Raw genomic sequence first — 44027 nt, forward strand, 5'->3', positions numbered from 1 at the left:
CCTCCAAAAGGGCCGCCAACAAGACAGCGAACACCTTTTGAAGAGTTCTGACTAATTGTTCCTCCAGCTCTTTTAATAAAGGCCATTCTGTGGTAAAATGTTTCATGGACTCTCTCCCTCCTGTTTTATTGATGTTGGTCATCACCATCATAGCAGGGAGAGAGTCCTTTTTGCATGACATTTGCTTTTTTCTACCGCGCTTCGCTTGGTGGCCCCGACGAGCGTCGCGAACAAAAGTTCGCAACCCTCGTCGGGGAATCATTCCTGAATGTCACCCACAAATATTTTACTCACACAACAAAAGTTGATGTGCCAGTTGTAACGCCGAAGGTTGAGAGTGTAAGTGCGATTAACGCTAAACAAGTTAAAGTAACATTTAATAAACCTGTTAATCGTGTATCTGCAGAAGATGTTGACAACTACACAATTTCTGGTGATGGTGTAACATCTACTAGCTTACAATATGCTAAATTAGCTGACGAAAAATCTGTTATTCTTACTCTTGAGTACGATAACGCAGCATTATCTGCTAGCGATGTAGCGTTCGCTAATGGTAAAGAGTATGAATTAACAGTATCTAAAGATATTACTTTCAAATCAGGATCTAAGCTTGGCGAAGATAAAAAAGTCAAATTTACTGCAAATGACGTAGAAGTTCCAACTGTTAAGAATGTAACAACTTTAGCTTCTGATTTAATCGAAGTTGAGTTCAGTGAGCCAGTTAAAATGAACTCATCTGCTGAAGTTGCAGCTAACTACGAAATTAAGCGTATTGATGAAGAAGGAAAAGAAGTTGGAGTAGCTGGTTTATCAATTAGTGCAGCAGCACTAACTGATTCTGATAACACAAAAGTGTTACTTCAACTAAGTGGTGCTCAATTATCGCCAGGCCAAACTTATCGTATCTATGTCAATAAGCCATTAGGTATTGTTGACTATGCTGGCTACAAAGTACCTGCGTTTACAAAAGACTTCAAATTAGAATCAGATACTTCAGTTCCACAAGGTGTATCTGCTGAAGTAATTGATCCTAAAGTAGTTTTAGTGAAATTTAATAAGTATGTTGTAGCTCAACCAACTGACTTCTACTACAACACTACTGGTACTGCAACAAATAAAGCAAACACAGCTACTGAAGCTGTATACGTTGGTAACAACACATATAAAGTAACATTCGGTAGCATTATGCCAGCTGGTAAAGTTTATGTATTTGCTGATGGAGTTTATGATGCTCTTGGAAACCCAGCTCCAACAGCTAAATTTGAAGTAACTGTAAATGAAACTCAGGCTCCAGCTGTATCTAGCGTAGAAGTTGTTGATAGCGAGACTATCAAAGTGACATTTAATGAGGATATTGCAGTTCGCGATACTGCAACTTTAGACGATGATGGTAACCCTATCCCTGGTAATACAATTCAAAATGCTCGTAAATATTATGAAATCAAGGATAAAGATGGTAATGTTATCCTGATTAAAGATGTGCGAGTTGGCGAAAAATCTAATGGAAATCCAGATTACTCTGTACGTTTAATCAAGTTGTATCCAGGAAATGGATTGAAAACTGGTGCAAACACAATTAAGGTTACTGGTATTAAAGGTTCTTTAGATCGTACAATTGCTGATTACACTACTACGATTAATGTAGCAGCTGCTGAAAAAATGGGTGTTAAACTCATTGCGAAGAAAGCTGCTGGAACAGTGAACAAAGATCAATTTGTTCTATCTCTTGACCCAGCTAAAGCTCAACCAGCTGCTGAAGGTCAGTATTCACCATTAAATCTTGAAAACTGGACAGTTACTACAACTCTTGGAACTGTTCGTAACTTAAAAGACATTCCTGGTGCGTCTGTAACAAAAATTAGTGATTATGCATATCTTGTATCTACAGACAAAAACCAACTTGCTACTGGCGATGTAACGTTAAGCGGATTAAAAACTGCAGATGGAAAGAGCATTGAAGTTGTAAAACAATCTGTAACATTTGGTACTAACGGTGCTAGCTACATGGATATTAGCAGCATCTCAGGCACAAACAAATTTGTTGAATCTTCAACATTAACTAAAGATGAAATCACATTAAAAGTAAATACATTGTTAAACAGTGTATCTGCTGGTGATTTCCAATTATATCAAGATGGCGTGCTAATGAGCGGCAACCCAATTACAAGTGTAACATTCACTAACAACTACAAAGATGGAAATAGCACAATTACAATCAAAACAACTGGTTTAGATCTCACTAGCCATACTTACTCATTAAAAACAGTTACAAACCCAGGTACTAAAGATGTATTTGGCTATACATTAGTAGGAAGCAAAGGTTTAGCACTCGCTGATACATCTGCAGCTACTATGACTAAAGCTTATGTAATCGGAGATTTAATTGATACTGATGTTGCTTCTGGATTCCAAGGTGCTGTTTCAAATCTTGATGGATTAACAGCAGATACTGATGGAAATAACAACCGAGTAATTGTTGAGTTCAATAAGGCAGTTTCAGATGCTAACTTAAATGAAGCTGATTTTGTAGTAGTTGATTCTAAAGGCAGAGAGTATACTGTTTCTAATGTAGAAAGTGCAACTGATGGCAAAGTATTGGCATTAACAACAAGTAGTGCTCTTCCTGCTGGTGAAGAGTTCACAGTTAAGCTTACTAAAAACTTATCTGTTGAGAATGTTGCATCTGGCAACATTGAGACTCGTTCCTTCTACTTAACTGGTGTATCAGCAGCTAAAGGTGATTATGCTGGTATCTATGATGGTAAAGAAGAAATCAAACTTTCATTTAACCAATTATTGGATCTTGGTATGACTTTACCAACAGCTTATACTTTAACATCTGGCAATGGAACTGGTACTTACGAAAGCTTAGGATTTGCAGGCTTAGGTACACTTACTGCAACAATTAGCGATGCTGCTAACACTATTGTTGATGCTGCTGGTGCTGTATCTGCTGATATCGACGATAACAATAAAGATATTGTTATCACTTTAACTGGATTTGCAGGAATGACAGAACCTACAAACTTTACTGAAGTTCTTGAGTTTGCGCCAAATGTTTCACTAGTTTCTGCAGAAGGTATCCCAGTAAACCCTGTAGTTACTAAGAAAATGAGTGTAGGTTCACTAGTATCTGCACCATCCATTTCAGCTTCATTCTTACCAGGTACTGCTTCATTCACAGTGACAAACAACTATAACATGTCTTTAAGTGGAACATATACAAACGTTGATATTCTTTCTACTACAGCCACTGGTGCACCTGTGGATATTGCAGATACTGCAACAGGTCAACATTTAACTATTGATACAACAGCTACTATTAACGGGGCAGTACAAACTTTAGTAGCAACATTGAATAGCGACGGTTCTATCACTGTAACAGGTACTGCGAACGCAGCAGTTGATCAAGATGTTACATTTACTTTAACTGATACTGCTACATCTGCATCAACTACTGTAACACTTAACCTAAAAGCTACTCAATCTAACGGTAGCGACTTCACAGTTACAGTTAAATCTGTAAACTAAGTTGAGATATAGGCTGTTAGATTGGGTATTTGTAGAAGTCTTGTGGAGAGTGATCTCTACAAGACTTCTTTTGTTTATGTAATTGTATCCAATGGTATAACAATAAAATAAGACGATAATAGGAGGTTAAGTAATGAAACTAAAGATATGGATTAGCCTATTTCTAGTATTGCTGTTGGCGGTTGGTTGTTCAGCAAATGAAGAAAAGAAAGCGAACGAGCCAAAGAAGGAAGAAACAACGGTAAAAAATGAGCAAACAAATGAGCCAAAGCAAAATAAAGAATTGACAAAGAAACTGAAAGAAGAAAAGGGCGTACTTAATGGTCAAGTGTACACGCAAAACGGTATAGCAGTAGGAACGCTGGTGTTAGATAAGAAAGTAAGTAATGATGATGCAAAGAAATTAGCTGAAAAATACGCAAAAGAGCTAAAAGAAGAGTATAAAGATATGAAAGTAAACGTACAGGCTGTTCGTGGCGGAAAGAATGTTGCTAATATAACGTTAGAGTAAGGCTGAGCAATTAAAACTCTGCGGGGCTTTTCTTTTTGCCCAAATCCGTACCAAGCCTGATTTCAAATATATATTATGATTTTGAACCTACAGTCATAAGCCTCAATTCCTTTCGGGGAACTGGGGCTATTTTTATTTTAGGAGGGAAAAGGATGAGCAAGTATCAAACCAACAATCACCAACAGCTAGAATTGCTGGAAAGGGAGGTGCCTGCCAAGCAGCCGACGAAGCGTGTCAACATTGTCAGCCTGAAGCTTGTTCGGGAGGGGAGTGTGTTGTACAAGGAGCGCCAAATCAAATCTCCGGAAGATGCGTACAGGCTGCTGAAGCCGTTTCTTGTGGAAGCTGACCGTGAGAAGTTTGTCGTTGTTTGTCTAGACACGAAAAACTAGCCGACTGCCATCAACGTTTGCCATGTAGGGAGCTTGAACGCGAGTATTGTGCATCCGAGGGAGGTGATGAAGGCTGCCATTCTCTCCAACTCGGCTTCTATCATCGTCGCCCATAATCATCCCAGCGGTCATTGCGAGCCGTCGAGGGAAGACATCGAGGTAACGAAACGTCTAGTCGAGGCTGGAAGAATCGTCGGCATTGATGTGCTGGACCATTTGATTGTTTGCCATGAACGATATTTGTCCCTGAAAGAAAAAGGATATATTTGAGAGGAGACGAGAAGATGTTGCACATAGATTGGTTTGTAACGGCAATGAAAAGAACGTTCAACGTAGCAGTCAACATTGACGAGGTGGGCTATGAAGCGTATGAACTCTATCACGAAGAGCTGGACAACTATCTTGTGCCTGAAGAGCATCTGGAAAAGCTGCCGAATCCGCTGCTTTTTGAGACGCTAAGGTATGTCGATGAAAACCGGAATGAGTGGATAGCGGGTTTTGTAGGGGAGAAATTGTACGAGGTGTGGATAAAGAACGGGGAACGAATCGCTCAAAAGCGATACATCGAATGAAGAAGGGAACATTTCTAGAGGGAGGAAAAGAAAGGTGGATAAGTGGGATTTGTACATGGAAATTTACCAACTATTAAAACAGGGATTCAGTAAAGTTGCAGTGGCTAAAAAGCTAAACATCTCCCGAACAACGTTATATCATTATCTCCAACGGTCGCGGTACAGGAAACCGAAGCGCATCTACTCCGATAACGGCAAAATTTATCGCTCGGACCCCCTACAAAGTGAAGGCGGATGGAACGATTACGTTAAACAAACAGCTGTATGAGGTTCCGCCTCGATTTATTGGACAATCCGTAGAAATTCGGTATGATGAGCAAGGGGTGTATGTATACGAAGACGGCAAAGAAGCAGCGAAAGCGACGCTGGTGCGCATGCACGATAATGCCTACGTCAAACGACATCGATCGCCGTTTGCGGGGCTAGGAAAGGAGGCAGGAACGGATGTATAAAACGTTCTACAAGGAATAAGTATATGGTGTAGTTTGTGAAATCAAATACCCGGCCGATGGAATCATGCTGATTATGTCCAGTAGAGGGCGAAAATATAGCTAAAAATAGTGGTTTTAAGAATAAAAATGGAAGATTCTAAACTTACTTGACGGTTACACTACTCAAACTATTCCTCAGCTATAGATGCTTTAGATTCTTCTTGAAGATCCTACTTTTTTTGTTATGGCAAAGCTTTATACATCATTTTGCAGTTCAACGTTTGTACCTATACTTGTTGATATATGCTTTTGAGTCTGAAAAAAGCATTTTTAATTAATCGATTCAAATGATCGCTTTTGCGACGAGAATATTTGTTTGTCGAAAAATCAGGGGTATCATTTTTTGAAAATGTATATACTATGTATATACATTTTAGGTTGGGGGTGATATAATGTATTCAAAAGAACATTTAGAAAACAAAATAAACCAGAGTAAAGGGGTTGACTACATGTCTACAGTTATTGTTCAAAAATGGGGAAACAGTTTGGGCATTCGTATCCCAAAAGATGCTGCTGATAAAATAGGGATTAAACAAGGTTCCGAAATAGAATTAAATGTGATTGGAAATGAAGGTATCATCACATTAAAGCCAAAAAGAACACGGAAAAAATACACACTGGAAGAACTAATATTACAGATTACACCTGAAAATCGACACGAGGAAATTGATTTCGGGATGGAAGGGCGTGAATTGATTTAATGCCAGCAGACGTGCCAGAGAGAGGCGATTTTGTTGTTTTAAACTTCAATCCACAAGCTGGTCATGAGCAGGCTGGGAGAAGGAATGCTATTGTTTTATCGCCTAAAGAATTCAATCAAGCAACAGGATTTATAGCTGTTTGTCCGATTACCAATCAAAAGAAGGGTTATCCTTTCGAAGTGGATTTACCAAAAGAAGGAATATACCTTAATAGCGATGGCTATCCAATAACAGGGGTAGTTTTAACTGATCAGATTAAATCATTGGATTGGAAAGCTCGTAATCTAAAAATTTTAAAGAAGTATAATCCAGAAGATGCACAAATTGAAGAAATAGATAAAATCATTGATGAATGCCTAGCGAAAATAGAAACATATCTGACTTGACATGATCTTTTCTCTTTCAGAAAGGGATTATCGAAACTGTTCCTTGGAGAGAAAATTCTCCAAGGAACAGCTTTTTTAGGAGGAATAAGTACAACGTAGTTCTCGATATCACGGGATGCCACAGTTTCTATAAGTAATCCAGTATATCTGTATTTAATCATGGAAAATTTGATTTTAAACGGTTAATCATGTTCAGTGTTTCTCGACTATATACATGCACTTTAAAATGATAACTTCTGTATGAACACCTTTTTCCATGGTTATACTGCTCCTAAATACCCACGTATAAAAGGAGCGGAAATGACATGAAACGTCTTAAAATTACAAATGATCACGGTTGGACGCCTCGAACACTTCGGAAACAAGAACGGAAAATCAAAGATGCTTCTCTTCGTATTCGGGTAACTGCCGTTCGCCTCGTCATGGAAGGGTTTCTTGGAAAAGATGTCGCAAAAATGGTTAATCTATGCCGCCAATCGGTTTCCTTCTACGTCGAACGGTTTAATGAAGGTGGGCTCGATCATTTACTCGATCGCCGCTTGCCACCTGGTCGCTTGCCATTTCTTACGGAAGAACAACAACAGGAAATCAGACAACTGATATTAACTACCACCCCTGTGGATGTCGGCTGGGGCATTTCTTCGTCATGGAACACACGTATATTGCAATCTTACATCCAACAAACTTATGGCGTTTCGATGTCACGAGAAGGCATTCGCAAGTTGTTGCATCGTCTTCGTTTGTCATGGACACGCCCGACCTATAAGCTCGTCAAAGGCGATCCAGTGCTTCAAGCAGCCTTTGAAAAAGAACTCGAGTTTATAAAAAAAACTAATCACGGAAGAAATCGTTCTTCTTCATGTGGATGAGACGCATGTTCGTGCATATCAAGCACTTCGTACGACATGGGCAGAAGTAGGGAATCAAAAACAAGTGCCAAGCTACGGTCACCACGCCCATGTTTCCATTTTTGGTGGAGTCGACTTGCAACAAGGCGATGTCTTGTTTCATCGCGCATCATCCGCCAATGCTGAAACGTTCCTTGACTTTTTGCGCCTGTTGAAAGAAAAATATTCCGATCGATTTATCGTGCTTGTGTTGGACAATGCGCGTATTCATCATGCCAACATGGTGCAAGCTTTTCTGGATGGAGAGGAAGGCAACGCCTTTCACTTTATTTTTCTACCGCCGTATTCGCCTCATTTGAATCCGATTGAACGGTTGTGGAAGTGGCTGAAAGACGAAGTCATCGCCAACGTCCTACATAAAGATCAAAAGGACATCGCCCAGTCGATTACTCGGTTTGAACAACATGTCTTACAGCACCCAGATGAGGTATTACGCCGCATGGGTTGTGCTGCGTGAACCAGGGGTTAAAATGTCAATTTGGATGTATATAGATGAAGTCGTGCAATGTTTACAAGGTCAACAACTGCTTTCTTCAATCGTTCCCCTTTCTTCAGCCCCTGAAGTTCTACCGACCAATCATCGCGACTTTCGCCATATTATCGGTCAAGATCATGCCAAGTATGCTTTGGAAGTTGCAGCGGCAGGGGAGCATAACGTGCTAATGGTTGGGCCGACGAGGTGCGGGAAGAGTTTGTTGGCGGAAACGTTTCCGATGATTTTGCCGCGTCTGTCTCACGAAGCTCAGTTGGAAGTGATTAGTTTATATCAACTAGCGGGAGAACCGAAAAACGATTCCTCTCCACCGTTTCGTCATCCGCACCATTCGGCATCGGCGGTGGCGCTGATTGCCGAAGGAGCTCAGCCGAAGCCAGGGGAAGTTTCACTTGCCCATCGTGGCGTGCTATTTCTCGATGAAATGGAAGAATTTACAAATAAGACGTTTGATATGCTCCGATAGCCGTTAGAAACAGGAAAGGTAACGATTCGTCGCGTTTCGTCGACGGTGACGTATTCAGCAAATTTTATTTTTCTCGGGGCAATGAATCCATGTCCATGCGGACATTTCGGTTCGAAAAAACGATATTGCTTATGCAGCCCGAAACAAATTCAAGCATATCGTCGGGGCATTTCCGAACCAATTTATTACAGCATCGACGTATTGTTATCTTTAGAAGCAGTTGATTTGACTAAATCGCCGAAACAAATAACGTGTTCGGAAGCCATTCGCAGTCGGGTGGAGGCGGCGCGCGCAAAACAGTATGAACGAATATGGGGAAGAGGTAACGAACGGACGTGTGCCAATCGATGTGCTGTTTGCGACAAGCCGACTGACAAAAGGACAACAGCAACTGCTTCAGCATTGGTCGTCTACATACGGACTGGAGCAACAGCGTGCGAACAAAAATCATTCGCCTCGCTCGCACGATCGCCGATCTAGCAGGAACGGGTGACATCACAGATGAAGCACTATGGAAGGCGCTGACGTTTCGGCGGATGAACGAAGGACGGAAAGAAAGGAATGTGGAGGGAACGATGCCCGACACCTAAACAATAATTGTGCTATAATAGATGACAGGGAGGTGAAGGCGATGAATGATCTGAGAGAAATGTTGCGGTCGGTTTTGCAGGAGGAATTTAAGCCGATTCACGAACGCCTTGATCGTCTCGAAGGAACAGTCACGGAATTGCAAGAAGGTCAAAAGGCGTTGCAGCGAGATGTCACTCAGCTTCAACATGGGCAGCAAAAGTTAGAAACAGACGTGGATCATATGAAACAATCGCTTGGAAATATGGAAAAGACCCAGCAGCAAATTCTCGAAGAGCTACGCACATCGAAAAACAATCAAGCACTTATGCTAAACGATTTAACAAGCATCAAAAAGTCGGTTGATGTAACCGTTTCATATTTGCAGCGTAGATCGGATGTGATGTTTGACAAAGTGATCGAACACGAGAAAGAAATTTTAAACTTAAAAGCTCGCTTGCCAAACTAACTCCCTGTGGGAGCTATTTTTTTGGCGTCGTTTTTTTAAAAGGTAAGAAAGTATAAAATTTTGCAATTAGGGCTGTCTTGCTTCGAGCGCCATCGATCTAAGGCTTTTCCTCCTCATAATTGTTAGTGTATACAAAAGCGGGAAGTTCAATTATTGGATATCCCTCTTTCCTACAAAACGGCTAGAGAGGGTGTCCCATAAAGGAATAGGAGCACCCATTCTTCATTCATCTCACCGTCGATATTTCAATCCCAAGCGGCAAGGCAGCTCCGCCTGCATGCATGAATTCAAGCACGAGAACGTCTTGAGGGGAAAAGACGGTATAATCGATATACGCTGATTGAGTAATCGGCCGAAGTGGTGGAATTAAATGAACGACGCCGTTTATTTTCACAGCTCCACAATATGCGCCGCCGCGTCCGCTAAAGCGTAAGCGAATGGTTTTCATTTCTCCGCTTTCGTTTTGAATCGGGATCGATACGCGATATGTGAAGCCGTAATGCCCCGGGTTGTGCACGGTTTGTGCCGGATCGCTTAGTGCATGAGAGACTGATAGTAGATGATCCGTTTTTCCGTTTGATATGCTGTAGGCGACTGGTTCATTGCCGATCGTATATGCTGGCAACGACGCTGATAGCGTTGTTCCCTTCCATACGCCGCGCGGATGGGTTGCATATGAGTCGAGCGGTGCAAGCGTAGGCGAAACGGTTGAAAAGTTAGCTAAAGAACTTGTTACGATCGTTCGTATGCGATAGTTGGCCATTTCGCCTTCTTGTTGAACGGTAAAGTCGTATAGAAAGCCGAGCTGTTGGTTGTTTGAAACGTCAAATGCTTGAATGACGGCGCTCGTTCCTGCCTTCACTTTTATTGTTGGAACGGCTGTGAGCGATTGGCGCAATACTGCCTCTGCAATCGGCAAGCCGACATCGTAATGTCCCCAACTGTTCGGGCTTGTCCGAAATGTTCCTTTTCCATTTGCGACGACAAGGTCGTTAGATGGAGAGCGATTATCGATCACAATCGCAACGGAAGCCCGTTGCCCCAACAGATTGGTGTGCCAGCCGAACACACGATGATCAATCGTTTGTTGCCGCTCGCGAACGTCATCTATCGCTAACGTTGCTTGGCGATTTGGCACTGACTCTGTTGTAAGCAGTTCTGGATTGTCGCTAATGAGTAAACGCCGTTCGCCAGCAACGGCCGGTGTATGAACATGTTGCGGTGCGGTGATTGTTGTTTCTTCGATAGGTAACATAGGGCTTCGAAATGTCGTTCGCGGGATCGTGAAAAACATATTTGCTCCGCTCGTCGACATTTGTGCCCCAAATATGTTCATAATCCAAGAAGCTGACACGTACCATTCGTCATTTAAACGAATAGGTGCGAGCGTAGTGATCATTTCATGGTCATCGACGATCACTTCCCTTTTTCCGGCAGTAATCGTCATTTGCCCGCGTGACAGGCGAACCGTCATCGTTTCATCTGTTTCGATCCAGTCGACATTCACATCGATGGCGGTTAATAGTTGTTTTAGCGGAATGTATGTATAGACGCCATCGGTCATCGCACCGCTTCCGATTTTTGTTTCATTCACATACACAGAAAAAGAGCTTCGCTTCAACCCGTTCCATGAAATACGCACTTCTTTCCCCGTCCATTGCACGTTGGCATCCAGCGCTTCCGACACGAATCGGATCGGGACAAAAGTTCTTCCTTGATGAATGAATGGCGATACATCAAGCGCCACAGGCTGGCCGTTGATGGTTGCGGTCGCTGACTGTACTTGGAGAATAATCGTCTTTTTATTTTTTTGTACAGTTACAAATCTTGTTGCTGCATCCCAATGTACAGTCGCCCCTGTCGACTGAGCGATAGCTCGAAATGGAACGAGAATGCGGTTTTGCACCATGATGGGCGGTACGTCCGTCTGCATTATTTTTCCGTTTGACGTAATCGGAATATGAACAGACCGAACGCTTGATGCTTGGGCATCCGTTGTCATACACGACAAGCTAATAAGCGCAACGGCTACATATCCGATAAGTTTTTTTAACAAAATATCCACTCCTTCCTAATTCCTAACACATTATACCATATTTATCTCTTTTGTCACGCGTGTTAAAAAATGGATTAGAAAAGCGTCCTACCATGACGGTTAGGACGCCTTTCGTTTATTGATTCATGATCGTTATTCTTCCTTCAACAGTTGGGATCGGCTTATTCGATTGCAAGTAGTTCATCACAACGGTGCTTAACAGCTCACCGCTATCAAACTCGATCGTGCTTGCTTTGATCATCTCGTATCCGTCGCCGCCTTTTGCGATAAAGTCGTTTGTTGCGACGGTGTATGTTTTTGTTTCATCAAGCGGTTGTCCGTTAATTTGAACGGATGTAACGCGCGATCCGGCTGGTTTTGTTGCATCAAATGTGAAACGAATGCCTGACACGTGCGGGAAGCCTCCATTTTGTTCAGGATAGAGGCGCACGCCGTGTTCAAGCGCTTTTTTCAAATCTGCTCCGCTCATCGATACTTTCACAAGTGTATTGGCAAATGGCAACGTTGTCAAAATGTGATTGCGCGTCACATCTCCTTTTGGAATAGAAGCGCGAATCCCACCACCATTTGTAATCGCCACATCGGTTTGAAGAGCATCCCGCATCGCATCAGCAACGAGATTGCCGAGATTTGTTTCTTTCGTGCGCACGTTTGCGCGCTCGCCATCTAAGTTAACGTCAATGGTTGCGATCACTTGTTGTAGTGTCGAATCTGTTGTATTTTTGTACGTGTCTACGATGGAACGGACAGCGGCATCTTCTTGTTTTGCTGCATGATCGCGATATAAGAAGCCGTTGACACCGATCAGTTTGCCTTTGTAAAATAACAAGTTTGTTTGTCCGAGCGCTTTTCCGTATTCAAACGCTTGAGAAACATATGCGTATTTAAACTTTTTCGGCGTTTCAATCGTATCGTGGCTATGGCCGCCAAGAATGACATCAATGCCAGATACGTTGTTCGCCAGTTTTTCATCTGTTTGTAAACCGGAATGCGATAGCACAACGATATGATCGGCTTTTCCTTTTAATTCACTTACGAGTTGTTTTAATGTCGCTTCTTCATCGGCGAATGTAATGCCGACAATGCCAGCAGGGTTTGTTTTTACTGCTGTATCTGTCGCTGTTAAACCGACAAGCGCAATTTTTTTGTTGCCGACTTGTTTAATCGTATAAGCAGGCAAAAACGGTTGTCCGTTTTTGTAAATATTTCCGCTAACGACTGGAAATTGAACAGCTTTTGTTAACTCAAGCAAACGGTTTTGCCCATAGTTGAAATCGTGGTTTCCAGGCACCATCGCGTCATATTTCATTGCATTCATCAGTTCGACGACTGCCTGTCCGTTATTTAAGTTGACGTATGTCGTGCCGTGAAATGTGTCGCCTAAATCGACGAGGAGCGTTTGTTTATTTTTTTGGCGCATATTTTGGGCGATTTTAGCGATTTTCGCAAATCCCATTTCCCCGTTTTTTTCGTTCGCAATAATGCGGCCATGTGTATCGTTTGTATGAATGAACGTAATTTTTTCAATGTTCGTTTCGTAACGCTTTAAAATGGCTTTCGTTTGCTCAGCTGTGAGCCATTGTTGTGGTCGAATTGTTTTGTCGCTATATCCATGAAGCAAACCGAGGTGAAGTGCTGCAGCGAGCGATTGTTTTGCCCAAGGTTTTGTCACTTCTCCATCTTTGTACAATTTGAATACGTTCGTTGCATAGTGATGACGAAGCTGTAACGAACGAATGAGAAAGACATACGCTTGTTCGCGTGTTAATTTTTCATTCGGTGCAAATGTCGTTTCTGTCTTTCCGCTTGCGATGCCAAGACGAACGGCCGCTTCGACATAAGGGGCTAGCTGTGGGTCAACGTCTGTAAAAGGAAGATCTTTTACTTCGCTTTTGACATCGACTCCAAGCGTCGTAATGAGTTGTTGGATAAACTCCCCGCGCGTTACATGCTCGCTTGCTTCTGACGTTTGCGGTTGAAGTACAAAAGCAACGACTAACATACAGATGAGCATGAACCGCTTTTTCATTTTGTGCATACGTTTTCCTCCTCTACTTAATTATGAATCTATTAAATTATAACAAAATTTTATAAATTCTTTTTACTAAAATGTTAAAAAAATATTATTTTTTAGTTAAATGACTACTTTTATACAAGTGTCGTTTTTGTCTATTCATGTCGAAGTGGACGCGCTACAATGGAAGTACGTAGGAGGTGGCAAGTGTGAGCAGATGGTTATGGCTATGTGTTGTTTTCTTTTTATTCCCTTGTGGTGTTCAAGCGGATGAAAAAGAGGAATGGGTCGTGCAAGTGCGGCATCCGTCTAACTTCTCCGATATTCAATCATATGTGTTAGATACGGTCGGAACGTTTGCGAAAGTGTCGGTAACAGAAGAAGAACGAGTAATGATATCTCGCTTGCCGTTTGTTTTAAAGATGGAGAGAAATGATACGAAACGGGCGGCTATCAATGATCCATTGTTTTCAGAGCAATGGTCTTTGCCTATGATTAATTGGCATATGCCCTCGCTTACATCGGTCAATCGGCTAATTGGAAAAAGGATGATTGTTGACGGACAAGAAGAAGTGTATGACGGAGAGGAGTTTTTCGGTGAACATATCGTCATCGCACTTGGAGAAGAAACATTATCTCGCCTTTCTGTTACAGTCGATCATATCGAAGGACCATGGCGTATAGAAGTTCAAAATGAGAAAGGAGAAAGATTAGGGGCGAATGAAGGAGAGCTTTCTCGCCTTGATGTCCTTGTCCCTCGCCATTCTTCAACAATTCATCTATATGTTGCGGCGCCAAATTGGACGCATCCTCCGCGCATCGTCGAATTGAAAGGTGTGAATCATGTTGTTGTTGCTGTGGTTGACTCAGGCATCGTGCTTCATGAAGACTTTGGAGATCAAATCTTATACAGTTTAAGCGTTGATTATGCGGAAAACAAGCGATATGCGGATGATACGTTTGGGCATGGGACGCATGTGACAGGCATTTTCGCTGCTAGCGTGAATAACGGCAAAGGAATAGCAGGACTGATTGGGGATGCGCCCGTAGATATTTTGCCGATTAAAGTGTTAGACCGTTACGGGGTCGGCGGTGACTTTGAAATTGCCAAGGGGGTCAAATACGCGCTCGAGCACGGCGCTTCGATTATTAATTTAAGCTTAGCCGGCCAAGGAGAAACGGAAGTGTTAAAAGCGGTCATTGAAGAAGCTGTCAAACGTGGCGTGCATGTTGTGGCAGCGGCTGGAAATAGCCATATGCCAACGACAAATATTTATCCAGCTAGCTACCATGGAGTCATTACGGTAGCGGCAGTTGATCGACAACAAGTGCCGCTTTCTATTTCGAATTATGGTTGGGAGATCGAAGTGAGCGCACCGGGGGATTTTTTAATGAGCACATATCCATCAGGTTATTGGGCGATGCGCGGCACGTCGATGGCTGCTCCGCACGTGTCGGCTCTGTTGGCTGTATTGCGTGCGACATACCCAGAAGAAGATGCCCTTCAGCTTCGCAAACGTTTATGGAAAACAGCAAAAGATGTGCATTGGCGAGGATACGATATATATACAGGGTATGGAATCATTCAATGGCAACAAGCGCTTGCGTTATCGGCGCCGTCAAACATCGACTGGCTGAACTTTCGTCCGGGACAGCCTATTGAAAAAAATCGCACGTATATTTTAGGCTTGTCTTCGCGTTTTGTAGGGAAAAATGGTCATCTTTTTGTGAATGGAAAACTTGTTCATTCGTTCGTTATTCATCAGGAGATGATGTCGTTTCGTTTGTTTGATTTAGCGAAACAACAAGGAGATGTGGCGGTTGTCATCACAGATGAACAACGACGAGTGATCGCTTCCGATATTCGTGCTGTTCCCATTCGACCAACGCCGTTTTCCGATGTAAAGAAAACATATTGGGCGTATAGCGATATTTTACAGGCGCAACAACTTGGGATGATACGCGGTTATGAAGATGGTACGTTTCGTCCAAATACTCCTTTAACGCGCCGAGAAAGCATTGTGATGCTTGCCCGCCTGTTCGGTTGGGGGGCACCTTCTATCTTGCACTCTCCTTTTTCCGACGTGCCATTGACAGCGACGAATGCGCTGTTAGTAGCGACTGCAGCGGAAAAAGGAATTGTAAAAGGAACAGGAGGAAAAGCATTGTTACATGAGCAACTGACGCGCGGACAGTTTGCTTTACTTCTCATGCGTGCACTTCAACTAGAAAACGAGCCGATTCGGTCTGTTTATCCATTTCAAGATGTAACACAACAAGATATATGGAAAGCGGTGCAGTTGTTAGCGGAACGAGGGATTGTCGCGAAAACCCCGTATTTTCATCCGAATGAACCTGTGACAAGAGCGCAAATGTGCGCCTTGCTTGTACGCGTTTCGACACTTATCCGACAATATTCGACAAAAACAGCATAAAAAAAGCCCCACCGTTTCCAAATTGGTGGGGAGGCTGACTTAGCAACCAAAACCTTATCGCATAAGTAAGTATAGCCGTTTTTTTAAAAAAAATCACCACAAAAATAATAACTTCGTTGTATAAAATTGTCTTTTTGTGTCGTTTTTTGTCGAAAAAAGATAGAGACGTGTCGAAAAGAAAATATGCTTGATCGGGTATGGAAAAGGTTAGGATTGTTTGTTATGCTTAATGATAGAAAAATGTCGAAAGGGAGAAGAATATGCTGGGGAAACGTCACGTATATTGTTTGTTGATCGTTTTTCTTGCTTTTTTTTCTGTTCCCTTGCATAGTTGGGCAAATACAGAATTAAAGCAAGAAAGACGATTTGTCGATGTTGGAGACGATCATTGGGCAAAAAATGAAATTGATTTTTTAGCAAATGCGCAAATGATTAACGGTTATCAAGCTGGGCAAATATTTGAGTTTCGTCCAGCGCAGTCGGTGACGCGCGCAGAAGCAGCGAAAATGATAGTGAGCGCCCTTGGACAGGCGGAGTGGAAAGATGGGGCATTGCCGTTTCAAGATATTCCGGTGAATCATTGGGCGCGGGGCTGGATTGCCCGGGCGGTGCAGCTTGGCATTATGGGGGGAGACGGTACGGCGAATTTTCGCCCAAATGACAGTCTTTCTCGGGCGGAAATGAGCATCGTTCTCGTTAATGCTTTTTCCCTTGCAAGTAAAGGGGCAGCAGTCGAGGAAGCAACCGTATTTGAAGATACAGAAGGACATTGGGCAATCAGGCATATTAACCGTCTATACTATCACGGGATTGCTAATGGTCGAGACGGCCGATTTTTCCCAAAAGATGCCGTATCCCGTGCTGAGTTTGCAACGTTATTGGCTCGGACGATTAACGACCAGTTTCGTTTGCCTTTGCCGGATTTAATTGAACAAGGAAAAACGAACATTCAAGGAATGGTGACGGTTTCTACGCTTAATGTGCGGCAAACGCCGTCAACGGCAGGGGCGCTTGTCGGAACATTGCAAAAAGGACAAGTTGTGGATGTGTACGATATAAACGGTTATTGGGCAAAAATTGCTTATAACGGTCAGTTTGCTTACGTGCATAAAACGTATTTAAAATTGCGAAATATCGAGGGCTCCCCTGTGAAAGGGCGCATTATCGTCGTCGATGCGGGGCACGGCGGAAAAGATCCCGGTGCGATGAGCGGAGGAGCGAACGAAAAAACGATTGTGCTTGAGGTGGCGAAATTCGTAAAAGAAAAACTTGAAAAAGCAGGCGCAACCGTTATTATGACGCGCGAGACAGATGTTTATCCGACGCTGCAAGATCGTGTGAATATTGCGAAAAACAGCTACGCGGAAATGTTTGTCAGCATTCATACAAATTCGGCGGCGAACACAAGTGCGAAAGGTGCTGAAGTATATTACGATTCATCGACAAATCCAAACAGTGAAGAAAGTAAAAAGCTAGCACAATATATTCAAGAAGAAATTGTGCGCATGGCAAATATGGTCGATCGTGGAGTAAAAAATAGCGGATTATACGTTTTACGCAACAACACGGTGACAAGTGTGCTCGTGGAGCTAGGATTTATTTCAAATGCTGAAGATCGTGCCAAATTGACATCGGCTGAATATCAAAACATATACGCAGAAGCGATTTATCAAGGAATTGTGAAATACTATACGTCACAATAACGGGGGTGATGTTTTGAAAAGATGGATTGTTTTCATTAGTTTGCTTTTCCTTGCGGCATGCGAGCAAGAGTATGCTGGAGCAAGTGAAGAGCAAGAAATTGCGACAGCACCGTGGACGGAGCAGCAGTTAGCGGATACAAATAGCCGTATGAATCAAATCGATGACAAAATGAAACAATTGGAGCAGGAGTTAGCTAAAATAAAAGTAGCTGCCGATTCTCCGCAAGTGTTTAAAGATGTACCGATTGATCATTGGGCGTATGTTCATGTTGTTCGATTATATCGTCAAAATATTGTTGGCGGTGTGGGGGCTGGCTTGTTTGCTCCAAATCAAGCGATTACGCGTGCGCAAGCAGCAACAATGCTTGTTAGGGCATTTCAACTTCCGCTATCGAATAAGCCATCGATTTTTGCGGATGTCCCAAATTCTCATCCGTTTGCCCGCGAAATTATGACGGCGTATGAGGCTGGCTTTGTCGGAGGGTATCCAAACAATCGCTTTGCCCCTCAAGAGTCCATGAAGCGAAAACATATGGCAATGATTATTCAACGTGCTTTTCGCTTGCAAGCAACGTCAGCGCCATATGCAGGGTATAAAGATGTAACAAACGGAACAGAAGGGGCACTAGAAATTCGCATCATTTCCCAACACGGTATTGCGGAAGGAAACAATGGGCTCTTTTATCCAGAACAATCGACGACCCGCGCTCACTTTGCTACATTTATGGATCGAGCGCTGCAAAAGAAATAGGCTGTGCACATGCACAGCCCTATTTTATTTTTTTCACTTCAATGCCTTTATAGTAGTACTTTAAAATTTGGTCGTACGTAAATCCTTTTTCCGCCATTGAGCGTGCTCCCCATTGGCTCATGCCGAGCCGATGCCCCCATCCGCTCCCTGTGAATGTAAATTCCGTTGGGGCGGTTGGATAGTACATTGTTTCGTTCTCTGTACGAATGGACGCATTTCCGCCCGAAATGATCGTCTGTCCGCTGTTTGTTTGAAGTGTGTAGCCGACGATATGATCGATCGTTTGTTCCGAACCGTCCGCAAGTTTTACTTTCACGTTGGCATTTCCCTTGACATCGAAGGAAATACTTTTTAATGAAACGCCAAAAAATGAACGGAACGCATCAGCGGATGACACAAACGAAGGCCGCGCTTGCACGGTACGTTTTTGTCCTGTGGCTGGATTGTACACGGTCGCTTCTATTTGTTGTACGCTCCTTGCATTCGTTTTTTGCGTCACACGAAGCGACACGACCTGTTCGTTTGTCAGCTTGAATTTTGATGATACAACGTTTGTTGCCACTTTTGCATTCCATCCGTAATGCGGATTGCTTGCATGGCGATCGTACGGATCGGCAACAGAACGGATGTACGGAACGATGCTGCTCCATACATTTTCGCTATTTTCTGTATTTCCGCCTGAGCTTGAGTGAAAATAAGCAGAAATCGGCTCGTTTTCATATGTGGCATACACGCCCGCTGTTTCGTTGACTGCTGCGGTAGTTGTTGCTTGCTCTTTTGATTTCCCGCCGTACACTTGGCTCGCAACTGTCATTTGTAAAAAAGATGACCTTTTCAATTGGGCATACGCATAGCTGCGTGCAGCGACAGCTTGTGCTTTTAACGCTTCTTTATGCCAAGAAGCAGGCATTTCTCCAGGGACAACACCTTTTAAGTAGTCTTCCATGTCTAACGTATTAAATAAGTTTGGTGCTGTCGGTCCTGGTATAATTTCAAACGATCCGCGATATTTCACAGGTGCTGATGTGCCATTGGCTTGTTGAATGCTGCTAATCGTGACATCATGTTGGTCGTTTCTTGTCACTTCATCTAATAAAAAACCGCTTGTCGATGTGTAAGAAACGTCATTGACCGTTGCGACGACTGTTCCGTTCGTTTGCGAAAAGGCAATCGGATTTGTAAATGGGATCACTTGTTTCGTTTTTAGATCAATGAGTTGATAGTTTCCGTTTACCGTCGCAAGAAACGTTGCTGTCGGCAATAGTTTTACCTTCACAGGAGTTGGATACGTTGTTGCATGAACGGACGTTGGGATAAAAAGAAACATAGTGAAAGCAGCTATGATCCATCGAATGCTTTTCATTGTTATTTCGCCGCCTCTAGTTGTTGTTTCAAGTTCTCGACTTCTTGTTCGAGTTGTTGAACGCGCTGTTCTAGTTTTGTGACGCGCTCATTTAGCGGATTTATTTTTGCTAGCACCCATTCTACACTTGCTAAAACAGGTTCGCTGTTTGCTAGTGCTTTTGATGCGGATACCGTCAGCATCGCAGCAAGCAACATCATGATGATCGTTCTTTTTCTCACCGTTTTCTCCTCCCTCATTTCTATCTATCTCACATTATAACAAATCATTTCAGCAAAAAGGACGAAAATGTAACAAAATTCTAGTTTTCTATTTTCCATTTGTCGATTTTAAAATTTATGGTATAATGTCTCATAGGTTTGTGAAAAGAGATGGTAGAAAGTGTCACTTTTTGAACAATAATTGATTGAAAAATCGGGAATGCTAACGAATAGGGAGGTTTCCTATGGTTTATTTCACCTTGTTTCTTTGTTTTATTTTATCTGTACTCGTTACACCTATCGTCAAATGGTTGGCGTTTCGAATTGGTGCAACGGACAAGCCAAATCAGCGGAAAGTACATCAAAAAATTATGCCGCGTTTAGGCGGGTTAGCGATTTTTATTAGTTTTATCATCGGCTATTTTGTATTGAAACCAGCTAGCCCATATGCGACAGCGATTGTCGTTGGTGCGACAATCATCGTATTCACGGGAGTACTTGATGATATATATGAGTTGCCACCAAAGTGGAAGCTGCTCGGTCAAATTATTGCTGCGATTGTTGTTGTATATGGGGGCATTCGCATTGACTTCATCAACTTGCCGTTTGGCGGCCATCTACAATTCGGGATATTGAGCATCCCGATTACGATGCTTTGGATTATCGGCATTACAAATGCGATTAACTTAATTGACGGTTTGGATGGTTTAGCTGCCGGCGTATCGTCCATTGCTCTTGTTACGATTGCTGGAATGGCAGCGACGATGGGCAATACGTATGTGTTCGTCTTTGCAATGAGTTTATTGTTGCTTGGAAGTACGCTCGGCTTTCTTTTATATAATTTCCATCCAGCGAAAATTTTTATGGGCGATACAGGGGCGTTATTTTTAGGTTATATGATCTCAGTGTTATCGCTTCTCGGTTTTAAAAACGTTACGGTGTTTTCGTTAATTATCCCGATTTTGATTTTAGGGGTTCCTATTTCAGATACGCTATTTGCCATCGTCAGACGCATCGTTAATAAGCAACCGTTATCGGCGCCAGATAAATCGCATTTGCATCATTGTTTATTGCGTCTCGGATACAGTCATCGTCAAACGGTGTTAATTATTTATGGCATGGCAGCGATGTTTGGTGTTGCGGCAGTTGTATTATCGAAAGCAACGATGTTTGGTGCATTAGTTGTCATTGCGTTCGTGTTGCTTGTCGTTGAGCTTGTTGTCGAGAAAATTGGGCTTGTCGGTAAAGATTATCGCCCGCTGTTGAAAATGGTTCGCGGCATGAGGAAAATTTCATAAAACGAAAAAAGGGTGTTCGACGGAACACCCTTTTCTTATTCTTGCGCGAATTGTTCTGTTTGTGCTTGATAAGATGATACATCAAGATGTGTTTTTAACGTTTGCTTAATTTCATCTACGGTTGCTTCATCAAGTCGGTAATAATATACGCCGCTAATGCGTGCGTCTTCTCCTTTGAGATGAAGCGTTTCAATGTTTGCGCCTGTCCCTTTTGTTGCATAAGCAAAAAAGCCTTTCATTTCCTCAAACGTTAAGTTCGTCGTCATATTTTTCCCGACAGCTTCCATCACATCGTCAAATTTTGTGAGCGATTTTACGTTCATCGCTTTTTTGAAGATTGCTTTCATCAGTTCTTGTTGACGTTTGCCGCGCTCGATGTCGTTGTCATATTTACGTGTTCTCGCAAGCGCCAGCGCTTCTTCGCCATTTAATGTTTGTAAGCCTGGTTTTAAATAAATCGCGTCTTTCCGATCGTGTGAATCCATTTCGCGAAGTTCGTAAGGGACATCAAACTCAATGCCACCGAGTTCGTCAACGACATCAACAAACGCTTCAAAATTCATTTTGACGTAATAGTCAACTGGGATATCAAGCAATTCTTCAACCGTTTCGACCGTTGCTTTTACCCCGCCGTATGCATGGGCGTGCGTAATTTTATCGTATTTTTTCTCGATTGGAATGTATACGTAAGAGTCGCGTGGGATGCTAAGCAATTTTACCGTTTTATCTTTTACGTTAAATGTCGCAAGGACAAGCGCATCGGAACGTACTGCCCCCATTCCTCTCTGTTGGCGAATGTTGCTGTCGTCTACGCCGATAAATAAAACAGAAATGTTATCGGAATTCGGATCCACTTCTTTTATTCGCTTTTCTGATTTTTCGCGTCCATCAATTTGTTCGAATGACTGTTGAATGACGGACTGTGCTTTGTTGAAAAGAAACGTCGCGTACGCCCCTCCGCCGATGATAAGAAGGAGAAATGGCAGTACAACAAAGGTCCATATTTTTCTTCGTTTTTTCTTTTTCCTCATATATGCTCGTCTATTTTGCATTTTCGTTCCCCTTTTTTCAAAAGTTCAACAAATATCGACATGTAAACAATCATCATTTTACAAAATTTTTATGCAGCCGTAAACGAAAATTTTTTACTGCACGACGTCAAACTCGACGTATACATGCTCGCCATCTGTGATGGTGCTTTTCCCATTAGTCAGTTCTGTCATCCATGCGCGGAATTCGTCCTTTTGTTTTTCTTCGACGTATGTGTCAATTGTGACATGCTCGGCATAATGAATGTCTTTTATCGTATAAATAGAGGCGCGTAGTTCATTTTCGACTTTCCCGAGCCATGTGTAGTCAATTGTTGTATGCATGATGCGCATCAGTTTACGTTCGACAATGCCTGCGGCTTTTAGTCCTTCTGTCACCGCTTTTCCGTAGGCGCGCACAAGGCCACCAGCGCCGAGTTTAATACCACCAAAATATCGTGTCACAACGACGACGGTGTTTTTTAGTTTTTTCTTTTTCAACACTTCGAGCATCGGAACGCCTGCCGTGCCGCTCGGTTCTCCATCATCGTTTGCTTTTTGAATGTGATCGTGTTCGCCGATCATATATGCGGAACAGTTATGCGTTGCATCCCAATGTTTTTTCTTGATTTGTTGGATAAAGCGAATCGCTTCTTCTTCTGTTGTTGCGCGTTCAGCGTAACAAATGAAGCGCGATTTTTCAATGATGATTTCTGCCTCTCCATATCCTTTTACCGTATAGTATGCCTCTAACAACGTGTAATCACCTCGAATGATTATTGGAATGTTGTGCGTTTGCTGTCGAAAAATGCTGATAGAAATAGGTGAAACATGTTATAATGAAATTATAAAACGATATGTAAAATGTTCAAAGTAAGAAGAATATTCAAATAAAAGTCAGAAAAGTCATTTTGCTTGACTTTTGGTCATTTTTCCTTTAGGTGGTGTATATGTCCAATAAAAAAATAAATGCAAAAGAGCTCGACCGAATTGTAAAAAAAATGATTGAAACGGTCGACCAAAGTAAAGCGGAAATTTTTCATATTAGCGAACAGTCGCGCAAAGAACATGAGCGTTTGCTTGAAGAGCTCCGACAAACGAAAGAGGAAGTAAAACGCGTCATTTCTCAAACGGATGATTTAGAGATGAAAACACGGTTCGCACGCCAGCGGCTGTCCGACGTCAGCAAAAACTTCTCTCGCTATACGGAAGATGAAATTCGCCAAGCGTATGAGAAAGCGCATTCGCTACAAATGGAACTAGCGATGGCGCAAGAAAAAGAAAAACAGCTGCGCCAACGCCGCGATGAGTTGGAAAGAAGGCTAGCTTCTGTGAAAGAAACGATTGAGCGAGCGGATCATTTAATTGGCCAAGTGACGGTTGTGCTAAACTATTTGAATGGGGATTTCCGCGAGCTGAGCGAGTTTATTACTGGCGCAAACGAAAAGCAAGAATTTGGACTTCGTATTATCGAGGCACAAGAGGAGGAGCGGAAGCGATTGTCGCGGGAAATTCATGATGGACCTGCGCAAATGCTCGCGAACGTCATTATGCGCTCCGATTTAATTGAGCGCATTTACCGCGAGCGAGGTGCGGAGGAAGCGATTCGTGAAATGCGCGATTTAAAAAAAATGGTGCGTTCTGCTTTATACGAAGTGCGCCGCATCATTTACGATTTACGGCCAATGGCGCTTGATGATCTCGGTTTAATTCCGACGTTAAAAAAATATTTACAAACGATCGAGGAATATCATAAAAAAACGATTACGTTTACATACATAGGAGAAGTACGCCGCTTATCCGATCGTTTTGAAGTCGCCATTTTCCGCCTCGTGCAAGAAGCGGTGCAAAATGCGTTAAAGCATGCGGAGGCGAAGGAGATTCAAGTGAAAATGGAGCTAAAAAAAGATAGTTTGTTGATCGTCGTGAAAGATGATGGCAAAGGATTTAATCCGAATGAAAAGAAAGACAAAGCATTCGGATTAATCGGTATGCGTGAGCGCATCGAATGGCTGGAGGGAAAACTACATCTTTACTCACAACTTGGACGCGGAACGATTGTGACGATGAACATTCCGCTTCATAAGACGCAACAGAAAGGGGAGCAGCAGTGAAAACGCGCATTGTTTTAATTGATGACCATAAACTATTTCGGGAAGGAATTAAACGCATTTTAGATTTTGAACAAGATTTTGAAGTCGTCGCGGAAGGAAGCGATGGAGACGAAGCGTTGGCGCTTGTCGAGCAATATAAGCCGGATGTCGTCATTATGGACATAAATATGCCGCATGTTAATGGAGTAGAGGCGACGCGCCAACTCATTGAGGCGTATCCGGATACAAAAGTAATCATTTTATCGATTCACGATGATGAAAGTTACGTCATGCACGCCTTGCAAACGGGAGCGATGGGATATTTGTTAAAAGAGATGGATGCAGACGCCTTAATTGAAGCCGTTCGTGTCGTAGCGGAGGGCGGCTCGTACTTGCATCCGAAAGTGACGCATAATCTTGTGAAGGAATATCGTCGTCTCGTCGCTGGAGAGGGAACAGGACAAGAAAAGCAAAAACAAGCCGTACGCCGACCGTACCATTTATTGACTCGCCGCGAATGCGAAGTGTTGCAGTTGTTAGCGGATGGAAAAAGCAATAAAGGCATTGCGGATGCGCTATTTATTAGCGAAAAAACGGTGAAAAACCATGTAAGCAATATTTTGCAAAAATTAAATGTTAACGACCGAACGCAAGCTGTTGTCGTTGCGATTAAAAACGGCTGGGTAGAAGTGAAATAAGGTTGTCGAGCGGATTCGACAACCTTTTTCAATGCAATGGTAGTTATAATGTAGTACAATGCAAGTAGGAAAAATTTTGGACAAGGAAGGTAAAGGCAATGAAAACAGCGATTTTAACGGATAGTACAGCATACATCCCGAAACATATTCGCGAGCAGTTGAATATACATATCATTCCTTTAAGTGTTGTCTTTGGAACGGAAACGTATCGAGAAGAAATGGATATAAGTGCAGAAGATTTTTTTGACAAAGTAAAAACGAGCGAACAACTGCCGACAACATCACAGCCGCCGATTGGACTATTTGTTGAAACGTTCGGGCAGCTTGCAAAGCAATACGATGCGGTCATTTCCATTCACCTATCAAGCGGCATTAGCGGAACGTACCAAGGAGCTGTTTCCGCGGGACAGATGGTCGAAGGCATTCGCGTGTATGCGTATGATTCGGAAATTAGCTGCATGATGCAAGGATTTTATGCGATCGAGGCGGCAGAAATGGCGCAAGCAGGTGTGCATCCAGAGGCGATTATTGCGCGGCTAGATGAAATGAAACGATCGGTGCGCGCATATTTTATGGTTGACGATTTATCGCATTTGCAGCGCGGCGGGCGGTTGAGTGGCGCGCAGGCGCTTATCGGCAGCCTCCTGCAAGTGAAACCGATTTTACATTTTGTTAATAAAGTGATCGTGCCGTTTGAAAAAATTCGTACACGTAAAAAAGCGTTAAGCCGAATAGAAGAGCTATTTGCGGAAGATGCGATGCTCGGCGTCCCAATGCGTGCCGTCATCATTCATGCGAATCGCGAAGAAGAAGCGCGCGCATGGAAAGAAAAGCTCGAACAACAATACCCGCACGTTGAATTTTTCCTTAGTTATTTCGGTCCGGTTATCGGCACACATTTAGGTGAAGGGGCAATGGGATTCGGTTGGTATAAAAAATAAACAGGAATTTCTTTGACTAGCGCGAATAAAAGAAGTGGGCGACTCGTCCACTTCTTTTTTAGTGGGGTGATTCGTTTGTATATGGCAGGCAAACAGTTGCTAAAGTGTGAACTTTCTTTTCCTTATGATGAGAAGTATGTTCAAATTGTTGAAAGTATCGTCAAAACGAAAAAAGGTTATCGTTGTGTGCGATGCGGCAACGAGAACCAACAACTTTTTGCGTCTTTTCCGTGTGCTCGTTGTAAACGTATATGTACGTATTGCCGAAAATGCGTCATGATGGGACGATGTAGCGAATGCAATCCACTCGTCATATGGACTGGTCCAATTCCCTCCACCTTTTTTTCTTCACCGCTAAAATGGAGCGGCAAACTATCCCCAGCCCAACAACTTGCTTCCGACGAAGTGTGTCATGCGATAGATCGAAACGACTCATTGCTCGTTTGGGCCGTGTGTGGTGCGGGAAAAACGGAAGTGTTATTTGCGGGAATCAATCTAGCGCTGTCGCACGGAAAACGCGTTTGCATCGCGGCTCCGCGCACAGATGTCGTGTTAGAGCTAGCACCGCGCTTGGCGAGCGTATTTCCATCGGTCGACATGGCGGCATTATATGGCGGTAGTGAAGACCGCGGCAAACTTGCTTCATTGACGGTGGCAACGACGCATCAATTGCTTCGGTATTGTCGGGCGTTCGATGTCATGATTGTTGATGAAGTGGATGCATTTCCATATAGCGCTGATCCGATGCTTTCGTACGCCGTTGAACGTGCCCGAAAACCAACGTCTTCACTTATTTATTTAACCGCAACACCGAACGAACAATGGCGGTATGAAGTGAAAAGCGGAAAACGAAAAGCGGTCATGATCCCAGCCCGTTATCATCGTCATCCGCTCCCCGTCCCTACATTCGAATGGTGCGGCAATTGGCAAAAAAAGTGGCGCAAAAAACGATTGCCTTCGTGCGTCGTTCGATGGATAAACGAGCATGTTGAACGGCGTAAACAAGCCTTTTTATTCGTCCCTCACATTGACTTTTTACAACAAGCCGTTCCGCACTTACAACAATTTCATCCGCACATTGAAGGGGTACATGCTGAAGATCCGAAACGAAAAGAAAAAGTGCTCGCTTTTCGACGCGGACACATTCCTATTCTCGTGACAACGACTATTTTAGAGCGTGGGGTGACTGTGCCAAACATTGATGTTGCTGTTTTAGGTGCAGAACAACCGATTTTTACAGAAAGTGCGCTCGTACAAATTGCTGGACGGGTCGGGCGAAGTGCGCAACATCCGACAGGCGATATTCGCTTTTTTCATTTTGGAAAAACGAAAGCAATGCTTAAAGCAAAGCGCCATATTGTACGTATGAACGAGGAAGCACGAAAGAGAGGGTTGCTTGACGAATGAAATGTGTCATTTGTCATAATGATTGGATGCCGAAAATGTCTTTTTCGATCTTTTTGACGCTTCGCCAAGAGGATGTTTGTTGCCCCCGTTGCCGTGCTCGTTTTATTCGTTTGGAAGGGAATCGTTGTGAGCGATGTAGCCGTTTAACCGATCAGGTGGTATGTGAAGATTGCATCGCGTGGGAAAAACGAAAAAGTGTTTTAAAACAAAACGTCTCAGTGTATATGTATAACGATTGGATGAAAGAAGTGATGAATCGTTTTAAATTTCGTGGTGATTATGCGCTTATTGAAGCGTTTCGTCAAGATGTCCGCGCCGTTTTTTCTAAACATTTTTCTTCCGATGTATGCCTCGTGCCCATTCCTCTTAGCCCTTCTCGACTAGCTGAACGCGGATTTAATCAAGCGGAAGCGATCGCTTCTCTTTTGCCATCGCCAATGATTTTTGGCTTGCAACGTATCGATGACGAAAAACAATCGAAAAAAAAGCGACGTGAACGTTTCACTGGACGGAAGTTTTGTCTCACCGGAGAAAATGTTGCAGAAAAGCGCATTGTCATCGTAGATGATATTTACACGACAGGTGCAACGGTGCATGAAGCAGCAAAACTTCTGTATGATGCAGGGGCGTGCGAGATTTGTTCGTTTACGCTCATCCGTTCATAGTTGGGAATAAACTCCCATTGAAAAGTATGCAACGATGGTCGATATAAAAAGTAGGAATATTGGAGAACGGAGATGGGGCGTTATGGAAATTCGCGGATACGGACATTATCGCTCGGCATCCTCATCGTCAACGACTGTGACATTAAAAGCGGGAGATGTGTATGAAGCGGTCGTGAAAGAGCAAGTGGGTGAAAAAGAAGCGATCGTGCAATTGCGGGGTGTTGACATTCGGTTTCGTTTTGAAGGAGACGTTCCGCCTTCTGGAAGAGTGAAAGTGCAAGTGACAGGTGGGAACGGAGATGTCGTGGAAGGAAAGGTTGTCACACCTCCTTCCTCATCATCATTTGAAACGTTTGAAACACCTGAACTTCGCCAAGCGGCAACGATTGTGATTCAAAAGCAGCTGCCGCTCACCCGTGAAATAGTGGAGTCGTTGCGCACATTTTTAGCGGAAGGAAAGGGAACGGTTGAACAAAAGCTAGAAACAATTCAAATTGCCGCAAGCAAAAAGCTTGATATGACAGTAAAGCAGTTACAAGCGGTGCACGAAGCGCTCCACGGCAAGCCGTTAAGCGAGTCGCTGCATGATATCGTGCGCGCGATCGATGCACATTTTTCATTTATTCCAATCGCCAAGCAATCATCGCAAACGATTAGTGAGTTGCGAGCGCATCTGCAACAAGAGCGAAACGTTGACCGCGTCATCGAGATTGTGAAGCAGTTTGCGGATGATAGTGGACATGAAGAAATGGCTAGAGCTGTTCGTGAGGCGATTGCGCTGAAAGAGCGCGGTCACGAATCGTTTGCCCGCAGCCGCATCATGCAAGCGGTCGCTATGGCGGAAATGAACGAAAAGAAAACGAATGACGTACAAACAGAACGGGCAACGACGCAAGAGAGACAGTTGCAAATCATGCGCCAACAAATTGAACGCGAGCCGATTGTTGCCAAAGCGATCGCTATAGCAAAAGGAAGCGACGTCGTTCGTCAAACGCTCGGCTCAGCGTTACAAGAGGCAGAACAGCTGTATCGCTCAGGCCAACCACTTAGTGCCAAACAACGATTGCTTGAAGCGTTTGTTTCTGTAGAGAAGAAGGAAGACGTTCCGATACAACCGTCCTCACCCGCACAAAAGCAAGTTATCGATGAAGCAAAACGCATCGTGCGCACTGCTCGCAATGTTGAAGATGCGGTTCGTCAGCTGAAAGAGACGGTTTTACCACGCATCGAATCGAAGGAACTATATGAAGCCATTGAACGTTTACAACAACTAGGAGAAAAAGCGAAAAACGATCTCATTCAAGCGTTGCATACAGTGGAAGAAGAAGCGATTGCGGACGTAGTGCGTACAGCGAAAGAGGCGGTACGAACGAATGCGCCGGCAGGGGTAGAAGCGAAAGAATCGCAGATAAAGCAAGTCGTTGAATTGAGGAAACAGGCGGAAAGCGCGCCAACGGTTAAAACGGTAGAGGCGCAGTTGAGAGAAGTTGCACGTACGTTGCCGGCGGAGCAAGGAGAGAAAGTCACTCAAGCATTAAATCAGGCGAAACTATTTGAAACGGTTGGGCGTGGCAAAGAAGCGCTGCAAAAGCTCGTGCAAACATTACGTGCCATTGAACAACAGCTTGCGCCCGAATATGTCCAGCGAGCAAATATGATTGCCGACCGCCTTGAACAGCAAAAGATGACGCTGACAGAAGCGGTTCGTGAGCTTCAAGGTGATGCGACACTTGCTAAACAACCGAATGTGGCGCAAACACTTCAGCGAGTTATACAAACGCTCGACGAACAACGCCAACAGCTATTCACATCTCTTGCAACGATCGAGAGTGAAAAACGCGCAACGAATGACATACGTGCAGTCATCTCTCAAGCGATGAAAACGATACAAAAGGAGCCGAATGTGAAAGAAGCGTTGTATATGGCGCGCGCGCAGCTCGCCCAACATATGCAGCCGTCGCTTCATGAAGCGTTTGCTCGTGCGGAGCAACTAGCTGAAAGCGGTCGAGAAATAGCCGCAAGACAAACGGTCGTTCAAGCGTTTCAACAAGTTGAACAGACGTTGTTGCCAAACAATACCTCAACAGCTGATGACGAAGCGTACGAATCATTCGCTGTGCTCGGCTTGCAATCAAAAGATATGATCGTGCAAACCGTCACGAAACGGATGGCAGAAGCGACGAAACAGTTTCAACAAACGAAGCGTGATATGATGCGCAACTTAGATGCAATCGACCATCTCATTACTCAATATAAGCAAGCGGCGAGACCGCAAGCGAAGCAATTGCTAGAAACGACGATTAAACAGCTCGACCAAACGATTTTAAAAAGCGATGCGATGTTGTTTGCCGATATGACGATGGAGAAAAAATTACTGCAAGCAAGTTCGCAATTGACAGAGGCGAAAAAGCTGTTAGAGAAAGGGCAACTGGCGGAGGCGCAAAAAATCGTGAAACAAGTCAAAAGTGCGCTTGAACAAATGCAATTTAAGCCGTCCGATGTGAAAGTGAAACATTTTGTTGACACTCAGTCTTTTAAACAACAAGACCCTGAACGTGCGCTGCTTCAGCAATGGAACGACGTCGTCCAACCGGAGCCGTCCGCGCGCCATATGCTGCAAACGATTCGCCGGCTCGGATTGATGCATGAAGCGGATGTTGCAAATGCACTTGTGTTTAACGGTGAAAGCGAACAGTCTGAGGAAACGCTGAAAGGTCTTCTTATGAAACTTGCGCAAGCGAACGGAGAAGCGGCGAAACAAGCAGAACAAGCGTTAACGAACATGACTGGTCAACAGCTTTTAAACAAAAACGATCAAGGAAGCGCGATGCAAACGCTCTTTTTTACCATTCCACTTTTGCTTCAAAAAGAAGTGAAAGACGTGAACGTATATGTGAACGCCCGTAACGACGGAAAACGAGTCGATTGGGAAAACTGTAGCTTATACTTTTTGCTTGAAACGAAAAAGCTGGGCGATGTTGGCGTTTTGCTGAGCGCGAACGAACGAACGATTTCTGTAACGTTTCGTAACGATCGGGAAGATTTTGCCGAGCGTATGCGTCCGCTTGTGGAAACCGCGACAAAGCGGCTTGAAGAAATTGGATACCGCGTCGGTCACGTACAATTTACGACGTTTGAGAAAAAAGAAGAAAAAACGAACGAGCCGAAACGAGCAACATGGACGGAGAAAGGATATGATTTTACAATATGATGTACTTTAACCAAAAACGAAAGCGTGAAATAAACGGTCCGTCGGCAGCAGTCATTCGCTATGAACAAGGGGATAAAGCGCCGACCGTCGTCGCCCACGGGCGCGGCTATGTTGCTGAGAAAATTATCGAAATCGCTAAACAAAACGGCGTGCCGATCGAACAAGATGCTGCGCTCGTGCAGCATTTGCTTGACCTTGACCTTGGCGATACGATTCCCCCGCAATTATACGCGGTCATTGCAGAAATTTTAATTTTAATTGAAAAAATGGAACGAAACTATTAAACATTGAAAAATCGTGACGATTAATAAAGTAGGTGAACGAGAAAAGGGGAGTGAGCGCGTGGATTTTTTAACGGAAGAAGCGGTGTATAAAAAAACGCCGCAACAGTTAACAGCGCTGCTTTATGAAGGGCTTATCGACAGCTTAGAAGAAGCGATTGAAAACACAAAAAAAAGCAACTATATTCACGCCAATAAACGATTGCAAAAAGCAAACGATATTTTACGCCGTCTTGGCGTCGGGTTAAACTATGACGCCGGCATTATCGCCCATCAACTAGATGCGTTATATAATTACATGGCAGAGCGTCTCATCGAAGCCAATATGAAAAAAGACGTAGCGATGATGCAAGAAGTATTAACGATCGCAAAAGACATTGCGAACGCATGGAACGAAGCGCTGAAAAAACAACCGACAATAAACACCGCGGCAAAAAAAGCGGCGACATATGAACAATTTATTATGACGGAGTAAAGGAGCGGACAAAATGAGAATTAACCATAACATTCAAGCATTGAACGCTTACCGCAACTTAGCGGTAAACCAATCCAATACAGCGAAAAACTTAGAAAAGCTTTCTTCCGGCTTGCGCATTAACCGTGCCGCAGACGACGCCGCAGGTTTGGCGATCTCCGAAAAAATGCGCTCGCAAATTCGTGGCCTAGAAGTAGCGGAGCGCAATGCGCTAGATGCCATTTCGCTTATTCAAACAGCGGAAGGGGCGTTGAACGAAGTACACAGCATTCTTCAACGCATGAGAGAACTCGCGGTGCAGGCGGCGAATGATACCCTTGAGCCCGGTGACCGTGCAGCTATTCAGGCGGAAATGGATCAATTAACAAAAGAAATCGACCGTATTGCTGATACAACCCAGTTTAACCAAAAACTTTTGTTTAGCGGCTCGCCAAAGGGAAAAGCGTTTGCCGAAGTGAACTCTTCGAAAATGAGTTATGTCGGTAACGGAACGTGGGAAGGGATTGTAACAACGACACCGACTGCTCCAGCGCAAGTTGTCTTGGATTTTTCACGAGCATTTGGGATGCTTACCGATGATGGAATCGATGGTCAAATTTTTACGATTAACGGAAAAACATACCAAATTGATGCGAAAGGGGATGGAGTGACAAATACAAGCCATATTCGAGTAGATGTTTCTTCTTGGGATCCACTTCCGGTTGATGATAGTGATGCGGTTGCCAACATTAACAGCTTAATGACAGCATTAAAAAATACAATTATTGCAAATGATAGCACGTTTAGTTCTGCGAGTACTATTACTAATGCTTCGGACAGCGGTACTGCAACTGATGGAACGATTAGCAACGGTCAACTGACTTTGTTAACGACGAAAAACATGTCGCCAAAAGAAGCCAATCAAATTCAAGTATCTTCTTCTTTTGATAATACGAAATTAAAATATTTGCCTACATCTAGTTCAACTACTGAAGTTAGTACTTTTGTTGCGAGTGGCACATCGGCGACTTCTGAATCTTTTACGCTGTCATTTAATGATGTTCCAAAGAATGGGGATATACTAAAAATAGATAATTTAAAAATTACGTTCAGCGACTCAACAAGCAATACGTACTCATGGAGCGGAACGGAAGGAACAGCGACCATTAACGTCAGTGGCAAGAGTGTAACAGACGTGCTTAATGAAATTAAGGATGTTCTTGATGATGCTGTAGCGGATACTACGAATAGACCTGTTGATGCGTTGACATTCCACAGTGTCGTAGATAATATGTTGCTTCTCTCTACGAATCGGACAGAAGACGGGGGATCATTTGGTTTTTCAAACGGTCTAGAAATTCAATTGATTGATCGTAATTTTGGGGACAAAGAAGGCCAAAAACTAAATCTTGAAATGCAAATTGGAGCGAATGAATTAGAAACGCTGGCATTTGATTTAAGTGTCATGGATGCGGCAAGTCTAGGATTAGCCAGAAAAGCGGACCGGACTACTATTCTCACTGTAGGCGTAAACGCTGAAGCTGGAATCGATGTATCCTCTTCTGCTCAAGTTGCTCGTGCAGCGATTTCAGTTATTGACGAAGCGATCCGCAAAGTATCCGAAGAGCGAGGCAAACTCGGTGCTTACCAAAACCGTCTCGAACATACAATCAACAACTTAAAAACAGCACATGAAAACTTAACATCCTCTGAGTCGCGCATTCGCGATACAGATATGGCGATGGAGATGACAAACTTCACGAAAAACAACATTTTAAACCAAGCGGCACAGGCGATGCTCGCACAGTCGAACCAGCTGCCGCAAGGAATTTTGCAATTGCTGAAAAGCTAATGGGTGAAAAGGGTAGGTCGATGCGGCCTCGCCCTTTTTTTGTACGTGTGGCATAATATAAAGAAAAAGGTGTGAACAGTGATGGAAGTACAAAAAGTGTCGCGTGCGTCGTTACAACGCGTGGAGAAAAAAGATGATGCGCCGATGGAGTCGGTGTCGTTTACGGAAGTGATGCAGAGGAAAAAAAGCGATGTATTGTTTGAACGGTTTCAAACGATGGCGCAGCAAATTGAAGCACAAGGAAAAAAGCTGGCGGAATCACAAACGGTCGAAGATTTAAAAGCATATAAAAGGCTTATAAAGCAATTTTTAGATGATGCGGTGAAAAATAGTTTGCAGCTCGAAGAACAGCGCGGATTTAGCCGCGGGGGACGGACGAAAATTTATAAGCTTGTGAAAGAAGTCGATCAAAAGTTAGTGGAGCTGACAAACGCGGTATTGGATAAAGAGAAAAAAGGGCTTGACTTGCTTGGGCTTGTCGGTGAAATTCAAGGGCTTATTATTAACATATATACGTGAGGGGGATGAACGATGTTAGAGAACTGCCCAAAATGCGGAAGTTTGTTTGTGCGGACGCAATTTCGAGATGTATGCGAGGCGTGTTATAAAGAGGAAGAAAAATTGTTTGAAAAAGTGTATGCATTTATTCGAAAACGGGAAAACCGAACAGCAACGATGCCGCAAGTCGTTGAAGCGACAGGTGTAGAAGAAGCGTTAATTGTTAAATGGATTAAAAAAGGACGCTTGCAGCTCGTCCATTTTCCTAACCTCGGTTATCCGTGCGAAAAGTGCGGAGCGACGATCCGCGAAGGGCGGCTATGTTCTAAGTGCATCGGCGGGATCCAAAAAGAAATCAAAAAAATTCAAAAAGAAGAAGAACGGCAAAGACAAGCGAAGGGTCAAACGACATATTTTACAGAGAGAAACGACTAAACATTTTTTTCTTTTCGCCGATAATAATTATAAGGAGAGAAGAACGGGGAAAGCGAGGTGGAGGTGGGATGATGAAAATTAATCGTATTCAGCCGATGAGCGTCAATCCGTATGAACGGACGTCGCGCGTTGAAAAGCCGACAAAAGCGGCGAAAAAAACAGATCAAGTGGAAATTTCAAACGCGGCAAAAGAATTGCAAGAAGCGGCGAAATTTTCTTCAGAGCGGTTAGAAAAAGTGGAACGGTTAAAAGCAGAAGTGCAAGCAGGCACGTATGCGATCGATGCGCGTGCCATTGCGGAAAGCGTATTGCGCTATTATAAACGATGACGGGGCGAATGAATATGATCGATCTTATGAAAAAGTTGCTGGCATTTCACCGCGGGTTGCTGCAGCTGGCAGAACAAAAAACAGAAGCGATTAAAAAAAACGACATTCATGCGTTACAACAAATGATGGCGAAAGAACAAAAATATGTCATGGCCATTCGCCAGCTCGAGAGCGAACGAATGAGCCTTTTTTCACATCTACCTAAAGAAGAGCGGACGGTTCGTCGTTATGCGGAACAGTTGGAAGAAACGGAACGTACAAAGCTGCTCGACTTAGCAAGCGATTTAAGCGAAACAATCGCACGGCTGAAAGAGCAAAACGAGCTCAATATGCAACTATTGCAACAGTCGCTTCAGTTTATTCATTTTACCCTTGATCTTATGATACCGAACGAACAAGATGTGACGTATGACCCGAAGAGAACGGATGAATTGCCGCCGCGGTCGTCGTTTGAAGCAAAAACGTAAGGGGGTTTTTTTGTGCTTTCAACATTTCATGGATTAGAAACGGTACGGCGAGGAATGACTGCTCAACAACAAGCGCTATATGTGACCGGTCATAATATCGCAAACGCCAGCACACCGGGTTACTCGCGCCAACGTGTAAACTTTGAACAAACGCCGCCATATCCGTTTGCGTCGAAAAACCGTCCTGTCATGCCAGGGCAAATGGGCACAGGTGTGGAAGGTGGCACAGTGCAGCGGATGCGGGAAGAGTTTTTAGATGTGCAATATCGTGGCGAGAATATGAAATACGGCTATTGGAATACGCGTGCAGAAGCGTTGTATAAAATGGAAGAAATTATGAACGAACCGTCAGACGAAGGGCTTGCGAAGACGCTGGATCGTTTTTGGCAGTCGCTTCAAGATTTAGCCGTCAATCCTTCAAATTCAGGTGCCCGTTCGGTTGTTCGCCAGCGTGGCATGGCGGTAGCCGAAACGTTTCATTATTTGTCAAGCTCTTTAAAATCGATTCGCGACGATATAAAAAATGAGTTGGATGTAACGGTAAAGGCAGTCAATTCATTAGCGCGCCAGTTAAACGATTTAAACAAACAAATTAGCGAAGTTGAAGTGCACGGCTACTTGCCGAACGATTTATATGATGAACGAAATCGGCTGTTAGATGAATTGTCGCAATATGTGAATATTAAAGTGACCCCTGTGCCAAGCGGCGGAAGTTCCTTAAAAATTGCGGAAGGACGTTTTACAGTAGAGATAGTGGATCGAACAGGCAGCACAGTTATCGGCACTCTTGTTGATGGGCGACTTGGGAAAGTCAATGAATTTCAAGTGACATACGAAGATCATGTAGCTAAAACGGGTCCGATCGTTGGCTTTTCTCTTGGCGATGCATCATTTTCAACATTTGAACGCTTAAAAGAAAATGGAAAAGTAGGAGCTCTTCTTTATTCTTATGGTTATAGCGAAGACGGAGGTACAACGACGAAAGGATTATATCCCGAAATGCTAGAGGATTTAAATGCCATGGCAAAGGCGTTTGCTGATCAGTTTAATACGGTGCATTCTAGTGGATGGAGCGTGACAGAAATAAAAAGCAATGCTGCTTCCCGATCGACTAAGCCGTTTTTCACTTACGATGCAACCGATCCAGCTGGAACGTTAGATATTGCACAAGCCATTAAAGATTCGCTTGACAATATTGCCGCATCAGCATTAGGACAAATTGGTGACGGAAGCAATGCGCAAGCGTTAGCCGAAGTAAAAAACGGAACGATGAATATCGCAGGAAATACGACAACGATCCAAAACTTTTACGAAAGCTTAATCGGTCAAATGGCAGTCAATGCCCAAGAAGCGAAACGGTTATCGCAAAATAGCGAAACGCTTCGCCAGTCAGTTGACGAACGGCGCATGGCGGTCAGCTCCGTATCGCTCGATGAAGAAATGATGAACATGATGAAATTCCAGCATGCTTATAACGCCTCCGCGCGCATGATTACAATGATCGACCAAATGTTGGACAAAATCATTAATAACATGGGACTTGTCGGAAGGTAGGTGAGTAACATATGCGCGTCACGCAAATGATGCTAGCGAACAATACGCTGCGCAACGTCAGCAAAAGCTACGATAAGCTCGGCACGTATCAGCAACAGCTAGCGACAGGAAAAAAAATTCACCGCCCGTCAGAAGATCCTGTTGTGGCGATGAAAGGAATGCACTACCGCACGAGCTTAACGGAAATTGAACAATTTCAGCGCAATTTATCAGAAGCGTATACGTGGATGGAAAACTCGGAGTCGGCGTTAAGTCATACAACGAGCGTCTTGCAGCGCGCCCGCGAGCTCGTTGTGCAAGCGAAAAACGGCACGCTTGGTCCAGAAGATCGTCAAGCGATCGCACGAGAAATTGAGCAGTTGAAAAAAGACTTAGTACAAGTCGCCAACACAAAAGTAGCAGGCAAATACATTTTTAACGGCACAAAAATCGAACAAGCGCCTGTGACAGATGGCGCGCCGCCGACTGTGTCGAACAACAACGACGATTTTATGGTTGAAGTGGCAAAAGGGGTAAAGTTAAAAATTAACGTTACGCCTAATAATGTATTTAAACAACAATTGTTCGATACGTTGCAGGAAATTGAAGATGAATTAGCGAATCCGTCAGGAAATTTAGATGGCTTGCTTTCTCAACTAGACGGGCATATGAACGACGTACTTGCCGAACGGGCAGAGTTAGGGGCGCGCGTGAACCGTTTAGAGCTTGTTGAACAGCGCCTATCTGAACAACAACTGATCGCCAAACGAATGATTTCCGATAATGAAGATGCAGATATTGAAAAAATTATTACGGAATTAAAGTCGCAAGAAAGCGTGCATCGGGCAGCGCTCTCTGTCGGGGCGCGCATCATTCAGCCAACGCTCGTCGATTTCTTGCGTTAAGGGGATGATGAACGATGAAAATCCCGCAGCTGACGATGCAAGCAACATTTCCTCAGCTATCTATTACAGTTGAACGCGGGTATATGCATATGCGCCAACAACAAGCGGATATGTCCATTAAGCAGCCGCAACCGCAATTGGAAATGAAAACGACACCTCCGCGCGTAACGATCGATCAAACGGAAGCGCGCGCGGATGTCGATTTAAAACATATTTTTCGCCGCATTGAAGAAGCCGCGCAAGAAGGGTATGCGAGCTGGTTATCATATTTAGAAACGACAGCGATGCAAGGCGATGAGTTAATGCGCATTGAACAAGGCGGCGACGTGCTTGCGATGCAAGCGCAAGCGAACAGCGAGCGCCCGCCTTTCGACTATAACGTCGGGCTAGTTCCACGCCCATTTAGCGTAAAAATCGGCTTTGAACAAGGGCGCATCGAGATGAATTGGCAAACGTCAGGAGCGCGCATTCATATCGAACCGCGTCCTGTACAAATCGACTATAAACCGAACGTCGTGCATATCGATTTAGCACGTCATAACAATTTGCGCATCGATGTGAGCGTATAAATGAGGGATGAACATGAACATCGAAACGAAATACCACGGAACGATTGAGCTGTCTGACATGGCAATCGTTTCATTTGAAAACGGGCTGCCGGGTTTTGAACATGAAAAGCAGTTTGCTTTGTTGCCGATCCATGACTCGCCTTTTACGATTTTACAGTCGGTAAAAAATAAAGACGTTGCTTTCGTCATGATCGAGCCGTTTTCGTATTTTCCGATGTACGAGATCGAACTAGACGATGCCACATGCGACGTACTGAAAATAAAAGAAGAGAACGACGTGGCGCTCTACGTCATTTTAACGGTCGCCGAGCCATTTACAAATACGACCGCGAACTTACAAGCTCCCGTCGTCATTAACGTCCACGAAAGAATCGGCAAGCAAGTTATTTTAACAAATACACCGTATAAAACGAAACATCGCTTGTTTCCAGAAACGGTTGAAGCGAAGTAAGGAGGCGGGAACGATGCTTGTATTAACGCGTAAACTAAAAGAAGCGATTCAAATCGGCGATGATATCGAAGTCGTCGTGCTCGCCATCGATGGCGAGCAAGTGAAGCTCGGCATTCGCGCACCGAAACATATTGATGTGCATCGAAAAGAAATATATCTCGCCATCCAACAAGAAAACAACGCAGCATCGCTCGCCTCTATGACTTCTCTTCAACAGCTATCGCATCAATTAAAGAAAGGAGGGGAAGAAAATGAGCGTTAGCATCGGCGGCGTTCACGTTCCCGGAGTGATCGCGCGCATCGTCCAAGACAACAAGCAAATGGCTGAGCAAGCATTAAACGAAATCATTAACAAACATAAAGACGACCCAGCGCGCATCGTTAAAGAAATCCAGCAGCCATCACCGTTTTCACAATTTCTTGACATTAAAGTATAAAATTTTTTCATCACCCTATTAAACTTTGAAAAAAACAACCGATAATAAACGTGAGAGCAAGAAAGAAGGGCGGCCGACTTCATTCTTGCTGAACAAAACCACACGGACGTGGGAAAAACATATTCAAGGAGGAATATAAAATGAGAATTAACCACAACATCGCGGCGTTAAATACGCATCGTCAATTGACAGCTGGACAAAGCGCTGCAGCAAAAAACATGGAGAAATTGTCTTCAGGTCTTCGTATTAACAAAGCTGGCGATGACGCAGCAGGTTTGGCGATCTCTGAGAAAATGCGTGGACAAATTCGCGGGTTAGAAATGGCAGCGAAAAACTCACAAGACGCGATTTCATTAATCCAAACAGCTGAAGGTGCATTGAACGAAACACATGCGATTCTTCAACGCATGCGCGAGTTAGCGGTGCAAGGTGCAAACGACACGAATACAACAATTGACCGCGACCAAATTCAAAAAGAATTGAACCAGCTTATCTCAGAGATCGACCGTATTTCAACTACGACGCAATTTAACACAAAAAACTTGCTTGACGGTACTTTAACAGCAACGTTCCAAGTAGGAGCGAACAGTAATCAAATCATTAGCTTATCTATTGCGGACATGGATGCTACTGCGCTGACTGTCGATGCAGGAAACATTTCTGTCGGAAGCAACTCTTTAGCTAGTGCGTCGATTGCTAAAATTGATGCTGCGATTAATGCAGTATCGCAAGAGCGCTCTAAGCTTGGTGCGTTGCAAAATCGCTTAGAGTACACAATTAACAACTTATCTACTTCTGCAGAAAACTTAACAGCAGCTGAGTCTCGTATTCGCGACGTAGATTATGCTTTAGCCGCATAAGCGGTGACAAGCACAGTCGTCCTAACTGGAAACGGTTAGGAGTATGACCGGGTGAATTGCTGGAAACCCCTTAGAGCCTTTGACGCCACAACGAAGCTGGAAACGGCAAGCGTGATGGCTTGAAAAGTCAAAGGATTGGGCAACCGAGCAGCCAAGCTCCTGTGACGAAAGTCTGGAGAAGGTTCAACGACTAGGGTACACCGCCTAAGGCGAGCGCTATGGCGATGAAACCCGTAGGTGAAGCGATGGTGAGAGACATCGTGAATCCGAAGTGCCCGGCCCCTAACAGGTAAAGCTGAGGGTGAAGATATAGTCTAGTCATTTGCGAAAGCAAATGTTCGCACGATGGCGAAAGAAATGATGGAGTTCACGAAGAACAACATCCTCTCTCAAGCAGCACAAGCAATGTTGGCTCAATCCAATCAAATGCCACAAGGAGTTTTGCAGTTACTTCGGTAATTTGATTGGAAGGGCGTCTTAGCTGGAAACGGCTAAGAGGATAACTGGGTGAATTGCTGGGAAGCCCTAAAGCTTTCCTTGCCACAACGAAGCTGGAAACGGCAAGCGTGACGGCGTGAAAAAAGGAAAGATGCTACAATGGGCAATCAGCAGCCAAGCTCCTGTGAGGAAACTCTGGAGAAGGTTCAACGACTAGGACATACCACCTAAGGCGAGAGCTATGGTGATGAAGTCCGTAGGGAAATTCCCGAAGTGCCCAGCCCTTCGCTAGCCAAACGGCTAGAAAGGTGAAGAGATAGTCTACACAACGATCGAAAGACGTTGCGGCATGGCAAGCCAACCAACAACCACAAGGAGTATTACAATTGCTCCGCTAATGAATCAAAAAGAGGCCTTAGGTTTGCTAAGGTCTCTTTTTATGTGCTATGAATAGCGCATAGATGCACGACTTGACTGACTGTTAAACCTGTTGTTTCCCTACAAGCATGGATTTGTTCCATATGTTTTTTGGTTAGTTCAATTTGATAAGGTTTGGCTGTTGTTTTATTTATTTTCAATACCGGGAATTTTTCTGCAAACAATTTTTTGTACGTATGTTCATTCGATAACTTGTTGTGTAAAACAGGAAGTTGTTCTAACATTGCGTGAATATCTTTAGTAGGTCGAGTGATATGGAGTACGTTTGGTAAATAGATAGTTGTCCGTTTTTTGGTAAATTCTTTTGAAATGGAAGGAATAGTGGTTTTCCGTTTCATACTTTCGTGCACATATGGTTTAACTAAGCGTATAAAATAAAAAATTTGCGGTTTATCGTAAAGAGTAAGTCTGTTTTGTTTGTCTAAAGAAAAGTTTAGGCTGTATTTTCGTCTTATTAGCTGAATTAATGTTTCGTTTTCAGCTTTTGTAAATCCATCTGTTGATAAAATAACTTTTTTTACTTGATTATTTTCGATTTTTAAGTGTCCATCATCCTGATACCACCACGCTAAACAAATAGGTGTAAATGAATATGTTAAAAATTCAAATGGAATGGTTTTGCGATCATTTGGATACCATAACTCTTTTAGTTGAAAGACCACTCTTGATTTAAACGATTGGGTATAATATTGCTCAGTAAAACCGTTTTTGATGCGATTGTCTAGGATTTTTCGATATCTCGGTTTTGAAAGAGGAAGATATTTGTTTAATTGTTCGTAACAATAAAAACACCATGCTTTATCGCTAGCACAATGAGCGAAGCGAAATCGTGGATGGCGATTTTTTTCTATACTGATATTTGCATCCCCTAGTAACTTTCCACTAATCATGCTTAACGTCTCAATAGATAACTGTTGAAGTATTTCCATGTGTTTTTTCCTCCCCTCTTAATAAGAACATTTGTTCTTATTTTAATACAAATGTATTAATTAAGCAATAACATTATTGGACTTTTCAAATATCGGAGAATTATGTAAGCTGGGCGCTAGCTAATTGAATGTATAAATTTGAGATTAGGGAAATGGACAATACTTTTTTCCTCCTCCTCTTCACATCTTCACCTTTTTATCCGATATAAACAGTAGATGAACACATCTATAAAGAGTGAAGGAAGGAAAAAATACGATGAAACCATTTTTATCGTTATGTATGATCGTAAAAAACGAAGAAAAAGTATTGCAACGTTGTTTAGATTCTGTGCATGGTATTGTTGATGAAATCGTTATTGTTGATACAGGTTCAACAGATGCAACGAAAGAGATTGCGTTGAAATATACGAATAAAGTATATGATTTTGAATGGACGAATAGTTTTGCTGACGCCCGCAATTTTGCCCAGCAACATGCGACAGGGGAGTGGATTCTCGTATTAGATGCCGATGAGTATGTTGAACGTACGAACTTGCAAGAGATGATACAACAATTAAAACAAACTGATGGTCGTGTAGAAGCTTATGACGTGGGTATTTACAACTTTGTAGGTGCGTACGGTGAACGAGTGCTTCAACATCGCCATACGCGCATTTATCGCAATGTGCCATATTTGCGATACGATCGTGCGATTCATGAACAATTGCGGCATGTAAGCGGGAAGTATGTTGAAGCTAAGCCAGGTATTTTAACTGTTTATCATACAGGTTATATGCGGCATGTAGTGGCAGAAAAGAAAAAGCATGACCGAAATGCGCAATTGATTGAGCGTGAGATGGAGGCAGGAGAGAGCATTGCTTTCGATTATTTTAATTTAGGAAACGAGCATCTTTCAAAAGGGGAAGTCGAACAAGCGCTGCAAGCATTTATTCAAGCGTATCAACATAAAAAAGATATTCGTCTAAGCTGGGTTTCGTATTGCCTTGTGCAAATTATTTTATGTTTGAAGTATTTACAGCGGTTTGATGATGCTTTGCGAGTAATTGCTGATGTGGAGAATATATATAGCGAAACAGCCGACTTTCAATTTTTGCGCGGGGAAATTTACTACTTGCAACATCGCTACGATGATGCTTTAAAGCAGCTCGAATACTTACTTGAAAACAAAGAAAAGTATCCTTACACCATTAAAACGTTTGAATACGTTGAGTATGATCCACATATGTTGCTTGGTCAAATTTACAAACATAAAGGAAATTTACAAAAAGCAATATATCACTTTTCTTGTGCACTTTCGTTTAATCGAAAAAGTTACGAAGCGCTTTACAACGTATTGCAATTGCTTGCTCGTGTTCATAGTGAAACGGAAATTATCCAATTTATTGAAAGCAAACAGTTGGCGAACGATTTGTTAGCTATTTCGCTAGTCGCTCGCATCGCATCTGCTTTACATTTAGAAAATGTGATGAAATCGCTTGCTGCAAAACTAGATGATGCTGTCATTCAAGTGTGAGTAAAATATTTGTGGGTGACATTCAGGAATGATTCCCCGACGAGGGTTGCGAACTTTTGTTCGCGACGCTCGTCGGGGCCACCAAGCGAAGCGCGGTAGAAAAAAGCAAATGTCATGCAAAAAGGACTCTCTCCCTGCTATGATGGTGATGACCAACATCAATAAAACAGGAGGGAGAGAGTCCATGAAACATTTTACCACAGAATGGCCTTTATTAAAAGAGCTGGAGGAACAATTAGTCAGAACTCTTCAAAAGGTGTTCGCTGTCTTGTTGGCGGCCCTTTTGGA

Annotated in this window: 42 protein-coding genes and 4 pseudogenes; 39 read left to right on the forward strand and 7 right to left on the reverse strand. The window is 43.4% G+C overall.

Annotation, left to right across the window (positions count from 1 at the left end):
* Positions 1-174 precede the first annotated feature (174 nt).
* The 13 genes and pseudogenes from LH47_RS05835 (at position 175) to LH47_RS05885 (ending at position 9487) form a co-directional block, all read left to right on the forward strand.
* Positions 175-3531 (forward strand): autotransporter outer membrane beta-barrel domain-containing protein, encoded by a 3357-nt coding sequence (locus tag LH47_RS05835; RefSeq protein ID WP_043965533.1) that lies wholly within the window; start codon positions 175-177, stop codon positions 3529-3531.
* A gap of 133 nt (positions 3532-3664) precedes the next feature.
* Positions 3665-4042: a hypothetical protein gene (locus tag LH47_RS05840; RefSeq protein WP_043965535.1), complete on the forward strand. Its 378-nt coding sequence runs from the start codon at positions 3665-3667 to the stop codon at positions 4040-4042.
* A gap of 152 nt (positions 4043-4194) precedes the next feature.
* A pseudogene (locus LH47_RS05845) lies at positions 4195-4704 on the forward strand (JAB domain-containing protein).
* Between the two features lie 14 nt (positions 4705-4718).
* Positions 4719-5006: a hypothetical protein gene (locus LH47_RS05850; protein ID WP_043965606.1), complete on the forward strand. Its 288-nt coding sequence runs from the start codon at positions 4719-4721 to the stop codon at positions 5004-5006.
* A 10-nt stretch (positions 5007-5016) separates the two neighbouring features.
* Positions 5017-5274, forward strand: a complete 258-nt coding sequence (locus tag LH47_RS16675; RefSeq protein ID WP_268751134.1) for a helix-turn-helix domain-containing protein — start codon at positions 5017-5019, stop codon at positions 5272-5274.
* A pseudogene (locus tag LH47_RS05855) lies at positions 5195-5458 on the forward strand (Mu transposase domain-containing protein); the annotation flags it as partial. The gene LH47_RS16675 and the pseudogene LH47_RS05855, both read left to right, overlap by 80 nt.
* 431 nt (positions 5459-5889) lie before the next feature.
* Entirely contained in the window at positions 5890-6198 is a 309-nt protein-coding gene (locus tag LH47_RS05860) for an AbrB/MazE/SpoVT family DNA-binding domain-containing protein (RefSeq protein WP_043965538.1), read from the forward strand.
* Entirely contained in the window at positions 6198-6584 is a 387-nt protein-coding gene (locus tag LH47_RS05865) for a type II toxin-antitoxin system PemK/MazF family toxin (RefSeq protein WP_043965540.1), read from the forward strand. The genes LH47_RS05860 and LH47_RS05865 overlap by 1 nt, the downstream gene beginning before the upstream one ends.
* A gap of 305 nt (positions 6585-6889) precedes the next feature.
* A complete protein-coding gene (locus LH47_RS05870; protein ID WP_043965542.1) occupies positions 6890-7453 on the forward strand; it encodes a helix-turn-helix domain-containing protein in 564 nt (187 codons plus the stop codon).
* Positions 7446-7949 (forward strand): IS630 family transposase, encoded by a 504-nt coding sequence (locus tag LH47_RS05875; RefSeq protein ID WP_235341063.1) that lies wholly within the window; start codon positions 7446-7448, stop codon positions 7947-7949. Before LH47_RS05870 ends, LH47_RS05875 begins: the two co-directional genes overlap by 8 nt.
* Positions 7950-7974: 25 nt before the next feature.
* Positions 7975-8931, forward strand: a pseudogene (locus LH47_RS05880) (ATP-binding protein).
* A complete protein-coding gene (locus LH47_RS16680) occupies positions 8886-9041 on the forward strand; it encodes a magnesium chelatase subunit ChlI family protein (protein ID WP_235341064.1) in 156 nt (51 codons plus the stop codon). The pseudogene LH47_RS05880 and the gene LH47_RS16680 overlap by 46 nt, the downstream one beginning before the upstream one ends.
* Positions 9042-9082: 41 nt before the next feature.
* Entirely contained in the window at positions 9083-9487 is a 405-nt protein-coding gene (locus tag LH47_RS05885; protein ID WP_043965545.1) for a hypothetical protein, read from the forward strand.
* Positions 9488-9713: 226 nt separating this feature from the next.
* Here the strand turns inward: LH47_RS05885 and LH47_RS05890 are convergent, their stop codons facing one another.
* Together LH47_RS05890 and LH47_RS05895 are read right to left on the reverse strand one after the other, a co-directional pair.
* Positions 9714-11552: a stalk domain-containing protein gene (locus LH47_RS05890; protein ID WP_235341066.1), complete on the reverse strand. Its 1839-nt coding sequence runs from the start codon at positions 11550-11552 to the stop codon at positions 9714-9716.
* Between the two features lie 106 nt (positions 11553-11658).
* Positions 11659-13581 carry a 5'-nucleotidase C-terminal domain-containing protein gene (locus LH47_RS05895; protein ID WP_043965546.1) on the reverse strand — a complete coding sequence of 641 codons (1923 nt, stop codon included), beginning with the start codon at positions 13579-13581 and terminating at the stop codon, positions 11659-11661.
* A 185-nt stretch (positions 13582-13766) separates the two neighbouring features.
* Here LH47_RS05895 and LH47_RS05900 point away from each other — a divergent pair, with 185 nt between their 5' ends.
* The 3 genes from LH47_RS05900 (at position 13767) to LH47_RS05910 (ending at position 18446) form a co-directional block, all read left to right on the forward strand.
* Entirely contained in the window at positions 13767-15992 is a 2226-nt protein-coding gene (locus LH47_RS05900; RefSeq protein ID WP_043965548.1) for a S8 family peptidase, read from the forward strand.
* Positions 15993-16252: 260 nt separating this feature from the next.
* Positions 16253-17695 (forward strand): N-acetylmuramoyl-L-alanine amidase, encoded by a 1443-nt coding sequence (locus LH47_RS05905; RefSeq protein WP_043965550.1) that lies wholly within the window; start codon positions 16253-16255, stop codon positions 17693-17695.
* Positions 17696-17708: 13 nt separating this feature from the next.
* Positions 17709-18446, forward strand: coding sequence for an S-layer homology domain-containing protein (locus LH47_RS05910; protein WP_084221261.1), 738 nt, complete (start codon positions 17709-17711; stop codon positions 18444-18446).
* Positions 18447-18465: 19 nt separating this feature from the next.
* Here LH47_RS05910 and LH47_RS05915 read toward each other — a convergent pair whose 3' ends face one another.
* Positions 18466-19809: a SpoIID/LytB domain-containing protein gene (locus LH47_RS05915; RefSeq protein WP_084221262.1), complete on the reverse strand. Its 1344-nt coding sequence runs from the start codon at positions 19807-19809 to the stop codon at positions 18466-18468.
* A gap of 2 nt (positions 19810-19811) precedes the next feature.
* Entirely contained in the window at positions 19812-20030 is a 219-nt protein-coding gene (locus LH47_RS05920; protein WP_043965556.1) for a hypothetical protein, read from the reverse strand.
* 224 nt (positions 20031-20254) lie between these two features.
* On the opposite strand from LH47_RS05920, the gene LH47_RS05925 reads away from it, so the two are divergent.
* Positions 20255-21307 carry a glycosyltransferase family 4 protein gene (locus tag LH47_RS05925; protein WP_043965558.1) on the forward strand — a complete coding sequence of 351 codons (1053 nt, stop codon included), beginning with the start codon at positions 20255-20257 and terminating at the stop codon, positions 21305-21307.
* Between the two features lie 35 nt (positions 21308-21342).
* On the opposite strand, the gene LH47_RS05930 is transcribed toward LH47_RS05925, so the two are convergent.
* Positions 21343-22359 carry an LCP family protein gene (locus tag LH47_RS05930; protein ID WP_043965560.1) on the reverse strand — a complete coding sequence of 339 codons (1017 nt, stop codon included), beginning with the start codon at positions 22357-22359 and terminating at the stop codon, positions 21343-21345.
* Positions 22360-22452: 93 nt separating this feature from the next.
* Positions 22453-23091 (reverse strand): YigZ family protein, encoded by a 639-nt coding sequence (locus LH47_RS05935; protein WP_043965564.1) that lies wholly within the window; start codon positions 23089-23091, stop codon positions 22453-22455.
* Between the two features lie 194 nt (positions 23092-23285).
* Between LH47_RS05935 and LH47_RS05940 the strand changes: the two genes are divergently transcribed.
* The 21 genes and pseudogenes from LH47_RS05940 to LH47_RS16545 form a co-directional block, all read left to right on the forward strand.
* Entirely contained in the window at positions 23286-24449 is a 1164-nt protein-coding gene (locus LH47_RS05940; RefSeq protein WP_043965566.1) for a sensor histidine kinase, read from the forward strand.
* Complete coding sequence (locus LH47_RS05945) at positions 24446-25126, forward strand: response regulator (protein WP_043965568.1); 681 nt, start codon at positions 24446-24448, stop codon at positions 25124-25126. The genes LH47_RS05940 and LH47_RS05945 overlap by 4 nt, the downstream gene beginning before the upstream one ends.
* A 98-nt stretch (positions 25127-25224) precedes the next feature.
* The gene (locus tag LH47_RS05950; RefSeq protein ID WP_043965570.1) at positions 25225-26067 is read left to right on the forward strand and encodes a DegV family protein; all 843 of its coding nucleotides are present in this window, start codon (positions 25225-25227) and stop codon (positions 26065-26067) included.
* Between the two features lie 66 nt (positions 26068-26133).
* Positions 26134-27474, forward strand: coding sequence for a DEAD/DEAH box helicase (locus LH47_RS05955; RefSeq protein ID WP_043965572.1), 1341 nt, complete (start codon positions 26134-26136; stop codon positions 27472-27474).
* On the forward strand, positions 27471-28139 hold the full coding sequence (locus LH47_RS05960; RefSeq protein WP_043965574.1) for a ComF family protein: 669 nt from the start codon (positions 27471-27473) through the stop codon (positions 28137-28139). Before LH47_RS05955 ends, LH47_RS05960 begins: the two co-directional genes overlap by 4 nt.
* A gap of 82 nt (positions 28140-28221) precedes the next feature.
* Entirely contained in the window at positions 28222-31350 is a 3129-nt protein-coding gene (locus LH47_RS05965; RefSeq protein ID WP_084221263.1) for a ligand-gated ion channel, read from the forward strand.
* Entirely contained in the window at positions 31347-31634 is a 288-nt protein-coding gene (locus LH47_RS05970) for an EscU/YscU/HrcU family type III secretion system export apparatus switch protein (protein WP_043965578.1), read from the forward strand. The genes LH47_RS05965 and LH47_RS05970 overlap by 4 nt, the downstream gene beginning before the upstream one ends.
* 58 nt (positions 31635-31692) lie before the next feature.
* Complete coding sequence (fliS, locus tag LH47_RS05975) at positions 31693-32106, forward strand: flagellar export chaperone FliS (protein ID WP_043965580.1); 414 nt, start codon at positions 31693-31695, stop codon at positions 32104-32106.
* A gap of 13 nt (positions 32107-32119) precedes the next feature.
* Positions 32120-33937 (forward strand): flagellin N-terminal helical domain-containing protein, encoded by a 1818-nt coding sequence (locus LH47_RS05980; protein WP_043965582.1) that lies wholly within the window; start codon positions 32120-32122, stop codon positions 33935-33937.
* Positions 33938-34018: 81 nt separating this feature from the next.
* Positions 34019-34456: a YaaR family protein gene (locus tag LH47_RS05985; protein WP_043965584.1), complete on the forward strand. Its 438-nt coding sequence runs from the start codon at positions 34019-34021 to the stop codon at positions 34454-34456.
* A gap of 12 nt (positions 34457-34468) precedes the next feature.
* Positions 34469-34870 carry a TIGR03826 family flagellar region protein gene (locus LH47_RS05990; protein WP_043965586.1) on the forward strand — a complete coding sequence of 134 codons (402 nt, stop codon included), beginning with the start codon at positions 34469-34471 and terminating at the stop codon, positions 34868-34870.
* A 68-nt stretch (positions 34871-34938) separates the two neighbouring features.
* On the forward strand, positions 34939-35199 hold the full coding sequence (flgM, locus tag LH47_RS05995) for a flagellar biosynthesis anti-sigma factor FlgM (protein WP_235341067.1): 261 nt from the start codon (positions 34939-34941) through the stop codon (positions 35197-35199).
* Positions 35200-35213: 14 nt separating this feature from the next.
* On the forward strand, positions 35214-35666 hold the full coding sequence (locus tag LH47_RS06000) for a flagellar protein FlgN (RefSeq protein ID WP_043965590.1): 453 nt from the start codon (positions 35214-35216) through the stop codon (positions 35664-35666).
* Positions 35667-35678: 12 nt separating this feature from the next.
* Positions 35679-37220 carry a flagellar hook-associated protein FlgK gene (gene flgK / locus LH47_RS06005; RefSeq protein WP_043965591.1) on the forward strand — a complete coding sequence of 514 codons (1542 nt, stop codon included), beginning with the start codon at positions 35679-35681 and terminating at the stop codon, positions 37218-37220.
* An 11-nt stretch (positions 37221-37231) separates the two neighbouring features.
* Complete coding sequence (gene flgL, locus LH47_RS06010) at positions 37232-38104, forward strand: flagellar hook-associated protein FlgL (protein ID WP_043965594.1); 873 nt, start codon at positions 37232-37234, stop codon at positions 38102-38104.
* A 14-nt stretch (positions 38105-38118) separates the two neighbouring features.
* Positions 38119-38673: a DUF6470 family protein gene (locus LH47_RS06015; protein ID WP_043965595.1), complete on the forward strand. Its 555-nt coding sequence runs from the start codon at positions 38119-38121 to the stop codon at positions 38671-38673.
* A 13-nt stretch (positions 38674-38686) separates the two neighbouring features.
* Positions 38687-39124 (forward strand): flagellar assembly protein FliW, encoded by a 438-nt coding sequence (fliW, locus tag LH47_RS06020; RefSeq protein WP_043965597.1) that lies wholly within the window; start codon positions 38687-38689, stop codon positions 39122-39124.
* A 13-nt stretch (positions 39125-39137) separates the two neighbouring features.
* Positions 39138-39386 carry a carbon storage regulator CsrA gene (gene csrA / locus LH47_RS06025; protein ID WP_043965598.1) on the forward strand — a complete coding sequence of 83 codons (249 nt, stop codon included), beginning with the start codon at positions 39138-39140 and terminating at the stop codon, positions 39384-39386.
* A complete protein-coding gene (locus LH47_RS06030; protein ID WP_043965600.1) occupies positions 39376-39561 on the forward strand; it encodes a hypothetical protein in 186 nt (61 codons plus the stop codon). The genes csrA and LH47_RS06030 overlap by 11 nt, the downstream gene beginning before the upstream one ends.
* Positions 39562-39701: 140 nt before the next feature.
* Entirely contained in the window at positions 39702-40421 is a 720-nt protein-coding gene (locus LH47_RS06035) for a flagellin N-terminal helical domain-containing protein (RefSeq protein WP_043965602.1), read from the forward strand.
* 345 nt (positions 40422-40766) lie between these two features.
* A pseudogene (locus LH47_RS16545) lies at positions 40767-40880 on the forward strand (flagellin); the annotation flags it as partial.
* Positions 40881-41296: 416 nt separating this feature from the next.
* Here LH47_RS16545 and LH47_RS06040 read toward each other — a convergent pair.
* Positions 41297-42226 carry an LAGLIDADG family DNA endonuclease gene (locus LH47_RS06040; RefSeq protein WP_043965604.1) on the reverse strand — a complete coding sequence of 310 codons (930 nt, stop codon included), beginning with the start codon at positions 42224-42226 and terminating at the stop codon, positions 41297-41299.
* 256 nt (positions 42227-42482) lie between these two features.
* Here LH47_RS06040 and LH47_RS06045 point away from each other — a divergent pair, with 256 nt between their 5' ends.
* The gene (locus tag LH47_RS06045) at positions 42483-43739 is read left to right on the forward strand and encodes a glycosyltransferase (protein ID WP_235341068.1); all 1257 of its coding nucleotides are present in this window, start codon (positions 42483-42485) and stop codon (positions 43737-43739) included.
* Positions 43740-44027 lie beyond the last annotated feature (288 nt).

It is taken from the genome of Anoxybacillus thermarum (genome assembly GCF_000836725.1).
GTDB lineage: Bacteria > Bacillota > Bacilli > Bacillales > Anoxybacillaceae > Anoxybacillus > Anoxybacillus thermarum.

What these genes read in the sequence shown, in the direction of transcription:
- LH47_RS05865 (WP_043965540.1), top strand. Translation starts at nt 6,198, where the DNA reads ATGCCAGCAGACGTGCCAGAGAGAGGCGATTTTGTTGTTTTAAACTTC.
- LH47_RS06015 (WP_043965595.1), top strand. Translation starts at nt 38,119, where the DNA reads ATGAAAATCCCGCAGCTGACGATGCAAGCAACATTTCCTCAGCTATCT.
- LH47_RS05835 (WP_043965533.1), top strand. Translation starts at nt 175, where the DNA reads ATGACATTTGCTTTTTTCTACCGCGCTTCGCTTGGTGGCCCCGACGAG.
- LH47_RS06035 (WP_043965602.1), top strand. Translation starts at nt 39,702, where the DNA reads ATGAGAATTAACCACAACATCGCGGCGTTAAATACGCATCGTCAATTG.
- flgM (WP_235341067.1), top strand. Translation starts at nt 34,939, where the DNA reads ATGATGAAAATTAATCGTATTCAGCCGATGAGCGTCAATCCGTATGAA.
- LH47_RS05930 (WP_043965560.1), bottom strand. Translation starts at nt 22,359, where the DNA reads ATGCAAAATAGACGAGCATATATGAGGAAAAAGAAAAAACGAAGAAAA.
- LH47_RS06000 (WP_043965590.1), top strand. Translation starts at nt 35,214, where the DNA reads ATGATCGATCTTATGAAAAAGTTGCTGGCATTTCACCGCGGGTTGCTG.
- LH47_RS06040 (WP_043965604.1), bottom strand. Translation starts at nt 42,226, where the DNA reads ATGGAAATACTTCAACAGTTATCTATTGAGACGTTAAGCATGATTAGT.
- LH47_RS05915 (WP_084221262.1), bottom strand. Translation starts at nt 19,809, where the DNA reads ATGAAAAGCATTCGATGGATCATAGCTGCTTTCACTATGTTTCTTTTT.
- LH47_RS05950 (WP_043965570.1), top strand. Translation starts at nt 25,225, where the DNA reads ATGAAAACAGCGATTTTAACGGATAGTACAGCATACATCCCGAAACAT.
- LH47_RS05960 (WP_043965574.1), top strand. Translation starts at nt 27,471, where the DNA reads ATGAAATGTGTCATTTGTCATAATGATTGGATGCCGAAAATGTCTTTT.
- csrA (WP_043965598.1), top strand. Translation starts at nt 39,138, where the DNA reads ATGCTTGTATTAACGCGTAAACTAAAAGAAGCGATTCAAATCGGCGAT.
- LH47_RS05870 (WP_043965542.1), top strand. Translation starts at nt 6,890, where the DNA reads ATGAAACGTCTTAAAATTACAAATGATCACGGTTGGACGCCTCGAACA.
- LH47_RS05840 (WP_043965535.1), top strand. Translation starts at nt 3,665, where the DNA reads ATGAAACTAAAGATATGGATTAGCCTATTTCTAGTATTGCTGTTGGCG.
- LH47_RS05860 (WP_043965538.1), top strand. Translation starts at nt 5,890, where the DNA reads ATGTATTCAAAAGAACATTTAGAAAACAAAATAAACCAGAGTAAAGGG.
- LH47_RS06045 (WP_235341068.1), top strand. Translation starts at nt 42,483, where the DNA reads ATGAAACCATTTTTATCGTTATGTATGATCGTAAAAAACGAAGAAAAA.
- LH47_RS05940 (WP_043965566.1), top strand. Translation starts at nt 23,286, where the DNA reads ATGTCCAATAAAAAAATAAATGCAAAAGAGCTCGACCGAATTGTAAAA.
- LH47_RS06030 (WP_043965600.1), top strand. Translation starts at nt 39,376, where the DNA reads ATGAGCGTTAGCATCGGCGGCGTTCACGTTCCCGGAGTGATCGCGCGC.
- LH47_RS05985 (WP_043965584.1), top strand. Translation starts at nt 34,019, where the DNA reads ATGGAAGTACAAAAAGTGTCGCGTGCGTCGTTACAACGCGTGGAGAAA.
- fliW (WP_043965597.1), top strand. Translation starts at nt 38,687, where the DNA reads ATGAACATCGAAACGAAATACCACGGAACGATTGAGCTGTCTGACATG.
- LH47_RS05980 (WP_043965582.1), top strand. Translation starts at nt 32,120, where the DNA reads ATGAGAATTAACCATAACATTCAAGCATTGAACGCTTACCGCAACTTA.
- LH47_RS05925 (WP_043965558.1), top strand. Translation starts at nt 20,255, where the DNA reads ATGGTTTATTTCACCTTGTTTCTTTGTTTTATTTTATCTGTACTCGTT.
- LH47_RS05990 (WP_043965586.1), top strand. Translation starts at nt 34,469, where the DNA reads ATGTTAGAGAACTGCCCAAAATGCGGAAGTTTGTTTGTGCGGACGCAA.
- LH47_RS05850 (WP_043965606.1), top strand. Translation starts at nt 4,719, where the DNA reads ATGTTGCACATAGATTGGTTTGTAACGGCAATGAAAAGAACGTTCAAC.
- LH47_RS05970 (WP_043965578.1), top strand. Translation starts at nt 31,347, where the DNA reads ATGATGTACTTTAACCAAAAACGAAAGCGTGAAATAAACGGTCCGTCG.
- LH47_RS05895 (WP_043965546.1), bottom strand. Translation starts at nt 13,581, where the DNA reads ATGCACAAAATGAAAAAGCGGTTCATGCTCATCTGTATGTTAGTCGTT.
- LH47_RS05965 (WP_084221263.1), top strand. Translation starts at nt 28,222, where the DNA reads ATGGAAATTCGCGGATACGGACATTATCGCTCGGCATCCTCATCGTCA.
- LH47_RS05885 (WP_043965545.1), top strand. Translation starts at nt 9,083, where the DNA reads ATGAATGATCTGAGAGAAATGTTGCGGTCGGTTTTGCAGGAGGAATTT.
- LH47_RS05905 (WP_043965550.1), top strand. Translation starts at nt 16,253, where the DNA reads ATGCTGGGGAAACGTCACGTATATTGTTTGTTGATCGTTTTTCTTGCT.
- flgL (WP_043965594.1), top strand. Translation starts at nt 37,232, where the DNA reads ATGCGCGTCACGCAAATGATGCTAGCGAACAATACGCTGCGCAACGTC.